Below are 57671 nucleotides of genomic sequence, written 5' to 3'. Positions count from 1 at the left end.
CACCTCAGGCTCCACCGGCACCCCCAAGGGCGTCGTCGTCACCCACGCCAACATCCTGGAACTGGCCGCCGACCGCCGCTTCGCCGAGCACCGGCGGGTGCTGCTGCACAGCCCGCACACGTTCGACGCGGCCACGTACGAGCTGTGGGTCCCTCTGCTGAACGGCGGCACCGTCGTCATCGCGCCGCCCGGCCCGCTCCACCCCGGCACCCTCGAGAAGGGCCGCCTCAGCGCGGTGTGGCTGACGGCCGAGCTGTTCCGCACCCTGGCCGACCTCGCCCCCGGCGCGCTCGCCTCGGTGCGGGAGGTCTGGGCGGGCGGCGACGTCCTGCCGCCCGACGCGGTACGGCGCGCGTCCCGGCACGGCGCCCGGGTCGTCAACGGGTACGGCCCCACGGAGACGACCACGTTCGCCACCGGCCACCGTGTCGCCCCCGATCCTGGCACGGGCCCGGTCCCGATCGGCCGCCCGCTCGACAACACCCGCGTGTACGTCCTGGACGCCCGACTGCGCCCCGCGCCGGCGGGGACGACCGGGGAGCTGTACATCGCGGGGACCGGGGTCGCCCGCGGCTACCTCGGCCGGCCGGGGCTGACGGCGGAGCGCTTCGTGGCGGACCCGTTCGGGCCGCCGGGCGGGCGCATGTACCGCACCGGGGATCTGGCGCGGTGGACGTTCGAGGGGGAGCTGGAGTTCGCGGGCCGGGCGGACGGCCAGGTGAAGATCCGCGGCTACCGCATCGAGCCCGGCGAGGTGGAGGCGGTGCTGGAAAGCTGCCAGGACGTCCACCGCGCCGTGGTCACCGCCGTCACCACACCGGCGAACGGCACCCCGCCGGCCACACCGGCCACACCGGCCACACCAGCGACTTCAACCGCTTCAACCGCTTCAGCCACGCCAGCGGCGCAAGCCGCGTCCGCCGGTGGTGGTGAGCCGTTCGCCCGGCGGCTCGTCGCCCATGTCGTGCTGGCCGGCGGCGGCGCGATCGAGCGGGTGCGGGAGCACGCCGCCACCCATCTGCCCGAGCACCTGCGCCCCGCGCAGTACGTCCCGCTCGACCACCTCCCCCTCACCCCGCACGGCAAGGTGGACCGCGCGGCGCTCCCCGCCCCCGGGCTCCCCTCCCGGGCCGCCGCGCCGCCGCGGACCCAGCGCGAGAAGGCGCTGTGCGACCTGTTCACCCAGGTCCTGGGCGGCGAGGCGGGCGCGGACACCGACTTCTTCGAGGCCGGCGGTGACTCGCTGCTCGCCATGCGCCTCACGGCCGCCGTCGAGGCCACGATCGGCGTCCGCACCACCATCGCCGCCCTGTTCGAGGCCCCCACCCCCGCCCGGCTCGCCGTCCGCCTCGACCGGGCGGCCCTCGAACTGGACCTGTCCCCGCTGCTGACGCTCCGCGCGGAGGGCGACCGGCCGCCGCTGTTCTGCGTGCACCCCGGCCGGGGCATCGGCTGGTCGTACACCGCCCTGCTCCCCCACCTCGCCCCCGGCCGCCCGGTCCACGCCCTGCAGTCGCCGGTGCTCCAGGACGGCGGCCACCGGCTGCCGGGCGGCATGCGGGAGCTGGCCGAGGACTATCTGGCGCGGGTGCGGGCCGTCCGCCCGGAGGGGCCGTACCTGCTGCTCGGGCACTCGTTCGGCGGGCTGCTCGCGTACGAGATGGCGGCCCTGCTGCGTGCGGAGGGGCAGGAGGTGGGGCTGGTGGCCTCGCTGGACGCGGTGCCGTGGCCGCCGGGGACGGATCCCGATCCGGCGGCCGTGGAGCAGGAGGCGCTGACGATCCTGCTGCGCACCCGCACCCTGCACCCGTACGCGCAGCCGGGGCCGCTGGAGCGGGCGCGGGTGTTCGCGGCGGTGCGCGGCAGCGAGGGGCCGCTGGCGGGGCTGGACGACGCCCACCTGTCCGCCGTGGCCGACACGGTGGCCGGGCATCTTCGGCTGGCCGTGACGTACCGGCCCTCCCCGTACGACGGGACGGTACTGCTCTTCTCGGCCACCGCGCAGCCCGGCGGCCTGCCCTCGGCGGTCAAGGCCGGGCGGTGGGCCCCGGCCCGCGTACGCGTCCACGACCTCGGCTGCGGCCACAGCGACCTGCTCAGGCCGGGACCCGCCGCCGAGATCGCCCGAGTTCTCGAACCGATCCTCCGGGAGTGGTGATGGTGCCGGTTGAGTACGAGTTCCCCGTGTCGCCCGCACAGGCCAGGCTGCTGGTGCTGGACCAGCTCAACCCCGGGACCGCCCAGTACAACGTGCCCGTGGCCTACGCCGTGCGCGGCCGTTTCGACGCCGGGGCGTTCGAGGCGAGCCTGGCGGCCGCGATCGCCCGGCACGAGTCGCTGCGGACGGTCTTCCGCCCGCATGACGGCCAGTACCTGCAGGTCGTGGCGGAGGAGGCGAAGCCGGCGCTGCGGATCGAGCGGGACGTCCCGGCCGGGGAGGTGTGGGCGGCGCTGAGGGCGGAGGCGGCCCGGCCGTTCGAGGTCGAGGCGGGGCCGCTGCTGCGCTGCGTCGTGTACGCCCTGGACGACGGCACCCACCGCGTCCTGCTGACCGCCCACCACCTGGTGTGCGACGGCTGGTCCCTGCGCCTCCTCCTCCAGGAGATCGCCGACGCCTACCGCGCCCTCACCACCAGCGCCCTCACCACCGGCGGGCCCCCTTCGGAGGACGGGCCCGACCCCCTTCAGCCCCGGCGGCCCCCGGAAGCCGGGCCGGAGCCTCTTCAGTACCCCGACTATGCCGCCTGGCAGCGCGAGCGCCTCGCCTCGCACGCCCTCGACGAGGCCGTCGCCTTCTGGGCCGGCACGCTCAAGGGCGCCCCCACGACCCTCGCCCTCCCCACCGACCACCCCCGCCCGGCCGTGCAGTCCACCGCCGGCGGCGTGGTGCGGCTGGAGTTGCCCGGCGACCTGCGCGACCGCCTGGCCGAGGTCGCCGCCCGGCGGGACGCGACGCCGTTCACGGCGCTGTTCGCCGCGTTCGCGGCCTTCCTGGCCCGGATCACCGGCCGGCGGGACCTGATCGTGGCCGTCCCGGTCTCGGGCCGCGACCACCCCGACGTGCAGGGTCTGGTCGGCCTGCTGGCCAACACCCTCGCCCTGCGCGCCGACGTGTCGGGCGAGCCGTCCTTCCTCGACCTGATCGCCCGGGTCCGCGACCATCTCCGCGCGGCGCACCCGTACCAGGAGGCTCCGTTCGAGGCGGTCGTCGAGGCGGTCGTGCCGGGCCGGGAGCTCAGCCACGACCCCCTCGTCCAGGTCATGCTCGCCTACGACGACGACACCCGGCTCGACCTCGACCTGCCCGGCGCGCGGACCGAACGCCTGGAGCTGCTCCTGGACGACGCCAAGTTCGACCTGCTCCTGAGCGTCCAGCGTGACGGGGACGGCCTGGCCGCCCACTTCGTCCACCGCGCGGACCTGTTCGAGCCCGCCACGGTCCGCCACTGGGCCCGCGCCTTCGAGACGCTGCTCGACGGCCTGCTGACCCGTCCCGGCCTGCCGGTGTCCGCCGTCGACCTCCTCCCGGCCCGGGACCGTCGGCTGATCCTCCGCGACTGGAACCGCACCGCCGTCCCCACCCCGGCGGCCCTGGTCCCGGACCTGGTGGCCGAGCGGGCCCGGGCGCGGCCGGACGCCACGGCGCTGGTGCACGGCACGACCAGGCTCACCTACGGCGAACTGCTGGACAGGGCCGACCGGCTGGCCGACCGGCTGCGCGCCGCCGGCGTCGGGCCCGAGGTCCCCGTGGGGCTCTGCCTGCCCAGGGGCGCGGACATGGTGGTGGCCGCGCTCGCCGTGCTGCGCGCGGGCGGCGCGTACGTGCCACTCGACCCCGCCCACCCGGAGGCCCGCCTCCGGTTCATGATCGCCGACGCCGGCGTACGCCTCCTGCTCACCGCCGAACCCAGGGACCTGGGCGTGCCGGCGACCACCCTCCAGGACCGGCCGATCCCGCGCCTGGGGCCGCCGGGCACCGCGCCGCCCACCCCCGCCGGCCTGGCCTACATCCTCTACACCTCCGGCTCCACCGGCACCCCCAAGGGTGTGGCCGTCGAGCACCGCGCCCTGCTGAACCTGGCCACCGCCGTCCGCGCCGCCTTCCCCGTGACGGCCGGCGACCGGGTGCTGCAGTACGTGTCGTTCGGCTTCGACGTGGCCGTCTCCGACCTGTTCTTCACCCTCACCGCCGGGGCGGAGCTGCACGTGGCGGCCGAGTGCGAGCGGCTCGGCGACGACCTGTACGCCCGCCTGCGCGACTCCCGCGTCACCTACGCCTTCCTGCCCCCGTCGGCCGCCATGTCGCTGCCGTGCCCGCCGGACGCCCTCCCCGACCTGCGCACGCTGGCCATCGGCGGCGAACCGTGCCCGCCCGAGCTGGTGGCGCGCTGGGCCACGCCGTCGCGGCGGGTGCTGGACGCGTACGGGCCGAGCGAGACCACGGTGTACGCCACCACCGCCGCCCTCCTGCCGGGCGAGCCCGTGGTGATCGGCCGGCCGGTGCCGAACTCCCGCGCGTACGTGCTGGACGACCGGCTGCGTCCCGTGCCCGTGGGCGTGACCGGGGAGATCTACGTGGCGGGGTCGGGCGTGGGGCGCGGGTACGCCAACCGGCCGGGGCTGACGGCGGAACGCTTCGTGGCCGACCCGTTCGGCGCTCCGGGCGAGCGCATGTACCGGACCGGCGACCTCGGCCGCTACGGCGCCGACGGCGCCATCTCCTACCTGGGCCGGGTGGACACGCAGGTCAAGCTGCGCGGCTTCCGGGTCGAGCTGGGCGAGATCGAGACCGTGCTGGCCGCGCACCCGGGCGTCTCCGTGGCGGCGGCGGCCGTGCGCGGCGACCGGCTGGCGGTGTACGCGGTCGCGGCCGGCGCCGAGCCCCCCGCCACGGAGGTACGCGCGTGGCTGGCCACGCGGCTGCCCGGCTACATGGTCCCCGACACGGTCGTCTTCCTCAACAGGCTGCCCCTCGGCACGTCCGGCAAGATCGACAGATCCCGGCTGCCCGAACCACCGCTCACCCGCCCCGACCTGGGCCGCCCGTACGTCGCCCCGTCCACCGCGACCGAGCGGCGCCTGGCCGCGATCTGGACGCAGGCCCTGGGCCTGCCGGAGGTCGGCCGGCACGACAACTTCTTCGACCTGGGCGGCAACTCGATCCGGCTGCTCGCCGTCCTGGCGGCCCTGCGCGAACACGGCCAGGACGGCGGCGTCGGCCTCGTGGACCTGTTCCGGCACCCCACGGTCGCCGCGCTGGCCGCCCACCTGGACACCCTCTCGGACAGCGCCGCCCCCGACCAGCTCGACCAGCTCGACCAGTCCCGGCGGCGGGGGCAGGACAGACGCGAACGACTGGCCGCCCGCAGGAACGCACAGAAAGGCAGCAGCCAATGACCGACGCACCGGCGGTGGCCATCGTGGGCATGAGCGGCCGTTTCCCCGGCGCCCGCGACCTGGGCGAGTTCTGGCGGAACCTGCGCGAGGGCGTCTGCTCGATCACCGACTTCACCGACGAGGAACTGCTCGCCGACGGCGTGGACGCCGACGAGCTGCGCGGCCCCGGATACGTGGCGGCCAAGGGGTTCCTGGCGGAGGCGGACCGGTTCGAGCACGAGCTGTTCGGCTTCAACGCCACGGAGGCCGGGGCGCTGGACCCGCAGCACCGGCTGCTGCTGGAAACGGCCTGGTCGGCGCTGGAGGACGCCGGGTACGACCCACTCCGGGCGCCCGCCAGGACCGGCGTCTACGTGGGCGGCGGGCCGAGCGAGCACGCCGTCGCGGCGCAGGTGGATCGGGGGCTGCGGTCCCGGCTCGGGCCCATGCACGTGCGGGTGTTCACCGACCGGGAGTTCCTGGCGGGCTGGCTGTCGTACCGGCTGGGCCTGACCGGGCCGAGCCTGACCGTGCAGACGGGCTGCTCGACGTCGCTGGCCACGGTGCACGTGGCCGTGCAGGCGCTGCTGACCGGCGAGTGCGACCTGGCGCTGGCGGGCGGCGTGTCCATCGATTCGCCGTACAGGCGCGGCTACGTGTACGAGCCCGGCGGCATCTCCTCCCCCGACGGCCGCTGCCGCCCCTTCGACGAGAAGGCGGCCGGGACGGTCGGAGGCGACGGAGTGGGACTGGTGCTGCTCCGGCGGCTGGAGGAGGCCGTGTCCGACGGAGACCCGATCCACGCGGTCATCCGGGGCACGGCGGTCACGAACGACGGCACGGCCAGGGTGGGGTTCACCGCGCCGGGGGTGGACGGCCAGACGGCGGCGATCGTGGAGGCGTGGGCGGCGGCGGGCCTGGACCCGGCCGCGGCCCAGTACCTCGAGGCGCACGGCACGGGCACGGACCTCGGCGACCGCATCGAGGTGGCCGCCGCCGCGGCGGCCTTCACCCGCGAGGAGACCGGGCGTTGCGGGATCGGATCGGTCAAGTCGAACGTCGGCCACCTGAACGCGGCGGCGGGCGTGGCCGGGCTCATCAAGGTCGCGCTGATGCTACGCCACCGCACGACGGTCCCCACGGTGAACGTCACCCGCCCCCACCCCGACCTGGCCCTGGACACCACTCCGTTCCGCCTGCTCACGGCCACGGCCCGCTGGCCCCGCCCGGCCTCCGGCCCGCGCCTGGCCGGGGTGTCCTCACTGGGCATCGGCGGCACGAACGTCCATGTCGTCCTGGAAGAACCCCCGCAGCCGCCACCGGCGAACCCCCACCCGGAGCTCCCCTTGGTGCTGCCGCTGTCGGCCCGCACCCAGGCACAGCTCGCCACCGCCGCCCGGCGGCTGGCCGCCGCGCTGCGGTCCCCGGACGCGCCGCCCCTGACCGACGTCGCCCACACCCTCGCCCACGGCCGCGCCGCCCTGAACGTCCGCGCCTACGTCGTCGCCACGACCCACGAGCAGGCCGCCACCGCCCTGGACGCCCACACCACCCCGGACGCCCTGGACGCCCACGCCGCCCCGGACACCCACACCGCCTCGGACACCCACACCGGCCTGGAGACGCACGCCGCCCTGGGGAGCCGCACCGCGCAGGCGTCTTCGCTGGGTGAGGCGTGGCTGGCGGGCCAGGACGTCGAGTGGCCCGACGACGGCGGACGCCGGGTGCGCCTGCCCGGCCACCCGTTCGCGGGCCCGAGCCACGGCGCCCTCACCCTGAACGCCCCGCCGGCCCCGGAGCCCGCCCGGCAGGACGACGACGACGACGTGACGACCGCCGTGACCGAGCTGTTCATGACCACCCTGGCCCTCCAGGGCCCCGACGACCTCGCCAAGACGTACTTCGCCGTCGGCGGCGACTCCCTGACCGCCGTCTTCCTCGTCAGCGAACTCCGCGACCGCTTCGGCAGGGACCTCCCGATCGAGCTGTTCCTCGGCGCGCTCACCATCGAGGAGCTCATCGCCCGCGCCACCGGCGGCGAGGACGACGACCTGCTCGGCGACCTCCTGGACGAGCTCGAACGATGAGACCCCAGCCGGACCCCGCCGCGATCGACGAGCTGGACCTCCTCGACCCCCGCCTCCACGCCACCCACGACCTGACCCCGGTCTGGCGCCGGCTGCGCGCCCACGACCCGGTACGCAGGCACGACCGCTTCTGGAGCGTCACCCGCCACGCCGACGTCCTGCGCGTCGTACGCGACCCCGGCACCTACACCTCGCTCCAGGGCAACATGCTGCGCACCCTCCTGCGCGGCCACGACCCCGGCGCGGGCCGGATGATCGTCGTCACCGACGGCCGCAAGCACGCCGACCTGCGCCGCCTGCTCACCCCCGGTTTCGGCCCCCGCACGCTCGGCCCCGTCACCCGCTCGATCGCCGAGGCCACCCGCGACCGGCTCGGGTCCCTGGTCGAGCGCGGCGGTGGTGACTTCGTGGCGGAGGTGGCCGCCCAGGTGCCCCTGCGCGCGATCTGCGAGCTGCTCGGCGTCCCCGTACGGGACCGGCGGCGGGTGCTGGAACTGACCGGCGAGGCCATGCTGGGCGAGGCCGCCCCCACCTCGACGACCGCCAGGATCGCGCAGAGCGAGATCCTGCTCTACTACACCCGCCTGGCCGCCGAACGCCGCGCGGCCCCGGGCGACGACGTCATCAGCCTGCTCGTCTCCGCCGGCCTCACCGAGGAGGAGGTGCTGCTCAACTGCTACAACCTCATCATCGGCGGCGACGAGACGGCCCGGCTGGCGATGGCCGGCGGCGTGCTGGCGCTGGCCACCCATGAGGAGCAGTGGGCCCGCCTGCGCGCCGACCCCGCCCTGGTCCCCGCCGCCGCCGAGGAGATCCTGCGCTGGACCACCCCGGCCGCCCACGTGGGCCGGACCGCCACCCGCGACACCGAGCTGTCGGGCCGGCGCATCGCGGCCGGTGACGTGGTGGCGCTGTGGACCGTCTCGGCCAACCGCGACGAGTCCGTCTTCGCCGAGCCGGACCGGTTCGACGTGGCCAGGACGCCGAACCGGCACCTGACGTTCGGCTACGGCCCCCACTTCTGCCTGGGCGCCCAGCTCGCCCGCGCCGAGCTCCAGGCCCTGCTGGCCGAGCTGCGGACGACGGTGTCGGAGATCGAGGTGGCCGGCCCGGTGACCTGGCTGCCGTCGAACTTCGTCAACGGCATCGCGGCGCTCCCCGTCAGGCTGGCATAGCCTGCGGGTATGCCCGTTCATCTGAACCACACGATCGTGGCCGCCAGGGACAGAGACGCCACCGCCGAGTTCCTCGTCGACCTCCTCGGGCTGGAGCCGGCGCCGGTCTTCGGGCCGTTCCGGGTCGTCCAGCTCGGCAACAACGTCTCGCTCGACGTCGTGCAGGCGGGGGCGGAGGTGCCGCCCCAGCACTACGCGTTCCTGGTGAGCGAGACGGAGTTCGACCAGATCTGGGGCCGGATCAAGGAGCGCGGCCTGCCCTTCTGGGCCGACCCGTTCCACCGGGAGGAGGGCCGGATCAACACCAACGACGGCGGCCGGGGCCTCTACTGGGACGACCCCAACGGCCACAACCTGGAGATCATCACGGTGCCGTACGGCGGCGGCTAGGGGCCAGCGCTTCGAGGGCCTCCTCCGCCCGGCGCATCGCCTCCTTGGCGTCGCCCGTGCTGATCTCGTGGTCGAAGTTCAGGTCGTGGAAGACGTCCGTCACGCCCTGGGCGGCGAGCGCGGCCACGTCGTCCCTGATCTTGGCGTAGGTGCCCGTCAGGGGCCGGTCCTCGTCGGCCGGGCGAACCTGGGTGACGCCGCGGCACACGTACCGGAACGCGGACCCGTCGCGGCCCGACTCCGCCAGCGTCTCCTTGATCAGGGCGATCCGGCCGCCGATCGCGGACAGGTCTTCCCTGCTGGAGCTGACCCAGCCGTCGGCCAGCCGCCCCGCGCGGCGCAGGGCGACCTCCGCGGTGCCGCCGAGCAGGATCGGCGGCGGGCCGGGCGCGGGCTTGGGGTCGAGATGCGACGGCGGCACCGCGTAGAAGTCGCCCCGGTGCTCCACCACGTCGTCGGCCCACGCCTTGCGCAGCACCTCGACGAACTCCTCGCCCCGGCGCCCGCGCCGCGCCATGTCCACGCCGGCCGCCTCGAACTCCTCCGGCAGCCAGCCCAGGCCGAGCCCCACGACGAGCCGGCCGCCCGAGACGGTCTGCAGCGTGGCGAGCTGCTTGGCCAGCGGCACCGGCTGCACGTACGCGTTGATCACCGCCACGCCCAGCTCGACCCGGCTGGTCACGGCCGACAGGTGGGCCAGCGTGATCAGCGGGTCGTGCACGCTGCGGTAGGTCGGCCCCATCGGATGCCCGACGGGATAGAGCACCCGCTGGAACGTCCAGAGCCCGGCGTAGCCGAGCTCTTCCGCGCGGGTGGCGATGCGGCGCATGTTCGCGGGTGTGGCCCAGGGCCCTGACACCGGTACGGCGAAACCGACTCTCATGCCCCCTAGTCTGTACGAGTGGGCCTGGAGGAGGAGCTGGCGGGTATCGCCGCGGCGTACGGGGGAACGGGCACGCCCGTGTTACATCCGACGCGGACGGACGTCGTGGTGTTACGCAGGGGCGAGGTCGTCGTCAAGGCCCACTCGGCCCGCGACGAGGCCGAGTCGCTGCGGCCGAGGCTGCGGGCCGCCGCGTCGGCCGCGGTCAGCGGCGTGATGCTGGCCCCGCTGGAGCCCGAGGTGCTGGAGGCGGCCGGGCGCGCGGTCACGGTGTGGCCGGCGGGGCGTCCCGTCTCGCAGGACCATCCGGACGCCGCCCCCTGGGAGGAGGGGGCCAGGCTGCTGGCCAGGCTGCACGCCATCCCCCTCACGCTGCTGCCGGAGCTGCCGCCCGCCGGAGGGCCCGCCAGGGCCGCCCGCGCGGTGGCGCGCATGCCGGGCGACGGGCCTGTCGAGCAGCTCGTCAGGCGGGCGTTCAAGGAGCTGCCGGAGCTGCCGTCCTCCTCGTTGCCGGCGTTGTTCACGCACGGCGACTGGCATCTGGGCCAGCTCGTGCACCGCGACCGCTGGCTGCTCATCGACGTGGACGATCTCGGCGTCGGCGACCCGGCCTGGGACCTGGCCCGGCCGGCCGCCTGGTACGCCGCGGGCCTGCTCGACCCGGCGGTGTGGGAGCGGTTCCTGGGGGCGTACCTCGCCTCGGGCGGGCCCGCGCTCGGCCAGGGCGACGATCCCTGGCGGCGGCTCGACCTGCCCGCCCGGGCGCTGACGGTCCAGCTCGCCGCCGTGGCCGTGCTCAACGCCGAGCGCGAGGGCCGGGAACTGGATGAGGTCGAACATTCGTTGGTCGAATCGTGCAACAGAATCGTCCGAGCGTGACGGGGTTGCGCGCGGTAGGTTTCACCCTGAAACCTCGAAGCCAAGGAGAGCGACTTAGATGCAGTGCCCTAAGTGCCGCGGGAACATGCGGACCTATGAGCGCAACGGCGTCCACATCGAGCAGTGTGACAACTGTCGCGGAATCTTCCTCGACTACGGCGAGCTCGAGACGCTGACCCGAATGGAGACGCAGTACCACGCGGCTCCCCCGCCCCCCGCCCCCGGCCCCGGCCCCGCCTGGGGCGCCCCCCACCACGGCGGCGGCCACTACGGAGGTCACCACCGCGGGCAGCGTAGCTGGGTGGGCATGCTGTTCTCGACCTGATCGACGAAGGCCGCGCACCAAGGGGGTGCGCGGCCTTGCCTGTCGTTCACCGAAGAGGTCACCCGAGAAGGTCACCCAGGGAAGTCGTCCGGGTCCACGGGTGAGGTGCGGGCGTTGCCGCCGGTGATGGCGTGCAGCGTGATCCGCCAGTCGTGCCAGAGGATCTGCGTGGCGGTGAACGTCGTCTTGAACTTCACCGTCTTCTGGAACCGCTCGAAGCTGCAGTCCCGGGTGAACGCCTTGCCCTTGCCGTCCCAGTCCGCGCCGTGCGTGAAGTAGACCTTGTAGCTGCCGTCGCGCACGCCCCGGACCTTGAACTTCGCCTTCTTGCGCACATAGACGCTGAACACCTTGCTGCCGCCCCTGACGACCGTGACCACGGCGTCGCGGCTGCCGCCGTTGTCGATCTCCAGCGAGCTGCGGCCGTTGAGCGTGCCCTTGCGGATGAACGAGCCGTTGCGCAGCCGCCTGGACTGCCGGTCGGCGGCCTTCACGTCCACGACGTCGGCCGGGTAGTCGCCGGCGCTCTGCAGGTCCTCGCCCGCCTTGTCGAGCGCGGCCAGCTTGTCGCCGAGGTCGGTGAGCACGGCCGAGGAGGTGCACAGGTCCCTGGCGCCGACCTTGCCCGACGTGGCGCCGAGCGCGGTGGCGACCTCGCGCAGGCTGGTGACGTACGTGTCGTGCTGGGCGCGTACGGCGTCGGGCGGGGCGAGGGCGGACAGCGCCTCGGCGGCGCCGCTCAGGGTCTCCTCGGCCCGGCCGACCCGCTGGTCCAGGGCCTTGAGACCGCGCCCGCCCGCCAGCGCGCCGATCGCGTCGGACATCGCCTTGTGCCGGCTGTCGAGCTCGCCCTTGTACGCCTCCGGCGTCAGCGCCGACGCGCTGGGACTGCCGTTGCCCGTGCCGCCTCCGGTGGCGGGGGCGGCGCCCTTGCCACCGGCGACGCCTGAGACGGTCGCCTCGCCACCGGTCGGCGAGGCGGCACCCGAGGTGCACGCGCCGAGCGTGAGCGTCGCCAGGGCGAGAACGCAGGAGATCAACCGGGGTGAAGCCACCTGTCACACTATCGTCCGGTTGATCCCCCACCGTCAATTACGATTCGGCCAGTCCGTCCTCCCGGTCCTGCCGCAGCCAGCGGGTGATCCCCAGCGTCTCCAGGAACGGCAGGTCGTGGCTGGCCACGATGAGCGCCCCCCGGTACGCGGACAGCGCCTGCGCGAGCTGGCGGACGCTGGCCATGTCCAGGTTGTTGGTCGGCTCGTCGAGCAGGAGGAGCTGCGGCGGCGGGTCGGCGGACAGCAGCGCGGCCAGCGTCGCGCGGAAGCGTTCGCCGCCCGACAGCGTGCCGACGGCCTGGTTGACCCGATCGCCCCGGAACAGGAAGCGCGCCAGGCGGGCGCGTACCTCGTTGACGGAGGCGGAGGGGGCCACGGCCCGCACGTTGTCGACCACGCTCAGCGCGTCGTCCAGCAGGTCGAGCCGCTGCGGCAGGTAGCGGACGGGCACGTTGGCGCCGTGCCCGACGATGCGCTTGAGCAGCGTGGTCTTGCCCGAGCCGTTGGGCCCGAGCAGCGCGATCCGCTCGGGACCGCGCACGACCAGCGCCTCCAGCACCGCCACCTTGCCCGCAGCCTCACCCTCCGGCTCGCCCGCGGCTTTGCCCGCGCCCTCATCCTCCGGCTCGCCCGCGGCGGTCCGCGGTTCCAGGGGCAGGGTGAGGACCGTGCGGCCGGCGGGCACCTCGGTGCCCGGCAGCTCGATGCGGATCTCGGCGTCGTCGCGCACGGCCTGCTCGGCCTCGGTGAGCCGGTCGCGGGCCTCCTCCAGTTTCTCCAGATGGAGGGTGCGCTGCTTGCCGGCGGACACCTGGGCCTTGCGCTTGAGCCCGTTCGCGACGATCTTCGGCACCTTCTTGTTCTCGAAGGCCTTCCTGCCGTTGCGCAGGTTCCGGTCGATCCTGGTCCTGGCCTCGACGAGCTCGCGCTGCTGCCGCCGCACGTCGCCCTCGGCGGTGCGGACGATGCGTTCGGCGGCCTCCTGCTCGGTCGCGACCTGTTCCTCGTAGTCGCCGAGGTTGCCGCCGTACATGCGGACGCTCCCGTCGCGCAGCTCGGCGATCTGGTCGGCCAGCTCCAGCAGCGCCCGGTCGTGGCTGACCACCACCAGCACCCCCTGCCAGGCGGCGACCGCGGCGTAGAGCCGCCGCCGCGCGCCGAGGTCGAGGTTGTTGGTGGGCTCGTCGAGCAGCAGCACCTCCGGGCGTTTGAGCAGTTGCGCGGCCAGCGCGACCATGATGGTCTCGCCGCCGGACAGCGTGCCGACCGTACGGTCCAGCCCGACGTGGTCGAGGCCGAGCCGGTCGAGCTCCGCGCGTGCCCGCTCCTCCACGTCCCAGTCGTCGCCGACCGCGGCGAAGTGCTCCTCGGCCACGTCACCGCCCTCGATGGCGTGCAGCGCCGCCCGCGTCGCGCTGATCTCCAGCAGGTCCGACACGGTACGGCTCGCGCCCAGCGGCACGTTCTGCGGCAGGTACCCGACCTCGCCGGAGACCGACACGGACCCGGCCCGGGGGGCCAGCTCGCTGGCGATGATCTTCAGCAGGGTCGACTTGCCCGACCCGTTGACCCCGATGAGCCCCGTACGTCCCGCGGGGAACGCGGCGTCGAGCCCGTCGAGCACGGTGGTGCCGTCCGGCCAGGCGAAGGACACGTGATCTACCACAATGGAAAAAGACATAAGGCGGCTCCCATCACAAAAATCGAAATTTCGTGACTTGGCGGGAATCACCGCATACGCACGCGACACATGGGAAAAGGAACCGAGTCCACGGCAGGGACGAGGATGCCCTCAGAGGTCCAGGTGTGCGCGCGTGCCCACGAAGGGGCGGCCCATGACAGGGCGGACGGCGCGGTGCCCGCGACCTCAGATCCTCACGTCAACTGCCTCCACGGCTCGGCGATAAGACAGTGAAATGTTAGGCGATGCCCGAATCAGCTGGCAAGTTTCCTGGCCCGGTGCGCCGCCACGTTGACCCGGTTCGCGCAGGCGGGCGAGCAGAACCGGCGCCGCCCGTTGCGCGAGGTGTCCACGTAGACGATCTCGCACCCGTCCCTGCCACACCTCCCGAGCCGATCGCCGCCGGCGAAGGACATGGCCATCGCCAGGCCGCCCGCCGTGGTGTCCCTCGCCCTGGACACGACGTCGGCGTCGATGGAGAAGAAGTGCAGGTGGGGCTCGCGGCCGTCGTGGGCGCTGACGTAGGGCTTGGACGAGGACACGTCGAGCAGTTCGTTGACCAGCTTGATCTGCAGGCCCTGGTCGCTCTCCCCGAACACCGGGGCGAGCCGGCCCGCCCACTCCCGCAGCAGCCCGGCCTCCTCCTCGGTGACGACGGTGCGCAGCAGCCGGTGCTCGGTCAGCATCGCCTCGACGGCCGGCGGACTGAAGTCGGTCGCGTTGACGAGCGCCGCCGCCAGCGCCGCCCCGTTGCCACCGTAAGTGTTGAAATGCATAAGGCCATTACATCAGGTTGGAATCATGCATCTCAGAGATCTGCACGATCCCCTCGCCATGACCGTGGTCTCCTCGCACCGCACGTCGGAGGGACTGGTCTGCTATCTGCGATGCGCCTGTGGCGCCTGGGAGGTGCGCACCGCGCGGATGGTGGCCACCGCCACGCCGCGATCGGCCCAGCGCATCGACTGAGACGGTCCCGACACCCTAGAGTCGGGGCGAAGCACCCCCCAGGAGGTCAGGCATGTCCAGCATTCCCTCCCTGCTGCGCGACCGGATCGCGGAGACCCCCGACGCCGAGGCGTACCGAGTGCCCTCGGACGGCGGATGGACCTCGTTGTCATGGCAGGAGGTGGGCGAACGCGTGCGCGGGCTGGCCCTCGGCCTGTCCAGGCTCGGCTCGGCCCCCGGCACCCGCGTGTCGATCCTGTGCTCGACGCGGCTCGAGTGGATTCTGACGGACCTCGCGGTGCTGGCCACGGGGGCGGCCACGACGACGATCTACCCGTCCAACACGGCCGCCGAGTCCGCCTTCGTCATCACCGACTCGGGCAGCACGATCGTCATCGCCGAGAACGACGACCAGGTCGCCAAGCTCAGGTCCGTGCAGAAGGAGCTGCCCGACGTCACCTGCGTGGTGGTCATCGACGGCTCGGCCGGCGACGACGGCTGGGTGGTCACACTCGACTCGGTGAGCCGTCCCGGTGAGAGCGGCGAGGACACGGCCGAGGCCGACTACGACGCGATGGTGGACGCCATCGCCCAGGACGACCTGGCCACCCTCATCTACACCTCGGGCACGACCGGCCGGCCCAAGGGCGTGGAGCTGACCCACGACAACTGGATCTACGCCGCCGGCGCGGTCCGCGAGCTCGGCCTGCTCTCCGGTGACGACCTGCACTTCCTGTGGCTGCCGCTGTCGCACTCGTTCGGCAAGCTGCTCGAGGTCGTGATGATCCACATCGGCGTGCCGACCGCGATCGACGGCCGCCTCGACAAGATCGCCGAAAACCTCGGTGCGGTGAAGCCGACGATCATGGCCGCAGCGCCGCGCATCTTCGAGAAGATCCACAACACGGTGGTGGCGACCCAGCAGCGCGAGGGCGGCGCCAAGCTGCGCATCTTCACCTGGGCGCGCAAGACCGGCCTCAGGGTCGCCAAGGCCCGCCAGCGCGGCGCGGAGATCCCGCTCAGCACGCGGCTCGAATACGCCGTCGCCGACCGTCTCGTCTTCAGCAAGCTGCGCGACCGGTTCGGCGGCCGGGTCCGCTTCTTCATCTCCGGCGCCGCCCCGCTGTCGCAGGACATCGCCGAGTTCTTCGACGCGGCGGGCCTGACGATCCTCGAGGGTTACGGCCTGACCGAGTCGTCGGCGGGCAGCTTCCTCAACCGGCCCGACTCGGTGAAGTTCGGCACGGTCGGGCCGCCGTTCCCCGGCACCTCGGTGCGCATCGCCGAGGACGGCGAGATCCTCATCGGCGGGCGCGGCATCATGCGCGGCTACCACGGGCTGCCGGCGGAGACCGCCGAGGCGCTCGAGGACGGCTGGCTGCGCACGGGCGACATCGGCGAGCTGGACGACGCCGGGCGGCTGCGCATCACCGACCGCAAGAAGGAGCTCATCAAGACCTCGGGCGGCAAGTACGTGGCGCCGACCTACCTGGAGGGCCGGATCAAGGCCGCCTGCCCGTACGTGTCGCACGTGTTCGTCCATGGCGACCGGCGCAACTACGTCACGGCGCTGGTCACGCTCGACATGGACGTGGTCAGGCCGTGGGCGGAGGCCGAGTCGCTGCCCTCCGACCCCGAGGAGTTGCGCGAGCACCCGCGCATGCGCGGCGAGGTCGAGAAGGCGATCAACCAGGTCAACGCCGATGAGGCCAGCTACGCGACGGTCAAGAAGTTCGCGATCCTGGCCGAGGACTTCACGGTGGAGACCGGCGAGCTGACGCCCAGCCTGAAGATCAAGCGCAGGGCCGTCGAGGAGCGCCACGGCCCGACCCTCGACTCCTTCTACGCCTGAGCCGCCACACCTGAGCGGCCACATCTGAGCGGCTACGCCTGTCCGGTGTAGGCGGTCACCCGGACGGTGTGGCCGCCCGACTGGAGGGTCACGCTGGTCGGCCCGGTCGTGAGCACCGCGCCGACCCGCACGGCCGAGTGGCCGGCGCAGCCGGTGAACCGGTAGGACGCCGAGCCGTCGGCCAGCGAGTAGGCGTTGTCGGCGCGGTAGCGCGACCGGTCGAACAGCAGCGCCGTGCCCGGCGTCCTGGTGGCCAGGGTGACGTCGGCGCCGGGCTCGAGACGTACGGTGAGCTTGAAGGTACGGGCCCGCGCGCCGGCGGGCGGCCGGGCGAGGCGGGAGGCGACCAGCCTGGTCTGCCCGGCGGTGACGACGCGGGAGTCCAGGCCGTCGTCGAAGTCGCGCTGGTCGGCGCTGCCGCAGCGCCGCTGTCCCGGCGGGTCGTCGGCGCGCGCCACGGGGGTGGGGGCGGTGGCACAGGCGGCGAGCAGGGTGGCGAGCAGGGTCGCGAGCAGGGTCGCGAGCAGGGTGGCGCCGGCTGTGAGAAGTCTCATGCCCCCGATACACCGGCCGCGAGCGTAGGGTTCCTGGCGTGATCTCCCATCTCCCCGTGCGCCCCCGGCACTGCGACGCGCAGGCCATGATGCACGCGGCCCGTTACTACGAGTACTTCGAGGACGCCTTCCTCGACTGGCTCGGCGCCAGGGGCGGCTACGACCGGCTCCGGCGGGAGGGCGCCGACCTGGTGGTCAAGGTCAGCGGCTGCGAGCACCACGCGCCCGCCCGGCTCGGTGACGTGCTGACCGTGGAGAGCGCCCCGGCCAGGGTCGGCACCACGTCGATCACGATGACGTTCACCGTGCGCCGCCGCGCGGACGAGCTGGTCGCGGTCGGCACGGTCACGTACGTGTGCGTGCGCGACGGCCGGGCGGCCCCGCTGCCCGCGATGCTCACAGCACCCGCTTAGCCCCCGGCAGCGAGCGCACCAGATAGGCGATCCACCAGCACAGCGGCAGCGCCACGGCCAGCATGACCGCGAACTTGACGACCGCGATCGCCTCCAGCCACCGCAGTGCCCAGCCGAGGCCGACCAGTACGAGCGGATGGATGATGTAGACGGTGAAGGCGTGGTCGGACAGGAACCGCCCGCGCGGCCCCTGCGTGCCGAACCGCTCCCTGAACAGCACGGTCAGCCCGATGATCATGCCGACCGCGAACGAGCACTCCCACAGGGCCGACAGCGCCGACGACAGATGCCCGCCGGTCAGGAACGACAGCGGCAGCAGCACCGCGCTCGACACGCCGGCCGCGACGAGCCCGAGCCGCCCCGCCCGCGCGGGCAGCGTCTCGAACCAGCCGCGCCTGAAGGCCAGGCAGCCGAGCGCGAACATGCTCGCGTACTGCGGCAGGAACTGCGGCGACGGCAGCCCGAGCACCGGCACGTAGGTGCCGGTCGGCACCGGGATCCGCCACAGGAACGTGACGGCCGCCAGCCCCAGCACGTACAGCACGACCCACTTCAGCCGGAGCGGCTCGACGCGCCGTTCGAGCGGCTCGCGCCGGCTCCGCCACAGCGCGTAGACGAGCGCGAAGACGATCAGCACCTCGGCGAACCACATGGGCCCCGGGTCCCAGGAGCCGAGGTAGTACTGCCAGTACGGCATGCCCTCCCGGCCGGCGAGCCCGCCGAAGTTGACCATCGGCCGTAGCAGCAGGAGGAAGACCACCAGCGGCACGCCCAGCCGGATCAGCCGGTCGCGCACGAACGGGCGCCCGCCCTTGCGGTCGTAGGAGCCCGGGGTGAAGAAGCCGGAGATGAGGAAGAAGAACCCCATGAAGAACGCCTGGTTGAACATGGCCAGGACGTCGAGCAGCACACCCGAGCCGTCCTTGGCGGGCTCGGTGTAGAACCACAGCGGGATGTTGCCGTACGTGATCGCCACGTGGTGGGCGACGACCAGCGCGGTCAGCACGATCCGCAGGTTGTCGATCGCGTGGAGCCTGGTCCGGGTCACCGGCTGGACCGTCATTTCCTGCATGCCCTTTCGAAGAGGTCGGCGAGCTCTGCGGCGTGCGCGTCGAGGTCGTGGCCGGGGGTGGCCACCCAGTACGCGAACATGTTGTCGATGGCCGAGGAGTGGGCGATCGCCATGACACGGGTGTCGAAGTCCCTGAACTCCCCGCTTTCCTGGCCGAAGCGGTAGATCCGCTCCAGCGCGAGGTAGATCTCCTCGTTGGCCTTGATCCCGTAGCGGGGCTGCCCGTCGGCGGTGCGGAGGTTGTAGAAGATCTCCCCCAGCGCCGCGATCTGGGTGCGGTGGCCGCGCATGTGGTCGGCGACGGCCAGGATGTGCGTCCTGAGCAGCTCGGTGGCCGTGGCCGCGCCCGCCATCCTGGCCGCCACGTGCTCGGCGATCGTGCCGTAGGTGCGCTCGACGACCTCCACCATCAACTCGTCCTTGCCGGCGAAGTGGTAGGAGATGACGCCCTTGCTGATGCCCGCGTGTTTGGCGATGCGCGCCAGCGACGCCTGGGCGAAGCCGGCCTCGGCGATGACCTCCACGGCTGAGGACACGATCTGGGCACGCCTGGCCTCCTCGATGAACGACCGCGACTTCTGGCCGCTCGGCTCGTTTTCTGACCGCATGGCCAAAATTTAGCACAAGCGGTTTGAAAGTGAGCGGCGCGGGGGGTCAGAAGGGCAGCCAGCCCCTGCGGCCGTACCAGGTGCCGCCGGCGGTGAGGTGGTCGGCGATGGCGCGTTCGAGCCGGGTGCGGCGGGGCAGCGCGGCCGGGTCGGCGGTGGCGTCCCCGCCGAACACGAACGAGAGCACGTCGCCGTCGTCGAAGCGGTGCAGCGGGTGGAAGCGGCGCTGGAAGGCGAGGATGTTGGAGTCGGCGGGCAGGTAGCGGGCGAGCTGCTCGTCGAGCAGCCACGAACCGCACGTCATGACCCGGCGGTCCGAGCCGGGGAAGTGCCCGGGGAAGTGACGGGGGAAGAACCGCCGGGCGCGTTCGAACGAGGCGTCGCACGCCTCGGGCGTCAGCGGGCCGTGGAAGCCGGGCACGTGCACCGCGAGCGACGGCGACCCGGGCCCCAGCGGCAGGCCGGCGGCGCGGAGGGTCTCGCCGGTGGTCCGGCCCAGCGTGGCGAGGTTGAACTGGAGCCTGCCCAGCTCGTAGAGGATGCCCCTGGCGTGCAGCATGAACCAGTAGGGCACGTGCAGGCCGGCGGTGCCGAACCGCTTGCGGTGCACGGCCATGTTGCGCCCCAGGTCGGTGAACGTCGCCCAGGACACCTCCTCCGGGATGCCCAGGCTCCGGTGGTGGGCGCGGGTGTGCGGAAGCGCGGCCAGGAAGACGTAGACGTAGAAGTAGGGGCCCAGCTCGGGCAGCGGCTGGAACGGCGGCGGGTCCTCCATCGCGCCCATGGTGGACACGAGCGAGTGCGCGCACCGCTCGGTCAGCCACCATTGAGGGGTGCCCGGCTCGGGCCGGGCCGCGAGGATCGCGTTGACGTCCTCGTGCGGCACCGTCAGCCGCAGCAGCTCGTCGGCCAGGCCGCCGCCGGGCAGGACGACCTCGAAGCCGCCGACGGACTCGAGGTGGTCGAGCCAGGCGGGGTGGGCGCTGAGCAAGGCCTTGACGTCCATCGGACTCAGCCTAGCCGCCCCCGGTAGATCGTTCTGGCCTGCTGCAGCAGGGACATGTGGTCGCCGAACTGGTAGGGCCCGGCGAGCCTGCCGTGCTGCCTGATGAGCTGCTCGAGCAGGTCCAGCCACTCCAGGCACCACCGCACGTCGTCCTGCCGGGCGACCGGCCTGCCGTTCACGTCCACGTACACGGGGCTGGTCAGGGCGTAGCCGGTGGCGGTCAGCGTGCGCGCATGGGGGTCGCACAGGACCTCGGCCACCACGTACGTGGGCGCGTCCACCCGGAACTCGGCCGTCACCGTCAGCAGGTCCTCGCCGCGCCGCCCGTAGTCGGCCGACAGGCGCTCGGCCCCCGCCCGCACGCCCTCGGCGGTGCGGATGCGCACCGCGGCCACCTCGGGGCCGATGGCCGTGGCCGTAACGCTGACGCGGTCGCCCCGGCGGGCCTGGAGCACGTGGCCGGGGCCGTGGCCGTCCACCGACAGCTCCAGCCAGGGTCCGGTGGTGGCGAACGTCCGGCCCGCGCGTACGGCGGCCGCGTACGACCTGGCGGTCAGCTCACCCTCGACCTGGGCGTAGACGCGGGCCCAGCCGGGCGGGTTCGACTGGTTGTCCGAACGGGTGAACGAGATCATCGCGTCCGTGCCCGCGGTCACCGCCAGCCGGTTGCCCGCGCCGATCAGCCGCCGGTACACCGCCGCCGTGGACGGGATCGAGGCGTGGGTGAGCACGTCGAGGCTGTCCACGAGCCCGAGGGCGGCGTCGGCCACGAGTTCGCGGGCGGCGCAGTTGCGCGGCACGGGCGAGACCACGCCCTTGGGCGGGTCGCCGTCGCCGATCGGGGTGCGGAAGGGGTGGCTGTAGCCGACGAGCGCCCCGAGCCCGCGCAGCTCGCGCAGGCCGTCGGCGTTGGGCGGCCAGTCGGCGTCGCCGTCGAACCCGGTGTGGTAGCGGCCGGGGGCCGAGCGCGGCGCGAAGGCGTAGATGTGGCCGAGCAGGTCGTTGCGGTATTCGACGCCCATCCTGGCCAGGTGCGTGGCGTCCGACCAGGGCAGGTCCTGGCCGGTCCAGTGCTCCAGCGCCTCGCGGTCGTAGACGCGCCGGCCCGAGACGTTGCCGGCCAGCAGGTTGAGCACGTGCAGGTCCTCGCCGTGCTGGGCGGCGGCGGCGTCCGCGGGCACCCCGACCAGGTCGCCGGCCCAGTTGAGGTGGACGTGCATGTCGGCGCCATACCAGCCGCGGGCGGCGGCGTCGTAGAGGCGTTCGGGGGTCAGCTCGACCAGGTGCTCGCCGCCCGGGTCGGGGGTGAGCTGCAGCCGGGCCTCGTCGTACTCCATGCCGCGGGCGGCCGTGATCGTCAGCGGGGTGGAGGGGACCTCCAGGACGAGGCCGTCGCCGTGGAAGTACGGGCGGCCGTGGTAGTCGTACCGGTTGGGGGTGTCGGGCGGGAACCAGCCGCTGCCGTCGGCGGCCACGACGCTCCACCGGCAGGGCATCCCGGCCACCAGCCGCAGGCGGGAGGCGTGGATGGGGCGCAGGAGCGTGTCGAGGCGGACGCGGGTGCCGTCCACGACGACCGTGCTGTCCTGGTCCACCTCGACGAGCCAGGCGCCGCGCGCGGGCAGCCGCCGCTGGGCGTCGTCCACGGAGACCAGGCAGGGCTCGTCCCGCCTGGAGTCGATGAGCAGCGAGATCCGCTCCTCGCCGCGGCCCGGCAGCGGGACGGCGGTGCCGGGGTCCGGCCCGGCGGGCGGGGAGGCGGGGCGCCCGCCGCCGGGCAGCACCACGAACGGCACCTCCCCCGCCCATCGGGCCGCCCTGCCGCGCCGGCCGCCCTCGCCCTCGCCCTGGCCCTGGATGGGGCGCAGCGGGTTCGACGGGAGCAGCACCGTCTTGGGCGCTCCTTCGAGCGCGACCGCGTCGGGCTCGATCCGGACGGCGACGAGGTGTCCCGGCAGCTCGCCGTCGAGGGTGTCGCGCAGGACGCGGTCGTAGTCGGGCTCGTCGAGCCGGGCGGCGAGCTGGTCGAGGGGGTGGCCGGGATGCTGCTCGGCGACCGCCTTGAGCACGAGCTCCCAGAACCGGTCGAACAGCTCGGGCGGCAGCACCCTGCGCCGGGCGAAGAACTTCACATAGTGGATCTCCGGCTCACCCCAGGTGATCCCGTGCCGCCCCAGGAGGCGCCCATACTCCTCCAGCGCGCCCGCCACCGGTTCCGGCAGCATCGACTCCGCACACATTCGCGCCTCTCCCCACGTCGGTTGCGCGACATCGTGACATGGATCACGCAGGCCGTCCGACCGGCCCCGGCGCGGGGGTTGGGGTTATTCCACCCCCGGGAGAGGTATCTTCACCCGCGGGTTTCCGATGCTGCTCCCGGCGGTGGCGATCCGGCCGGAACACGGCCGCGTCGCAGCCGGATCACGGCCGTTTGAAGGCCGACAGGAGGCGGTCGGCGGCGAGCGCGGGGGTGAGCCCGCCCGCCAGCACCTCCCGCTCCACCTCTTCGGTGAGCGCCGCCACGGCGGGGTCGTTGCGCAGCTCCGACAGCAGCCGGTCGTGCACGAGCGTCCAGGTCCACCGCACCTGCTGCCTGCGGCGCTTGGCGGCCAGGTCGAGGGCGTCCTGGTGGGCCAGCACCTGCCGCCAGAGCTCGCCGAGCCCGTCGCCGGTCAGCCCGCTGCAGGTGAGCACGGGCGGCGGTACGGCGTCGGAGCGGAGCATGCGCAGGGCGCCGGCCAGTTCGCGGGCCGCCTTCCTGGCGGCCAGCTCGTGCTCGCCGTCGGCCTTGTTGACCGCGATGACGTCGGCCAGCTCCAGCACGCCCTTCTTGATGCCCTGGAGCTGGTCGCCGGTGCGGGCCAGGGTGAGCAGCAGGAACGTGTCGACCATGTCGGCCACCGAGGTCTCCGACTGTCCCACGCCGACGGTCTCGACCAGGACGGTGTCGAACCCGCCCGCCTCCACCACGACCATGGCCTCCCTGGTCGCCTTGGTGACGCCGCCGAGGGTGCCGGAGGTGGGCGAGGGGCGGATGAAGGCCGCGGGGTCGGCCGACAGACGGGCCATGCGGGTCTTGTCGCCGAGGATGCTGCCGCCCGTCCGGCTGGAGGAGGGGTCGACGGCCAGCACGGCCACCTTGTGGCCGTCGCCGGTCAGGCGCGTGCCGAGCGCGTCGATGAACGTGGACTTGCCCGCCCCCGGCACGCCCGACACGCCGACCCGGCGCGCGTGACCGGAAAAGGGGGTCAGCTCGACGAGCAGCCGCTGTGCGAGGGCGATGTGGTCGGGTCTCGTCGACTCCACAAGCGTGATGGCGCGGGCGATCCACGTACGGGAACCGGCCCGTACGCCCTGCGCGTAGTCCTCCAGCGAATGCACCCGGCGTGCCCCTTTCTTCCCAGTTGATGAGCCTAACGTCTGACAAGTTTTGACTTTTGCCAGTAGGGTGCTGGAGTTCTAACCTCAGCCGTCACAGGAGTCACTCCCCTCATGCCCAACGTCGAACCCCTCCGCGGCGGCGACCCGGCGGCGGTGGGCCCATACCGGCTGGTCGGGCGGCTCGGCGCGGGCGGCCACGGTGTCGTCTATCTCGGCCAGGCGCGCAACGGGACCCCGGTCGCCATCAAGGTGCTGCGCGAGGGGCTCGCCGTGGACGACCGCCTGGCCAGGGCCATCTCCGCCGCGCGCAAGGTCGAGCCGTTCTGCCTCGCGCAGGTGCTCGACGCGTCGACCAGCGGACGGCCGTACATCGTGTCCGAGTACGTGGACGGCCCCTCCCTGCAGCAGGCGGGCCGGCGCGGCGGGGCGGAGCTGCAGCGGCTCGCCGTGACGACCGCGACCGCGCTGGACGCGATCCACCAGGCCGGCGTCGTCCACGGGGACTTCACGCCGTCGAACGTCCTGCTCGGGCCCGACGGCGCCCGGGTGGTGGACTTCGGGGTGGCCGGGGCGCTGGGGTCGGGCATGAAGGCGACCAGCAACATCGTGGGCACGCCCGCGTACATGGCGCCCGAGCAGCTCGCCGGCAAGCCCGTGGGGGCGGCGGCGGACGTGTTCTCCTGGGCCTCGGTCCTCGTGTACGCCGCCACGGGGGTGCCGCCCTTCGGGGACGACTCGCTGCCCGCCGTGATCAACCGCATCCTGCGCGAGGAGCCGCACATCGGCGAGCTGCCGGGCCCGTTGCGCGAGGTCGTGACGGCCTGCCTGGTCAAGGATCCGGGGGCCAGGCCCGCGATGCGCGACGTCCTGCTGCGCCTGGCCGCCCCCTCCCGCCATCCCGCGACGCCGCCGCCGGCCTCCGACCCGGGCTGGGAGCACACCCCTGACCGCTCCTGGGAGGCCAGGGAACAGTCCGCCGACTCCCTGTGGGAGCCGGCGGCCGACCGCCCGCGCAAGCGCGCCTCCGAGCGTCCCTGGGAGCAGCCGGCCGGCCACCCCCAGGCGGGGCCGTCCCGCAAGGGCCGCGCGCCGCAGGGTGCCGGTCAGAGGGCCTCCGCGCGGCAGCCGGACGCCGCGCACCAGGGGCCGACCCAGGACTTCCCCGCGCACGCGACCCCGGAGCCGCCCCAGGACCCGTCGTGGGAGGCCGGACAGCACCAGACCCCCGGACAGAACCACCAGGCCGCGCAGCACCAGCACCCGGCCGCCCGCCCCGACGCGCATCCTTCCGCCCAGCACGGCTTCGGCCAGGCGCCCGACGCGCACCCGGGCGCCCAGCACGGTCATCCGCACGCGGCCGAGGCGCAGCGCGGCGGTGGGCACGCGGCCGACCCGCAGGGCGGCGCGTACCAGGGCTCGGGGCCCGTCTCCGATCCGCACGAGGGCCCGGGACCGGCCACCTCGCCGCTCCAGGCGCTGTTCGACCTGTCCTCCCCCATCGAGCAGCCCTCCGCCGCCCACCCTCCGGCGCCGCTCGGCGCGCCGGTGGCACCCGACCTGACGGCCCCGCTCGGCGCGCCAGTTCCGCCCATGCCGCCCGTGCCGCCCGGGGGCGCCCCCGTGGCCGGCGGGCCGATGGGGGCGTACGGCGCTCCTCCCGCGGGGGACGAGGGCGGGACGGGCGGTCAGAACCCGGCGCCGGCCCCGCGCTCCCGTGGCCGGCGGGTGAAGACCGCGATGATCGCGGGCGTCTCCGGCGTCTGCGTGCTCGCCCTGGCCGGCGCCATCATCTGGCTCACCCCCACCACTCCCACCCCGAAGACCACGAACATCGCCGGCATCACCGACGCCCCGACCACGGAGCCGGCCGCCACGCCGCGCCCCACGCGCACCCGTGGCACGACCAGGCCGACGCCCCAGACGGACGGCACGCCCAGCACCGTCCCGACCGGCGACCCGACCGGCACCGGCTCCCCGTCCGCCGGGGCGAACCGGCTCAGGGTCGTCTACGTCCGCCCGGCCGGCACCAGGAACGGCACCTGCTGGGCCGGGGGCGAGGTGGCGCTCCAGGCCCTGGTACGGCGTACGGGCGACCCCGTGACCATCACCTACTCCTGGATCGTCGACGGCGTGCAGACCAGCCGCGCGTCGGCGGTCGTCTCCGGGAACGGGCAGCGCTATCTCGCCGCGTCCCGCCCGCTCAGGAGCACGGGCGGGACCCACAGCGTCACCCTGCGGATCACCTCGCCGGTGGCCGCCCAGCGGACGGTCTCGGTCACGATGTGCGATGACGGCACCACCCAGTGACGACGGCTCCTGCACCTGTGACGGCGGCCCCCCGGCCGCCTAGTGACGGTTCCTGAGCTGCTCCAGCAGGTCGAGGGCGGCGTCGGCGATCACGGTCCCCGGGGGGAAGATCGCGGCGGCGCCCGCGGCCCGCAGCTCGTCGTGGTCGCCCGGCGGGATGACGCCGCCCACGACGATCATGATCTCGGGGGCGTCGAGGTCGGCCAGCGCCGCGCGCAGCGCGGGCACCAGCGTGAGGTGCCCGGCGGCCAGCGAGGACACGCCCACGACGTGCACGTCGGCCTCGACCGCCTGCCTGGCGACCTCCTCCGGCGTCTGGAACAGCGGGCCGACGTCGACGTCGAAGCCCAGGTCGGCGAAGGCGGTGGCGATCACCTTCTGGCCGCGGTCGTGGCCGTCCTGGCCCATCTTGGCCACCAGGATGCGCGGGCGGCGGCCCTCGGCCCGCTCGAAGCCGACGCAGGCCCGGCGGACGTGTTCGATGTTGCCGGCCGTGCCTGACTCGTCGCGGTACACACCGGTGATCGTACGCACCTGCTCGGCGTGCCGGCCGAACACCTGCTCGAGCGCGTCGGAGATCTCGCCCACCGTGGCCTTGGCGCGGGCGGCGTCGACGGCCAGCTTGAGCAGGTTGTGCTCGAGGCCGGGGGCGGGGTGGCCGGCGGCCTTGGTGAGCGCGTCGAGCGCGTGCCGCACGGTCTCGTCGTCGCGTTCGGCCCTGAGGCGGGCGAGCTTGTCGAGCTGCTGGGCGCGTACGGCGCTGTTGTCGACCTTGAGCACCTCGATGGCCTCGTCAGCGGTCGCCCGGTACTTGTTCACGCCGATCACCGGCTGGCGGCCGGAGTCGATGCGGGCCTGGGTGCGCGCGGCGGCCTCCTCGATGCGCAGCTTGGGCAGGCCGGCCTCGATGGCCTTGGCCATGCCGCCGGCCGACTCGACCTCCTGGATGTGGGCCCAGGCGCGTTCGGCGAGGTCGTGGGTGAGGCGCTCGACGTAGTAGGAGCCGCCCCACGGGTCGATCACCTGGGTGGTGCCCGATTCCTGCTGGAGAAGGAGCTGGGTGTTGCGGGCGATGCGGGCGGAGAAGTCGGTGGGCAGCGCCAGGGCCTCGTCGAGCGCGTTGGTGTGCAGCGACTGGGTGTGACCCTGGGTGGCGGCCATGGCCTCGACGCAGGTGCGGGCGACGTTGTTGAACACGTCCTGCGCGGTGAGCGACCAGCCGGAGGTCTGGCTGTGCGTACGCAGGCTCAGCGACTTCGGGTTCGTCGCGTCGAACCCGGCGACGAGTTTCGCCCACAGCAGCCGCGCGGCGCGCAGTTTGGCGACCTCCATGAAGAAGTTCATGCCGATGCACCAGAAGAACGACAGGCGCGGCGCGAACCGGTCGATGTCCATGCCCGCGGCGACCCCGGCCCGCAGATATTCGACCCCGTCGGCGAGCGTGTAGGCCAGCTCCAGGTCGCAGGTGGCCCCGGCCTCCTGGATGTGGTAGCCGGAGATGCTGATGGAGTTGAATTTCGGCATCTTCTCGCTCGAGTACGCGAAGATGTCCGAGATGATCCGCATCGAGGGCGCCGGCGGGTAGATGTAGGTGTTGCGGACCATGAACTCTTTGAGGATGTCGTTCTGGATGGTCCCCGCGAGCTGTTCCGGTGCGACGCCCTGCTCCTCGGCCGCCACGATGTACAGCGCCAGGACGGGCAGCACGGCGCCGTTCATGGTCATGGACACCGACATGCGGTCGAGCGGGATGCCGTCGAACAGTTGCCGCATGTCGTAGATGGAGTCGATCGCCACCCCGGCCATGCCCACGTCGCCGGCCACGCGCGGGTGGTCGGAGTCGTAGCCGCGGTGCGTGGCCAGGTCGAAGGCCACCGACAGGCCCTTCTGCCCGGCGGCCAGATTGCGCCGGTAGAAGGCGTTGGAGTCCTCGGCCGTGGAGAAGCCCGCGTACTGGCGGATGGTCCAGGGCTGGTTGACGTACATGGTGGGGTACGGGCCGCGCAGGTAGGGGGCCGCGCCGGGGTAGGTGCGCAGAAAGTCGAGGCCCTCGAGGTCGTGGGCGGTGTAGAGCGGCTTGACCCCGATGCCCTCAGGTGTCTCCCACACCTCGCCCGCCTGCTCGGGGGCGCCGGTCTCCCGCTTGGGCAGGCCGTTGAGCGGGATGTCGGAGAAGTCCGGGATCATCGGGTCACCCCCAGGTCGTCGAAGGTCGCGCGGAGGACGGCCAGCGCGTCGCAGCCGGCGTACAGGGTGTCGTCCACGCCCTCATATCGTCCCCTACCCGCCAGCCACACCTTCTTCGCCCCGGCCTCGCGCAGGGCGGCGGCCACGGCGGTGGCGTGCTGGTCGTAGAGCTTGTCGCTGGAGCACAGGCAGGCGACGGCGGCGCCGCTGGCGGCGAAGGCGGTGGCGATCCGCTCGGGGTCGGCGCCCGGCCCGGCCGTCTCGGTGGCCAGGCCGCCCGCCTGGAACAGGTTGGCGGCGAACGCGGCGCGGGCGGTGTGGGCGGTCTGGGGGCCGATGGTGGCGAGGAACACCTTGGGGCGCTCGGGCTGGCCGTCGGCGAGGTCTCGCAGCCGCTCGAACGGCTCGGCGTAGCGCACCTCCGGCAGCCCCTCACCGGCCGGCGGGCGGGCGGCCCCGGGCGGCGCGGGGGCGCGGCGAAGGGGCTTCTCGGCGAGGTCGGGGAACTCGCTCACGCCCGTGATGGGGAGGCGGCGGTGGGCGATGTCGTCGGCGCGGCGGGCGCGGGTGGCGGCGATGCGCGCGGAGACGAGCGGGGCGGCCTCGCCGATGCCGCCGGCCGCCTCGATCTCCTGGAACCAGGCCCAGGCGGCCTCGGCCAGGTCGGCGGTGCGGCGTTCGACGTACCAGGAGCCTCCGGCCGGGTCGATCACGCGGCCGAGCCCCGACTCCTCCAGCAGCAGCGACTGCGTGTTGCGGGCGATGCGGCGCGAGAAGGCGTCCGGCAGGCCCAGGCACGCGTCGAACGGCTGCACGGTGACCGCCTCGGCCCCGCCCACCCCGGCGGCGAAGCAGGCCAGCGTGGTGCGCAGCATGTTCACCCACGGGTCGCGGGCGGTCATCATGGCCGCGCTGGTCACCGCGTGCTGCCGCTGCCCGCCGGCCTCGGGCGCGCCGCACACCTCGGCGACCCTGGCCCACAGGCGGCGGGCGGCCCGGAGCTTGGCGATGGTGGCGAACTGGTCGGCGGTGGCGGCGTACCGGAAGTCGATCTGCCCGAGCGCCCGCTCGACCGGGAGGCCGCCGCCGGTGAGTGCCCGCAGCTCGGCCACGCCGCGCGCGATCGAGCAGCCGAGCTCCTCGGCGTCGCTCCCGCCCGCGTCGTGGTACGGCGTCGCGTCCACGGTCACGGCCCGCAGCCCGGGGAACGCGGCGGCGCAGCGCAGCGCCAGCTCCACCCCGGCGGACCCGGACGCCCCGAGGTTGCCGCTCAGCGTCGTGCCCCGGGCCTCGGCCAGGCCGAACAGCGCCTCGGCCGCCTCCCGCGCCCGCGTCCCGGCCTCCAGCACGACCGGCGCGAGGTCGAGGTAGACGTCCTTGAGGACCGTGCCGAGCGAGCCCACCGGGATCGCGTCGTCGCCGACGACCAGCCACAGCGACGTGACACCGTTCTCCAGGTCGGCCAGCACGGCCTCGGGGTCGGCCACGGCGTGCCGCTGCCGCACGTCCCACCCGGCGACGGCCCGGGCCCCGCGCACGTACGGCGCGGCCCCCGGCGGCCCGGGATCGCCCGGCAGGTCATCCAGGTCGTAGAGCGGCGCGACCGTCACCCCGTCGTAGGTCGTCCTGGACAGCGCCTCCTCCGGCGACGCCGCCTCGGCCCCGGATCTTCGCAGGACCTCCAGCGCCAGCGCTCGCCAGTCGTCTCGAGAGGTGGGCGCGAACCCGGCAGCCAGTTCCATGTTTCGGATAGTAGGCCGAGCGCCCCGGGACCAGATACCCCGGGGCGGCCCCTAACCGGCCCCTTATGCCAGGGGCGCCTCCCACGCCAGCCGCCACGTGATGGGCCCCACCACGCCGTCGTCGCCGACGCCCTGCTGACGCTGGAAGCGGCGGCACACATCGCGTGACTCGCTCCCGTACGCGCCGTCCACGGCCAGCTCCCACCCGCGCCGCGCCATCTGCGCCTGCCAGGTGCGCACGTCCGTGCCGCGCATCACCGGCGGGTACTTCAGCAACCGCCCGGGGAACGGCGGAACCGTGGGCTCGCCGCCGCCGTTCGGCCGGGGCGCGCCCCGGCGTACCCAGGTGTAGAGGGGATCGCCGGGGCAGTCGGTGGCGTAGCCGTCGCGGTGCCCCTTGATCTCCTTGCCGGCGTGGCCGCGGTCGCGTACGTGCTGGACGGCGTCGAGGATCGCGTGCAGCAACCCGTCGGGCGGCTGCACGAGCCCCGCGTTGCCCACGAGCCCGAGCACGGCGTAGTGGCCGGCGTTGAGCCCGGGGCCGTTCGCGGCGGGCAGGCGGTGCAGCCCACGGCCCTCGAAGACCCGCTGGTGCGGGCACGCGACGAACGAGTAGCCGATGTCGATCCAGCCGTTGCCGTCCATGTGGTGCGCCTGGATGGACCGTACGAGGGTTGCGCAGCCGCCGTGGTCGGAGACGATGCCCGGGTCGACCCTGCCGCCCGTGTAGTGGACTTTGACTCCCTTGGTGGAGTCGAGCTGTGTGTAGTCGCCGCGCGGGGCACGGGCGTTCCAGTCACGCCGTAACACCAGGTCGATGGCCACGGTGATCTCCGAGGGTCGCTGTGTTGACGACTGAGCGTAACGCGGGCGACGCGGACCGGTCATGGAGATCGGGGATTTGGCCTATGGTCTGATCACCCGCTTGTCCGTCACGATCGCGCTGATGAGGTCGTGCGGGGTCACGTCGAACGCCGGGTTGAGGGCCCGGGTGCCTTCGGGCGCCGTGCGTACGCCCCGGATCGACACGACCTCGTCCGCGCCCCGGTCCTCGATGTCGATCTGGTCGCCGGACGGGGTGCCGAGGTCGATGGTGGACTCGGGGGCGACCACCACGAACGGCACGCCGGCCCGCTCCGCGCCGAGCGCGAGGGCGTACGAGCCGATCTTGTTGGCGGTGTCGCCGTTGGCGGCGATGCGGTCGGCGCCGATGAGCACCGCGTCCACTCCCCCCTTGGCCAGCAGGTAGGGCCCCGCCGAGTCGGCGATGAGGCGGTGCGGCGCGCCCATCCTGGCCAGCTCCCACGTGGTGAGGCGGGCGCCCTGCAGCAGGGGGCGGGTCTCCAGCGCGAGCACCTCGGCCAGCCGCCCGCGCTCGTGCAGCGTCTGCACCACGCCGAGCGCGGTGCCGCGTTCGACGGCGGCGAGCCCGCCGGTGTTGCACACGGTCATGATCCGCAGCCGGTCGCCCTCGAGCAGGTCGGCCCCGCGCTCGCCCATCGCCCGGCAGGCGGCGATGTCGTCGTCGCGCACGCGCAGCGCCGCCGCCAGCACCGCCTCCGGCCCTCTGGGCAGGTGGGCGGCGGCCTGGTCGACGCCCCACGCGAGGTTGACGGCGGTGGGCCTGGCGGCGCGCAGCTCCGCGATCCGGACGGGGTCGCCGTCGGCCAGCGCCACGCCGAGCGCCCCAGCCACGCCGAGCGCGGGCGCCCCGCGCACGGCCAGCCGCCGGATGGCGTCCACGAGCTCGCCGACGGTGCTGATGCGGAGCATCACGCACTTGTCGGGGAGCAGTGTCTGGTCGACGAGCTCGATGGCGCCGTCGACCCAGTCGATGGTCCTCACGGGGCAAACGCTAGCTCACCGGCGGTCGGGATCACCGTTCGGCGAGAACGATGACCGAGTCCTTCTCCCCTAGCACGATGCTCTCCGACTTGTCCGGGTTCAGGACGATGCCGTAGTGCGGCGGGGCGTTGCGCGCCGTGGCGTCGCGATAGCCGATGGCGGTCTCTCCCCTGCGCCGGGCCGCCTCCACGACCGTGGTGAAGGTGACCTTCTGGCCCGGCTTGACGTACGAGGCGGCGGGGCGGGGGTAGATCTCCGAGCCGCGCGAGTCGAAGAGGTAGCCGAACACGTCCGCCAGGTGCCGGTTCTCGGCGAGCTGGGCGAGGAGCAGGCCGATGACGGTGTCGCTGATGACGATGTCGTCGGCCTCGGTGACCTCGGCCAGGGAGCGGTTGTTCTCGTCGTGCATCTCGCTGACGATCGAGTAGTGCTCGCTGAGCGTGCTCTGCATGTCGCGCAGTTGCAGCAGGGTCATGAGCGTGCGCGTGTCGGCGTGGTGCGGGTCGAAGCGGTCGTCGGACAGGACGATGACGTGCTGGAAGAGGCCGACGCCGAGCGACTCCAGCGCGAACCTGTCGGTGGTGTCGCAGTCCTTGACGTTGACGGTGAGGTTGCGCAGGCCGGCGAGGCTCGTACCGGCCTTGGGGTGGTCGGCGGCGACCTCCAGGACCGAGCCGGCGGCCACGTAGCCGTCGAGATAGCGGACGATCTGCTCGGCCCTGCCGTTCCAGTTGAGCAGGAGCGTGCGCTCTGGCTCGGTCGGCGCCGCGGCCTCCACGACGATGGCGCTCTCGTCCACGGACGGCTTGCCCGCGGCCAGGCGGACGTGGGAGTCGTCGTGCGCGATGACGATGACCTCGTCGTCGGCCTTGATGACGGTGTCCATGGGCGGGTTCAGCACGACGCCGGACGGCCTGCGCAGCCCGATCACGGACGCGGTCTGGTAGGCGTGCAGCGCCTCCCCGTACGTCAGCCCGACGGTCTTCTTGGGGGTGCGCAGGTAGATCTCGCCGCCGTCGAAGTTCAGCAGGTCCATGCAGACCACGGACATGCCGGACTGGCGCGACGACTGCACGATGAGCCTGGAGGCGGTGTCGTCGGAGTCGACGAGGTGCACGTCCTGGCCGCCGGCCAGGCGGGCGGCGGCGATGTTGCGGCTGGAGGCCAGGCCCGCGACCACCGGCGGGTGGATGCCGTCACGTTTGGCCAGCGCGAGCAGGATCTTGATGACGTGCGCGTCGGGGTCCTCGCCCTCGGGCGAGAGCACGACGACGGAGCGGGCCGCGGCCAGGTTCATCAGCGCGAGGTCGCGCGGCTCCGTGGGCCGTCCCGTCCGGCAGACCACGCGGGTCCTGCCGACGTCGCCGACGTGCTCGCGGATCTGCTCCTCCATCTCCAGCTTGTCGCGGTCCGCCAGTACGGCGATCGCCGAGCTCTTCTGGCTGGCGTGCGCCTTGACCAGCTCGGCCACGATCGTGAACACCTGATCCGACCAGCCGAGCACCACCGTGTGGCCGGACTCGACGATCCGCGAGCGGCCCCTGCGCAGGCGGTCCACCCTTTCCTTGAGCCCGTTCGACAGCAGGCCGACGAGCATGCTGACGATGAACAGCCCGCCGAGCGACCCGGCGAACATCACGGCCATGTACGCGATCGAGCCCTTGTCGCTGGCGACCTTGCTCGGGGTCAGCGCGTGCATGAGCGTGATCCAGAGCACCTCGCCCGCGTGCCCCACCCCGGCGGGCTCACCGGGCGCGAGCCACAGCGTGAGCGCGGCGACCACGAAGATCAGCGTGAGCGACACCACGGCCAGCCAGCCGATCAGCGACGCGGTGCCCTTGGACATGGTGTTGTCGAACCAGTACCGCGCCCGTTCGCGGAACGTGATTTTCGACACTTCCCCGATACCTCCGTGTAAGGAGTGATTTGACCCGACGTCACAAGGTACCGGTGGATCTTGGCTTCCGCATGGCGACCGGTAACCTAGCGGCCATGGCGCAGCCCCTCAGACCGGACGATCCGGCATCGCTGGGCGGTTACCGCCTGGCCGGGCGACTCGGCGAAGGCGGGCAGGGCGTGGTCTACCTCGCCCACGCCGCCGACGGCGAACCGGTCGCGATCAAGCTCCTGAGCACGGGCGACCAGCAGACGCGGGCCCGGCTGGCGCGTGAGCTCGACGCGCTGGAGAGCGTCGCCTCCTTCTGCACGGCCCGCGTGATCGACGTCTCGACCGACGGCCCGCGGCCTTTCGTGGTGAGCGAATACGTGCACGGCCCCTCGCTGGCCGACCGCGTACGCGAGCGCGGCCCCCTGCGCGGCGGCGACCTCGAACGCCTCCTCGTCGGCACGGCCACCGCGCTGGCGGCCATCCACGCGGCCGGGATCGTGCACCGCGACTTCAAGCCGGCCAACGTGCTGCTCGGGCCCGACGGGCCGCGCGTGGTGGACTTCGGCATCGCCAGGGCCGAGGGGCCGGCGACCATGACCTCCGGGCTGATCGGCACGCCGGCCTATCTGGCGCCGGAGCAGATCAACGGCTCGCCGGCGGCGCCTGCCTCCGACGTGTTCGCGTGGGCGGCGTCGATGGTGTACGCGGCGACGGGGACGAGCCCGTTCGGGGCGGACACCGTCCCGGCGGTGCTGCACCGGGTCCTGCACGCCGAGCCGGACCTGTCGCCGCTGCCGCCCCGGCTGCGCGAGGTGCTCGCCTCCTGCCTCGTCAAGGACCCGGCCCGGCGGCCGACGGCGCAGCACCTGATGCTGTCCCTGGTAGGCCCCAAGACATCACCCGGCACGGCGGCTCCGGCCCCTGGCACCCCATCCCCGGCCGGCCCTTTCCCGCAGGGGTCCGGCGCGGGCTCGGGCGCGCACGGGCGGCCTGGCGCGGCGCCGTTCCCGCAGGGGCCGTGGTCGCGGGACGGCGGGCCCACCGGACCGCAGGTCCCGGCGGAGACCACGTCCGGGACGGCGGGGGCGGGCCGCCGCCGGGGCGCGCTCATCGGCGCGGTGGTGGCCGTGGTGGTCGCGCTGGGCGCGGCCGGCGGCACGGCCCTGGTGCTGGCGAACCGCCCCGCCACGGACGTCGAGCGCTCACCGTCCGCCACGGGGACACCGGACACGACCCAGGCGCCCGACACCACCCAGGGAACGCCCCCGGCGTCGGAGACCCCCACCGCGCCGGAGAGCGACGACGAGGAGACATCCGGCGAGCAGACGCCCACCGACGACGCGGACCCCGGCCTGAAGATCCCGGCGACCTTCGAGGGAGACTGGTCTGGACACACCACCAGTAACAACCCTCTCGACCCCGACGGAGCGGAGAACGAGGTGAAGCTCAAAACGGGCGAGTCCACCGCGCTATGGTCGGAGAAGGACCAGGACGACGACTGCAAGGGGACCATCGCCCTGACCAAGGTGGAGGACACCCGGCTCACCTTCTCCCTCGGCGCGAACGAGGGCGGCTGCATCGCCGGCACGATCACGCTGAAGCTCGAGGGCGACGACCTCACGTATACCTGGCAGGACGTACCGGGGCCCGGTCTCGTCACACAGACCGGCGTCCTCAACAAGAATTAACTGGAATTCCCGTCAAAACCCTTCGACATCCGGTGATGAGATGGAGATCATGGAGGATATGTCTGTGATCAGGGAGGTGCCGTTCCCGAGCCAGGGCTCCTCCGCCGAGCTGCCGATGAACATCTGGATCGACGACGCCGATTCCGCCATCGATGTCATCGACGCGCTGGCGCTGTCGCCGTTCGCGACGGGTGCGCAGCCGTGGTCCCGCCTGGCCAACCTGGAGCGCGTACGCCCTGACGCCACGCTCACCCCCGCCGGGGGTCGCGTGCTGCGTACGGCGCGGGTCGAGGACGGCTCGGAGTCCCGGCTCATCAGCGGCGACGGCTGGACCCTGCGCGTCATCCGCCACCGCAACCGCACGGCGACGGTCAGCGTGACGGCGGTGAACGAAGACCTGGCCAAGACCGTGCTCGCGGAGAGCATCGACGGCGCCGAGGAGCCGGTGCCGGACGTCGACCACGTCGAGATGGGCTTCTGGTGGCGCGGCATGCACGGCGGCACCCGCTCGGAGAAGCCGATCACCGCCCAGCCGTGGGACGAGATCAGCCCCAACTACTCGGCCAAGGTCCGCCCGGCCCTCGAGCGGCTGATGTCGGTCACGCCGGCCGACGTCAACGGCCGCCTCATCCTCCTGCACGGCCAGCCCGGCACCGGCAAGACGACGCTGCTGCGCACGCTGGCCAAGCAGTGGAAGGACTGGTGCCAGGTCGACTGCGTCCTCGACCCGGAGCGGCTGTTCAACGAGCCCGGCTACCTGATGGAGGTGGCCGTCGGCTACGACACCGACGAGGACACGCAGCGCTGGCGGCTGCTGGTGCTGGAAGACTGCGACGAGTTGATCAGCGCGGGCGCCAAGGCGCAGGCGGGGCAGGGGCTGTCACGCCTGCTCAACCTGACCGACGGCCTGCTCGGCCAGGGCCGGGACGTCCTGGTGGCGATCACCACGAACGAGGACCTGACCCGTCTCCACCCGGCCGTCGTCCGCCCGGGCCGCTGCCTGGCCCAGGTGGAGGTGGGGCCGCTGACCAAGGACGAGGCGGTGTCGTGGCTCGGCTCGTCCCAGGGTGTCGGGCCGTCGGGGGCGACGCTGGCGCAGCTCTACGCACTGCGCGCCGGCCGCGACATCACCCCGACGCCGGACGACGACTCGACGGGCCTCTACCTCTGACCGGCGCCCGCCGGCCGCTCCCCCGGCGACACGAGGCCGGGACGAGCGGCGGCGGCGTTGAACGGGTTCACGTCAGGTAGGTGTGGAGGCGGCGGGCCTCGCGGACGTAGTTGTTCGACGCCCTCCGCTTCGCCACCTCCGCCACGCACGGCACCGGCCCCCGGGCCCCGGCCCACCGGGCGGCACGCAACGCGAAGGCGAGCCCCTGGGTGTGCCGGGTGTGCGGCCGTTCCCCGGGCCCCGGCAGATACGCCTCCAGGAACCCCGTCATGATCCGCCACACCTCCCGATGGGCGCCCAGCGCGGCGGCGCTCTCCAGGGTCTCGAAGACCGGCCCCGGCTTGAGCGCCGTCCTGCGTACGAGCGACGCCAGTTGCCGTCCCACCTCGGCGGCGTCGAGATCACCCCGTGCGGCCATGTCCACCACCGGTCCCGCCCGCTCCTCCGGCCGCCGCGACCAGCCCCGGTCGGCCACGAAGTAGGCCACCAGGAGGGCCACCCCCTCACCCGCCGGTCCGCCCGCCAGCGCCAGCGCGTACGCCTGCGAGGGTTCGACCTGCGGGCGGCGCCACCGGGCGAGCAACTGCGGCACGAGGTGAATGGCCACGGCCTCCCGGTGGGACGGCATCACGTACGGCCACCACGCCATGCAGGCGTCGTGCTCCTCCAGCCGGTGCGGTACGGGGCCGGAGAACAGCTCATCGACCAACGCCAGCCCAGTCGCCGCGACCCCCATCACGGGCACCAGGTCATAAACCCCCACACCGGACATCTCCCGTCCAGGCACGTACGCACGGACCGCCTCACCATCAGACACCTCAGCACCGGACATCTCACGATCGCGCACTTCCACGCGGGAAGGCTCACGGTCCGACAGCTCCGCACCGGACGACGCACGACCGCGCACGTCCGCACGAGACGACGCACGATCGGCCGCCCCCGCACCGGACGACGCGCGGTCGGACGCGCGTGTGCCGGACGGCCTACGGTCGCCGGGATGTTTCCGCTCCGGGCCGGGAGCGGGTGTGCCGGGTTGCGGAAGGATCGCCCATCCGATCTCCGTGCCCGGCTCGGGCCGCCCGCCGTCCATCCACCGTGCCGCCGCCCTGCCCGCCTCGGAAGTGAGCCGCCGCGCCCGGACCACCACCTCGGGCGCGACGTCCCGGGGCAGCCGCAGCAACGCCTGCTGCAGGTCGACCGGCATGGCCTGACGCCCCGAGCGCTCGTACCCGGCCAGCCGCTCCACCAGTTCCCCCGCGTCCACATGCCCGGTCCCCTCGGTGGGCTCGGCCAGCAGGTACGGCGGAAGCGTCTCCGCCTCGATCGCGTCATACACCTCGGCCCACCGCCGCAACAGGAACAAATAGGGCACCGGCACCTCACCCGCCAAAGGCAGCCACGGCACCCCTCTCCCCCGCCGCCTCCCCACCCCAAGCACCCCGACCCCCCACGGCCGCCTCCCGACCGCGCCCCTTGCGCCCCCGTCCCGACCGGCCCTATCTTCCCCATCCCCATCCTTGGCGCCCCCGCCCCGGCCGGCCCCATCCTTCACGGCCCCACCCCTGCCAGCCCCATGCTCCACGGCGCCACCCGTGCCGGCCCCATCCTTCACCGCGCCATCCTTCACCGCGCCATCCTTCACGGCCCCGACCCTTGCGGCCCCCTCCGCTCCGGCCACCCCAAGGGTGCGCGTCACGATGAGGCGGGCGATCTCACGAGCCCACTGCCCGAGATGCGACCACGACCGCCCGGGCCGCTCCCCGGACGGCCCTTCCTCGGCCAGCCTGCCGGCGAGCCCCTCCCGGTCGCTCCCGTACAGCCGTACGACCCCGGCCAGCCACAGCTCAGCCGCCTCCCACCCTGCTCCGTCACCCGGCACCCCCGCCAGATCCCGGACGGCGAGCACCGGCCCGGGGAACGGCCGGGGCAGCCGGGGCGCGGGCAGAGGCACAGGTACGAACCCGTCCGCGTCCCGTTCCCCCTCCCCGCCGAACACCGCCACCAGCGTCTCCCCGAGCTCCTGAGGCAGAACCCCCGCTGCGTCCCTGAGGACCCGTGCCCCGTCGGCGGTGAAGCGTTTGGCATGTTTGACCGCTATCCGCACCGCCCGCCCCTGCACGTCGGCCGACTCGCAGGCGAACGCGTGCCCCAGCCCGGAGGCCACGGCGTCCAGGTCGACGGCGGGGTCGCGGGCGACCTCGTCGAGCCACGTGAGCCCCGCCGTCACCAGCTTGCGCTCTTTGCGGAACAGCAGCGCCCCCAGGGCCCGCGTCACCTCGTCGGGTTCGAGCTCCGCGAGCCGGCGCACGTGCCGCAGCGCCGGCTCCGCCACGGCCGCGGGCGCGGCGGGCAGCAGCCGCAGGTAGTCGTGGTGCCGCTTGCCGACCTCGTCGTAGGCCGGTTCGAGCAGCTCGTGCAGGCGGACGAAGAAGCGCAGGTCGGCGGCGGGGCCGCCGCGCAGGAAGCGGCGCAGGCAGCCGTCGAGCAGCAGGTCGCGGCCGATCCGGCCGGTGCTCTGGAGCTCCTTGAGCGCGCCCGGCCAGACGGCGGGTACGGCGGCGCGCTCGTCCCGCAGCGCGGCCCCCACGCCCTCCGCCTCGAACAGGCGCGGCAGGAGGTGGTCGAGCAGCGGGTCCTCGGCGCTGGGCGGCGTGCTCACCCAGGCCACCACGAGCGGGTCGTGCGCGGGCGGCACGGCGCCGCTGCGGCGCAGCATGGCCAGGACGAGCGCGGCCATCCCGTCGGAGCCCCTGCGCCTGCGCGGCGCGGGTACAAGTTCGAGCGCGGCGCGGGTGGCGAAGGCGGCCTGCCAGGTGGGCGGGCGGTCCGACAGGACGCGTTCCAGGGCGGCGGTGGCCACGTCGGGCTCGGTCGCCGTGTCGCGCAGGTGGCCGAGCCAGGCGACGACCTCCGCGGGGCCGTCGATGGTGCCGGCGCCCGCGACCCGCATCGGGTCGATCCAATTCTCCTCGGGTGAGGGCCGCGAGGGTGGGTTCCAGGGGGCGTCCCAGCGCCACCGCTCGTGGTCGTAGACGGTACGGCCGTCGCGGGCGGACCTGCGTACGTACTCCTGCCAGGCCGCCTCGGAGGCCCGTTCGCGCCTGGTCACCCGCTCCTGCCGCCGGACCGTGGCCCGCCGCTCCGCGACCGCCAGGTGGCCGGACAGCGCATGGGCCACCTGGCGGCGTTCCTCGTCGCTGAGGGCGAGCACGCGGTCGGCCACCAGCTCGGCATCCCCGGTGTCGATGGCCGCCGCCACCACCTCCCACCCCGCCGCCATCGCCCCCGGCACATTCACGGCGCCGCCCCCACTACCCCACCCGCCGCCACCACTCCGAACCCACCCACCCCAACTGTCGCCACCGCCACCGCTGCCGGAGACAAGGCTGGGGCCGGGGACACGACCGAAACGGGGGCCGGAGGCGAAGCCACTTCCAGGGCTGAGAGAAGCGCTGGGGCCGGGGACACGACCGAAACCGGGGCCAGGGCCGAGACCAAGGCCGAGGCTGGAACCAGCGGTGGGGCCACGACTGAAGCCGGAGCCGGGACCGGGACCGAAGCCACGGCCAGGGCCGGGGTCGGAGCCGAAGCCACGGCCGAAGCCGGGGCCGGCGCGACCGGAGTCGGGGATGGAGGGTGGGTTGGGGTGGGTGGGTTGGGGGTGGTGGGGGTCACTGGGTGGCCTCCGTGGCCGCCGTCGCCTTGATCGTGTCGTTCAGCGGCCCGTCCATCGCGACCCGCGCGGCGATCCTGGCCGCCAGTACGTGCTTGCAGGGCCCGCGCGACCCCCGGTGGTCGAACCACCACGGGCACGTGCACTCGCCCGCCGCCATCCGCACCCGCCGCACCCCGCCGTCCGTGGTCACCTCGGCCAAGTCACCAGAGTCGCCGGGCAGCAGGCGGACGGCGCCGGAGTCGACCAGTCTCCTGGCGGAGGTGAGGCGCGGGTTGAGCTCGGCCACCTGCTCCTTGTCGTAGGGCAGCTCACGATGGAAGTGGGCCGCCTCGTGCAGGTCGTAGCCGACCCGGCCGGCCGTGCCGAGCTGGGTGAGCGCCGCGCGTACGCGGTCGAGGGGCAGGCCGGAGCGGTCGGCGAGGAGCCCCAGCTCCACGGTGGGCTCGAAGTTGAGCAGCATGCCCACCAGGTCGGCGTCGCCCGCGGCCTCGTCGGTGGACAGGTCGTCGAGGACCGCGCCCTCGCCGGAGAAGCCGCGCCACGGCTCGGGCGAGACGGCCAGGGTGTAGCGCATGCCGGGCAGCTCCAGTTCCCACGCGCTCGCGGTGGAGGAGCCGTCGGCGGGGCCGTAGACGCGCAGGGCCTTGGCGAACCTGAGCAGCGGCATGAGCGTGGCCACCCGCCCGGTGCCCGCCAGGCAGACGCCGCCCCGGCCGGGGCCGGCGGACAGGCGCAGGTCGCGGCCGGCGGGGACGGCCCAGACGGTGGAGCGGGCGCCACGGGGCAGCGAGCGCAGGAACCGTACGGCGTGCGGCCCCGACAGCTCCGCCCGCAGATCCCATCCGGCGGCGATCACCTGCACCTCGGCGAACCCGCGCAGCCACCGCGACGGCAGCGGCACCTTCTTCTCCACCACCGCGCCGTCGAGCGTGGTGACGGTCAGCTCGTCGGGCCCGACACCGAGGTGGAGCGGGTCCTTGCCGCCCACCCGGGCCAGCGACTCGCGCAGCGGGCCGTTGACGTCGACGTTGGTGGTGCCCCGGTCGAGCACGTCGCCGTCGAGCTCGAGCACGTCGAGCCGGGCGTAGACGCCTCCGCACGCCGAGAACGACTCGAACCGGAGCCGCCCGCCGTCGCACGTCACCACCGGGTCGCGGGTCCAGCCGGGCCGGGGCTGGTGGTAGCGGGCGAGCGCCACGTCGGCCACGGCCAGCAGCCCGGCCGCGGCGGGGGCCGCCTGGGACAGCAAGCCGCTGAAGAACCTGGGGTGGCTCTGGGGACCGGATAACGCCGTACCACCGGAGGTCGAGAGACCGAGCCTGCCGTCGGCGAGCACGGAGGGCCCGGCGTAGGAGTATGCCTGTACCGCTTGAGTCATGCCCCGAACCATAGAGATGATCACCGACACAATCGGCTCGGTACGTAAACCATCCGATGTGCGACAGAGGGTACGAAACCACAATGTGGCTGGTGCTCACCGTCGATCTGGCCCGCGTCGCCTTCGCCCGCTTCGCCGTGCCCGAGCCCGAGCCTGAGCCTGAGCCTGAGCTTGAGCCCGAGCCTGAGCCTGAGCCCGAGCCCGGGTCAGAGCTTGAGCGCGGGCCCGGGCCCGCGCTTGTGCCCGCGCATGCCTCAGAGCATGTGTCCGAGCATGTGTCCGAGCAGGCCGGTCCGGGTGTGTGGACCGGTGAGGAGCGGCTGATCGGCTTCGCGGCCACGCAGATCGTGCCGTCGTGGACCGCGCGCACCCCGCCCGGCTCCTGGATCGAGATCGCGCTGCGGGCCAGGACCACCCAGGGCGACCTCACCAAGTGGTACGTCATGGGCCGCTGGTCCGAGCACGGCGACCCGCGTACCTCGGTGCCCGGCCAGGGTGACGAGGACGGGGACGTGGCGGTGGACACGTTCGTGGCCAGGCGGCCGGTGGTGGCGTACCAGGTGCGGGTGACCCGGTACGGCGAAGGCGCCCGCGTGACCGGGCTGGGCGTGATGGCCTCGGCGCTGCCGCGCACCCCCGTGGTGGCGAGCGCGGCCGTCACGGCGGAGCCGGTGGAGCTGGCGGTGCCCCGGCACTCGCAGCACGCGCACGCCGGGCACCATCCGCGCTACGACGGCGGGGGCGCCAACTGGTGCAGCCCCGCGTCGGTGGCGATGGTGCTCGGCTTCTGGGGGCGCGGCCCGGCCCCCGGCGAGCTCGGCTGGGTGGGCGACGGCGACCCGGCGCCGGGCGTGGATCACGCGGCGGCCGGCGCGTACGACGACAGCTACCAGGGCACCGGCAACTGGCCGTTCAACGTCGCCTACGCGGGGCGGTACGACCTGGCCGGATTCGTCACGCGGCTGCGGTCGGCGGCGGAGCTGGAGTCGTTCGTCCGGGCCGGGATCCCAGTGATCACGTCGCTGTCGTTCAAGGAGCGGGAGCTGCCCGGCTCCTGCTACACCACCAACGGCCACATCCTCGTCGTCATCGGTTTCACGGCCGGGGGCGACGTCGTGGTCAACGATCCCGCCGCCCCCTGCGACGCCGAGGTCCGCCGGGTCTACCCGCGGGCGGCGTTCGAGCACGTATGGCTCAGGAGCTCGGGCAGCGGCGGCATCGTGTACGTCCTCCACCCGCCCGAGATTCCTCTTCCTCCCTGTACCAACGGCAATTGGTGAATTGATGAGCATTCGACCGATCGACGTGGCCCGTACCGACGGCGGCCCCCAGTGGGTGGAGGCGGTGGACACGCCCGCCGGAGCCGAGGTCTGGTGGGACGAGCCGCGCCCGCACGAGGGCGGCAGACGCTGCGTGGTGCGCCGCCTGCCGGACGGCTCCCGCGTCGACGCCCTGCCCCCCGGCTGGAACGCGCGCAACCGGCTCGTCGAGTACGGCGGCCGTTCCTGGCGCCCGCTGCCGGGCGGCGGCCTGGTGTTCACGAACTGGGCCGACCAGCGCCTCTACCGCGTGGACGGCGGCGAGCCGGCGCCGCTCACCCCGGAGGGCCCCTCCCGGTACGGCGACCTCTACCTCCCGCCGGGCCGCGACGAGGTGTGGGCGGTCAGGGAGACCGGCGACGTACGGGACCTGGTGGCGGTGCCGCTGGACGGCCGCCCGCTCACCGTCATCGTCAAAGCCCAGCATTTCCTGATGAACCCCCGCATTTCACCCGACGGCCGCCATGTCGCCTGGATCGGCTGGGACCACCCCAACATGCCCTGGGACGGTACGGAGCTGTGCGTGGCCCCGCTGACCGGCGACGGCACGGCCGGAGAGCACCGCGTGGTCGCCGGCGGCCCGGAGGAGTCGGTGACGCAGGCCGAGTGGCGCGACGACGGGCACCTGTACGCGGTGACCGACCCCACCGGCTGGTGGAACGTGCACCTCGTCCCCCTGGACGGCTCCCCCGGCCGCAACCTCACCCCGATGGAGCTGGAGTTCGGCGCCGCCGCCTGGAAGCCGGGCCAGACCTGCTTCGCGATCGCCGCGGACGGCCGCCTGGCCGTCGTCTACGGCACCGCCGACCACCGCCGCCTGGGCGTGCTCGACCCGGAGACGGGCGAGCTGCGGGAGCTCGGCGGCACGGCCACCCATTGGTCCTCCACCGTGTCGGTGGCGGGCGGCAAGGTGGTGGCGGTGGGGGCGACGCCGTACACGCCGCTGGAGGTGACGCTCGTGGACCTCGGCGACGGCGCGCACGAGGTGGTGTCGCCGCGCAAGCCGCTACCCGGCCGCGACCTGCTGCCCACGCCGGAGGCGGTGACGGTCGAGGGCGTGCACGCGCACCTGTACCCGCCGGCCGGCGCGCAGGGGCCGAGCCCGTACGTGATCTTCGTGCACGGCGGCCCCACCGGGAACCTCCCGATCATGCTCGACCTGGAGATCGCCTACTTCACCAGCAGGGGCATCGGCGTGGCCGTGGTGAACTACGGCGGGTCGACCGGCTACGGCCGCGCCTACCGCGAGCGGCTGCGCCACCAGTGGGGCGTGGTGGACGTGCACGACTGCGCCAAGGTGGCCCGCGGCCTGGTGGAGCTGGGCCGGGCCGACGCCGCCAAGCTCGCCATCCGCGGCGGCAGCGCGGGCGGCTGGACGACGGTGGCGGCGCTCGTGCACAGCGACGTGTTCGCCGGCGGGGTCGCGCACTACGCGATCACCGACCCGGAGAGCTGGGCGGCCGAGACGCACGACCTGGAGTCCCGCTACCTGGACGGCCTGGTGGGCCCGCTGCCCGAGACCCGGCAGCGCTACACCGAGCGCTCCCCGCTGCTGAACGCCGCCCGCGCGTCGGGCCCGTGCCTCATGCTGCACGGCCTGGAGGACGCGATCGTGGACGTGGGGCAGGCCGAGCGCTTCACCGCCGAACTGGACAAACACGGTAAAGAGTGGGCCCTGATCACCTTCCCCGGTGAGCAGCACGGCTGGCGCAGGGAGGAGACTATCGTCGCGGTGCTGGAGGCCGAGCTGGCCTTCTATGGGCTGATCTTCGGGATGGAGACCCCGGAGGTGCCCCCGCTGACACTGAAGGGAAGAGCGTGAAGAGCGTTGCCGAGATCTGCTCGGATCTGATCAGGTTCGACACCACCAACCCGGGTTCCGGAGAGCGGCCGGCCGCCGAATACGTGGCCACGCTGCTGTCCGACGCCGGGCTGGAGCCGGTGGTGTTCGAGTCGGCGCCGAGGCGGACCACGGTCGTGGCGAGGATCGAGGGCGACTCCCCCGACGCGCTGCTGGTGCACGGCCACCTCGACGTGGTGCCCGCAGACCCGTCCGAGTGGCGGCTGCACCCCTTCTCCGGGGAGATCGTGGACGACTGCGTGTACGGCCGGGGCGCGGTCGACATGAAGGGCTCGTGCGCGATGACGCTCGCGACCGTGCTCGGCCTGGCCGCCCGGGGCGTACGCCCGAAGCGTGACCTGGTGCTGGCGTTCCTGGCGGACGAGGAGGCGACGGGCGACTACGGCTCCCGGCACGCGGTGACCGAGCACCGGGAGCTGTTCGACGGCGTGACCGAGGCCATCAGCGAGTCTGGCGGCTTCAGCGTGGCCTCCGGCGGGCACCGGGTGTACCCGATCGCGGTGGGCGAGCGGGGCACGGCGTGGATGAGGCTGACCGCCCAGGGCGTGGCGGGGCACGGCTCGCGGCCGGCCGTGGACAACCCGGTCGCGACGCTGGTGCACGCGTTGTCGCGGGTGGCCTCGTACGAGTGGCCGGTACGGCTGACGCCCTCGGTCGCCGCGCTCGTCCAGAGCCTGTCGGAGATCACCGGGCAGCCCGTCGACCTGGACCGCCTCGACGCGGAGGCGGCCCGGCTCGGCCCGCTGGGCAGCCTGTTCAAGGGGCAGATCCGCAACTCGGCGAACCCGACGATGCTGGCGGCCGGCTACAAGGTGAACGTGGTGCCCTCGACGGCCGAGGCGCACGTGGACGGACGCTACCTGCCGGGGCTGCGGGAGGAGTTCCTGGAGACGATCGACGAGCTGCTCGGGCCGAAAGTCACCCGGGAGTTCGTGAACCTGGAGGACGCGCCCGACGCGCCGTACCCGTCGGCGTTCTTCGACGAGCTGGCGGCCTCGCTGGTGGCGGAGGACCCCATGGCCAGGCCGGTGCCGTACGTGATGGCGGGTGGCACCGACGCCAAGTCCTTCGCCAGGATCGGCATCAAGGGGTACGGCTTCGCGCCCCTCATGCTCCGGCCCGATCTCGACTACTTCGGGATGTTCCACGGCAAGGACGAGCGGGTCCCGGTGGAGGGCCTGGAGTTCGGCACCCGCGTCCTGACCCGCCTGCTCACCTGACCTGGGGCGGCCCGAACCAGGCGGCGAGCGCTGGACGCGGTGAACGGGCTGGTGTTCGGGTCGCTGCTGATGTCCGCGGGCGGGTTCGCGGGCGACTCCGAGGAGCACGCGGGGGCGCGGAACGTGGGGGCGTACATCCGCCAGATGGATCCCGTGGCGCTGCCGCACTTCAGCCGGCTGCTGCGCGGGACCCGCCAGGGCGTGGACCAGGAGGCCGACTTCACCTACGCTCTCGATCTACTGCTGCGCGGGCTGACGGCGGCGAGACCGGCGGGGTGACGGCGCGAACTGGCCACCGAAACTAGTGGAACAAACTATTCCGTTCTGATAGAGTGGAGGTACCGACAACGAAGGGGGCTCACCATGAGCAACAGCACCAACATCAGCGGCTGGGACGTTCTCGACGCCTCGCACGCGGCGCTGCGCGAGGCCGTGGCGGGCATCCCCGCGGACGGCTGGGAGCGGCCGACGCCGTGCGAGGGCTGGAGCGTCGCCCAGGTCTTCCAGCACGCCGTGGGCGACCAGATCGGCTTCGCCGCCGCGCTGACCGGTGAGCCCGGGCCGTCGTTCAACCCGTTCGACCCTTCGGGCACGCTGGACGGCGACCCGGCGGCGATGCTCGAGGACGCGCTGAGCCGCTCGGCCAAGGCGTGGGCCGGGGTGGACCGGGCGGCGGCGGAGGTGCCGACGCCGGTGCCGCCGCACAAGATGTCGCCGTGGTCCGGCTCGGCGGCGTGCGCGCTCGACGCGGCCGTGCACGCCTGGGACATCGCGATGGCGGCCGGCCGGCCCTCCCCGCTCACGCCCGAGCTGGCCCGGCCCCTGCTGAAGGTGGCCAAGGAGATCGTCGAGCCGCTGCGCGCCTGGGGCGCGTACGCCGCGGAGCTCGACGCGCAGCCCGGCGACGACGACGTGGCGGCCCTCCTGCGCTACCTCGGCCGCGACCCCCGCTGGACCGCCTGACCGGCACCGGACCCGCGACCTCCATCGGACCAGCCGCACGGGACCGCCCGCGCCGGTCGGCCCGGCGCGATCCGGACCGCTCGCCCCCGACGGGGTCTCCCAGCCCGGGAGGCCCCGTTTCCGTCAGCCCGCCCGGCGGAGGGTGCGGCGCACGGCCAGGGCGCCGAAGGCCGCCGACGCGAGCACCAGGATCCCCGCCTCCGTCCACTGGAAACGCCAGAACCGGGACGGCGGGTGGTAGTAGATCGCGTACCGATACCCCTTGCCGAACAGGCACTCCTGCCACGCCTCGGCGTTCCTGGAGCTGCGCCCGGCGTCCACCCGGCGTGGGCAGCCGGTCCCGGCCGGCTCGGCGACCTCCCGGCCTGAGGGCTCCACCCAGGCCGCGCCCACCAGCCGGACGTCGGCGTTCTCCAGCACCACACTGCCGGACAGCTCGGCACGCGCCGGGGCCGCGTAGTGGTCGCTCACCGAGAACAGCACCACCATGGTCGCCACCACCCCGGCCACGACCAGCGCCATCGCGGGCAGCGTCCGCCGGAAGACGGTTCCGGCCAGGGTGCCGAGCGCGAACGCGTACAGCCACCACGCCGCCGGCGCGACGCCGACCATGTTGAACACGCCGATGTTGCCAAAGGAGGAGTCGATCCCGGCCCGGAACACCGGCCGCCACAGGCTCACCATCAGCGACAGCAGCAGCCCGCCCGCCACCACCGCCCCGCCCAGCAGCGCGAGCTTGACCGCCAGCCACCGCCGCACGGGCACGGACTGGGTCCAGGCCAGGCGATGGGTGCCGCGCTCGTACTCGCGGCCGAGCAGCGGCGCGCCCCAGAACGCCCCGACCAGCGCGGGCAGCACGAGCGGCATCCACCCGAACACCGAGTAGACCGCCTGGTAGCGCTGCCCCAGCGCCACCTCCAGGTCGCCGCACGCCACGGCGGGCCCCGGGCAGCCGGGCGGGGCGTGGCCGGCCACGAACAGCCTGGCCTCCACCGCCGAGCCGAGCAGCAGGATCCCCAGCAGCGCCAGGAAGCCGGCCGTGACGAGGAGCTGCGCCCGATGCTGGCGCCAGGTCAGCCAGATCACGCGCCCACCTCCGCGAGCCCGGGCAGCGCCGCCGACTCGGGGCTGCGCAGATAGCCCATGACCAGCTCCTCGAGTCCGGCGCGGCGCACCTGCCAGCGCGGATCGAGCGCGGGCGCGCCCCTGACGAGCAGGCTGATCTGCCTCCCGCTACGGGTGGCGTCCACGACCGGCGCCCTGGCCGCCGTCGCCTCCGCCAGCTCCACGGGTCCCGTCAGCACGAGGTGACCGGCCAGCAGGTCCTCGATGTCCCCGCTGACCTGCAGCCGGCCGCCGTTCAGCACGATGAGCCAGTCGCAGGTCTCCTCGAGGTCGGAGACGACGTGCGAGGACAGCAGCACGGTCAGCTCCCGCTCGGCCACCTCCGCCATGATCGTGCGCATCACGTCGTGCCGGGCGAGGGGGTCGAGGTTGGCCAGCGGCTCGTCCAGCACGAGCAGGTCGGGCCGCCTGGCCAGCGCCAGTGTGATCGCCACCTGGGCCCGCTGCCCGCCCGACAGTCCGCCCACCTTCCGGCCGAGCGGGACGCCCAGGCGGCCGAGCCGGTCGGTGGCGGCGTGGCCGTCCCACTGGGCGTTCATGCGGCGGCCGAAGGTGAGCATCTCGGCGACGGTGAAGCCCTCGTACAGCGGCTTGTCCTGCGCCACGAACGCCACCTGGCCGGGCACCCGCACCTCGCCCCGAGCCGGCCGCAGCAGGCCGACGGCGGCGTGCATGAGCGTGGTCTTGCCCGCGCCGTTCGGCCCGACGAGCGCGGCCACGCGCCCGGCCGGGACGGACAGCGAGCACTCGCGCAGCGCCCAGGCGCGGCGATAGCGAACACCCAGCCCGGTCGCCTCCAGCGCCGCGCTCACGCCACCCCCTCCCGCGCGGAACCGGCGGTCACCACGGCGAACAGCGCGCGCAGGTCCTCCTCGTCGAGCCCGGCCGCCCGGGCCTCGCGCACCCACGCCTCCAGCCCGCGCCGCAGCCGCGTGTGGTCGGCGAGCGTCGGGCCCGCGACGCCCTCCCGCACGAACGTCCCCATCCCGGGCCGCCCCTCGACCAGCCCCTCGCGCTCCAGCTCCCGGTACGCCTTCAGCACGGTGTTGGGGTTGATGGCCAGGCTCTCGACCACCTCGCGGGCGGTGGGCAACTGGTCCCCCGGCCGCAGCGTGCCGAGCCTGAGGGCCTGCTTGACCTGGTGGACGAGCTGCAGGTACGTCGATACGCCCGAGCCGCGGTCAAGGCGAAAGTCGATCACCAAAACACCCATTCACTATTCGAATAGTGAAAGGGTGTTGTAAGACCTCGCCTGTTGTCAAACGGTCAGGCGAACTTGCTCTTCGGCCGCTCCTGGAGCTCGCCGTCCAGGTAGATGTCGAGCTTCTCGTTGTAGAACGCGACCAGCCCCGCCACCTTCTCGCTCTCCGGCAGCGGCGTCCGGTAGGACCACGCCAGGTCCTTCTCGCCGTTGACCGTCCAGTATTCGGCGGTCCCCTTGTACGGGCAGTGCGTGGCGGTGTCGGTGTGCTCGAGCAGGTCGAGCCGTACGTCCGTCTTCGGCAGGTAGTAGCGCGCGGGCAGCCCCGTCTCGAAGAGGACGCGCGGGCTGCGCGAGTCGGCCACGGTGACCCCGCCGACCTCGACCCGCACATGACGCGAGCTGTGCAGGATGTCGATCCTGGTGTACGGGTCGCGCGGGTGGAAGAAGACCTCCTCGTCCTCCTCGAACCAGGCGTCCATGGCGTCCCAGTCGAAGCGGACGTGGCCGCGGATCTGCTCCAGCGGCGAGTCGGGATAGCCCAGTGCCGCGTCGGCCGCCTCGACGGTGCCCGAGGTGACCGTGTAGACGACGGCGTCGCCCCTGCTCGGGGAGTGCTTGGTGGCGCCGGTGGCCTTCAGCGCCGACTCGTCCACGTCGTCCAGCGGGAAGTAGTAGGTGGGGTAGTAGGGCACTTCCCACACCAGAAGGGCGGAGGTGGTGTCGGCCACCACCCGGCCGCCGAGGTAGGTCCTCACACGCTTGGCCGTGCGCTCGACGCGTACGCGGCCGCGGTTCGTGGCATCCATGTTCGCGGCAACCCCGGGGGCTCTCCCGCTATTCCACGCCCCGCACGACCTCGAACAGCCCTTCGACAGGCCCCTGATCCCCGCTCAGCCGACGCCGAAGGCGCTCAGGGTGGCCCACGTCGTCAGGGTGCCGGCCACGGCTCCCGCGACGACCTGCGCCACGGTGTGGTGCGCGAGACGCACCCGGGCCCAGCACACCAGCGCCACCACCGCCGCTCCGGCGATCGCGGCCGGCCACGCGGGCAGGACGTGCGTGAACACCACGACCGTGCCCGCGGAGACGGCGGCGTGGAAGGAGATCTTCCAGCGCAGGGTGATCGGCACGGTCACGGCCAGCGCGACCAGCATCGCGGTCACGGTGGCGACGAGCAGCGTCGGCGCGCCCATCACGACCAGCAGCGCCAGCGCCACCAGCACGGCCGCCACCGCCGCGAGCAGCGGCCCCGTGCGGCGGGCGCGGTCCACGATGTGATGCGAGTCCAGCCGTCCGGAGCGCACCCCCACCGCGATCACGGCCGCCGGCACCCCGCCGCAGAACGCCGAGGCCACCAGCCCCCACGCGGCCCCGCTCCACCCTTGCGCGAGCAGGCCGACGACGGGCGGCATGACGATCACCAGCACCTGCGGTGCCAGCAGATTCGTCACCCGTTTCGCCACCGCGTCGGCCGTCATGTCAGGAAAGATTACGCGATCATGAGCCGTCCGCCGTCCAAGGGGTCGCTCCGGCGCCCCCGCCGGGGGACGGGGTTCCACGCGTCGAGGCGCCGTCAGCGGCGGGAACCGGCCGTTCCGCCGGACGGCGGGGTGGGCCGGGCGCCCTCGGGCGTGTCGGCCGCTCCTCCGGCGGAGGAGGTCAGCCCTTGCCGGCCGCGTTCACGATGCGGGTCGTGGAGCGGTCGGGGATGGCGTCCAGCTCCCAGCAGTCCGCGCCCAGGATCGCCGCCGCCGCCGCGCGGGCCCCCGCGTGCGGGTCGCCGGCCGTGTGCGCCAGCGCCGCCGGCCGCATCGGCGCCAGCAGGTCGATGTAGTCCTCCGGCCCGTGCGCCTCGGGCGGCCCGGTCACGATGAACACGCCGCTCACGAAACGGAGCGCGGCCAGCACCTCGGCGCGCTCCGCCGACGGGTTGTACGGCCGGCTCGGCCCCTTCCAGGCGCGCACGCGCGGATCGTCCTCGACCCCGACGACCAGCGGCAGCCCGCGCGCGGCCACCGCGCCCAGGTAGCGCACGTGGCCCACGTGCAGGATGTCGAAGACGCCGGTCACGACCGCCGCCCCCGCCCGTTCGTACGGCTGCACCCAGACGGCCTCCAGGCTGCTCACACGTCCTCCTGCTCCCCCACGGGCCTAGACGACTCGTCGATCGCAGCGTACTCGGTCGGCGTCCGGAGTCGTGCAGGCGACCTTGAGAAAGGGCATTCCTACCTTTTCGCGATAATCTGCACCCCCCGCCTGGCGCGTCTCATAACGTCACCGGATTTGGGGGAGGTCGCCGTGGCACCGCCGGACACGCACCTTGCAGATGAGGACGATCAACCCGGCGACGGCGATCCCGCGGTCCGGTTAGCGGGGATCCCGTCGCAGGTGTCCAGGGCCAGGGGCCACGTGACGTCCGTGCTCGGGCGCGAGCACCCGCTCTACGACGACGTGGTGCTGCTCACCAGCGAGCTGGCCACGAACGCGATCCTGCACACCAGGTCCGGCGCGGGGGGCTCGTTCACGGTGACCGTGACGAGTTCGGAGTCGGCGGTGCGGGTGCTCGTGTCGGACGCGGGCTCGGAGGGGCCGCCGTGCGTGTGCCGTACGAGTGCGCAGTCGACGAGTGGCCGCGGCCTGCCGCTGATCGAGGCGCTCAGCCACCGCTGGGGCTTCACCCGGCAGGACGGCTCCACGACGGTCTGGTTCGAGCTGCTGCAGGAGCGCGTGCCCGCCGCCGCGGCGTCCTGACGGGACGCCCTTGATCTCCCGCCGTGCGCGCATGAGCATGGTCGTGGGGACCGAGGACGGGAGACGCGCCCGCGTGAACGAGCACGGCGGCGACGCCCGCAAGATCAACCGCCAGAGCGGTCAGGGCGACGCCCAGGCGCGCCGATCCGCCCCGGCCGCCCCATCGACGGCGGCACGGGCACCGCCGCGCTGTCCTTCGGCGACGGCCCGCACCGGTGCCCCGGGTCGGGGGTGGCCATCCTCGAGACCGACGTCTTCCTCAGCCGCCTGTTCGCCGTCGAGGGCGTCCGGATGACGGCGCCGCCCCGGGTGAGCTTCAACAACGACATCGGCGGCTACGAGCTCCGCGGGCTCGTCGTCAGCGTGGGCGGCCCCCTGGGGTCATCCGCCTGACGGCCGTACGCGGGTCATCGGTCGCGTCCCTCGTCTTCGCACTCCCGCAGCCTGCGCAGCAGGTGCGCCCGCTCGGGCTCGGTGCCGGCCGAGCCGAGCGCCTCCCGGTAGGCCCGCGCCGCCTCGCGATGGCGGCCCAGACGCTGGAGCAGGTCGGCCCGCGCCGTCGCGTACGGGTGGTAGCCGCGCAGCCGATGCTCGCCGGCCAGCTCCTCCAGCAGCGCGAGCCCCGCCTCGGGACCGTCGCGCATGGCCACCGCCACCGCCCGGTTGAGCGCGACCACCGGGGAGGGCGCGAGCGTGAGCAGCACGTCGTACAGCGCCACGATCTGCGGCCAGTCGGTGGTCGCCACGTCGGCGGCCTCGTCGTGCAGCGCGGCGATGGCGGCCTGCACGCCGTAGAGGCCCGGCGGTCCGCCGGTGAGCGCCACGAGCACCAGGCTCTGACCCTCCTCGATCATCGCGCGGTCCCACCGTCCGCGGTCCTGGTCGTCGAGCAGCACCAGCTCGCCGTCCCCGCCGATCCTGGCCGCGTGGCGGGCGTGGACGAGCAGCGTCAGCGCGAGCAGCCCGGCCACCTCCCGCTCGCCGGGCAGCAGCCGGCGCAGGATCCGCGCCAGCCGGATGGCCTCCTCGGCCAGCGCCGGCCGCTGCAGGTCGGGGCCCGAGCTGGCCGCGTAGCCCTCGGTGAAGATCGAGTAGATCACCTGGAGCACACCAGGCAGCCGCTCGGGCAACTCGTCCGCGCCCGGCACGCGGAACGGAATGCGCGCCTCGCGGATCTTCTTCTTGGCCCGCACGATCCGCTTGGCCATGGTGGCCGGCGGGAGCAGGAAGGCCCGCGCCACCTCCGGCGTGGTCAGCCCGGCCAGGCAGCGCAGGGTCAGCGCCACCCGGTCCTCGGCGGGCAGGGCGGGGTGGGCGCAGGTGAAGAAGAGCTGCAGCCGCTCGTCGGGCAGCTCGCCGTCGGCGTCGGCCGCCGGCGCGGGGCCCGCGCGATCGGCCTCGACCTGGAGGACGGCCAGGCGCGCTGCGTAGGTCTTGTCGCGCCGCAGCCGGTCCACGGCGCGGCGCCGCGCGGTCGTCATCAGCCAGGCCCCCGGCTTCGGCGGCACGCCGTCGGCCGGCCAGCGGACCAGGGCCGCCTCGATCGCCTCCGAGGCGACCTCCTCGGCCAGGTCCAGGTCCCCGAAGCGGCGGACCAGCGCCGCGAGGAGCCTGCCCCGCTCCTCGCGGAAGATCGCCTCGATGGAGGGCCCCACCGGGTCGTGCCCGTCCGCCGCCATCACCGCTCCCTCGCCGAAACCGCCACCGGAACCGGAATCCGCTAGTCGAACTCGGCGATCGGCCGGACCACGACGGAGCCGCCGCCGCGCGCCCCCGGGCAGCGGGCCGCCCAGTCGAGCGCCACGTCGAGGTCGGGCACGTCGATGACGTAGTAGCCGCCGAGGATCTCCCGCGTCTCGGCGAACGGCCCGTCGGTGACCGTCCGCTCGCCCGACGGGCCCACGCGGACGGTGGTGGCGGTGGTCAGGTCGGCCAGCGAGTGGCCGGAGACGTGGACGCCCGACTCCCTGACGTCCTTGTCATAGGTCATCCACTCCTCGAACGACGCCCCGTCGGCGCTCTCGGTGTCACTCGCGGAGCTGTTGATGAGCAGCATGTACTTCATGGCCGGTCTCCCTGTGCCGTCACGCGGCGGCGGTCGCCGCGTCGCTATGTCTACGAACGGGACGGGCACGGAAGGACACGCCCCTCAGAACTTTTTATCGCGTGGGCGCCTTCGGCTCAGACGTCCAGCCGGCACAGCCCTTCGGCCAGGGCCTTGGTGGTCAGGCGGGTGCGGCTGTCGCAGCTCAGCTTGGCGAAGATGTGCTCCAGGTGGGTCGTCACCGTGCGGACGCTGAGCACGAGCGCGGCGGCGATCTGCGGGTTGGAGTCGCCGGCCGCCACCCGGGTCAGCACGTCCACCTCCCGCCCGGTGAGGTCGTAGGGGAGCGAGCACGGCCGCTCGGCCGCGATGGCGCCCTGGAGCGTCCCCTGGAAGCCGACGCCCGCCCGCAGCAGCCGCACCTCGTGCCAGCGGCCGTCGCGGTCGAGCCAGAGCCCGTGCCGGGTCAACTCCCTGGAGTCGATGAACGCCCGGGCGAACGCGGCCACCGCCGGCTCGAACAGCGCGGCCGACGTCTCACGCCCCGGCACCTCGCGGCGGACGCCCCGCCGGTCGAAGGCGATCACGCGGTAGTCGGACGGCAGCCCCACCGGGTCGATCACGCACCTGCTGAGGTCGGTGACGTGGGCCAGTATCGGGCTCGCCGCCGCCACCAGCGCCCCGGTGAGCCGGGGGAAGTCCTCCCGGGAGGCCAGGTGCAGCAGCCCGGTGTAGCGGCCCTCGCTCAGGAACAGCGGCGCGGTGAGCCCGGCCCGCCAGCCGTAGGGGGCCAGGTGGCGGCGGAAGTATCGCTCGGTCCCTGGCTCCTCCGGCATGCCCACCGGCGCGCGGGTGGCCATGGCCGTACGGTAGGCCTGCAGCCCCGCGTATTCCTCGGCCGCGTCACCGTCGATGCGCGCGTGCCCGTCGGACACGACGCTGTGGTGCCGCCCGGTGGCGGGGTCGTAGGCGACGAACTCGTAGGCGTCGAGCGCGACCACGCGCCGCAGCGCCGCCATCGCCCCATGAGCGCCCCCACCGCCCGCGACCTGGTAGCCGACCTCGGCGAACGCCTGGAGGCGGCAGACGTCCAGGGTGATCTCGGCCACCGCCTCTTTATATCATTGCCCGATTTTGCACGAACCTTGACCGAACCCTGCCCGAACGGACCGCGCCCCCTCACCGGAACGGCGAGGGGGCGCTGAGGCGACCACCACGCGGGAGGCGTCATTGTGCGGGAGGCGTCACTGTGCGGCCAGCCGGCCGGCCAGGTCGCGCAGGACGGGTTCGGGGTCGTTCTCGGCCGCCTGGCGGATCCGGGCGGTCATCTGCGCGGTGCCCAGCCCCGCCGCCGACGACAGGGCCACCTTGCGCACCCCCACGTCGTCGTCGGCGAGCAGCCGTCCGGCGACGTCGTCGGCGACCGACCCCGCGCCCTCCCCGAGGTTGCGCAGGCCGGACGCGGCCGCGACGCGGACGGGCGGCTGCGGGCTGCCGGCCGCGGCCGACACGATGGCGTCCGCCGCCTCCCCGCCGACGAGGCTGGCGAGGTAGACGGCCTTGCTGGCCAGCATGACGTCCGGCCCTTGAGCGAAGCGCTCCAGATGGGGCAGCGCGTCGCGCCCGAAGGCGGTGGCCGCCGCCACGTAGTCGACCTCGTCCGCGTCGAGGAAGCTCCGCACGTCCTCCATGGTGACTGGCATGACTCCTCCTCCTACTCGGCGTGGGTCAGGGTCTGGGCGCGCATCGCGATGACCTCGCCGGACGACAGGTCGGGCGGCGGGTTCGTGATGTTGCCGGTGCCGTTCCCCGTCATGAGCCGGTTGTTGTCGTTGACGTGCCGCAGGCTCAGCACGTGGCCGAGCTCGTGCGCCAGCGTCCACTGGGTGGCGCCCTGGGCCACCACGGCGCCCGGCCGGTCCGCCGGGTGGGCGGCGCAGCCGTTGAACGGCGGGACGGTGCTGCGGACGAAGTAGACGACCATGTCGCCGGGCGCCACGTTGTTCCGGTTGCCGAAGAGCTGGGTCTGCTCGGCGGTGACGACGCCCAGCGAGCACGTGCCGACGTCCACGTCGTTCAGCGCGGGCAGGTTGAGCGTCTCGGTGCTCGCGATCTGCACCCGGATGCCGACGGCCTCGTACACCTGGCGCATCGCCACGAGCATCTGGTCGATGGAGATCGTGGGGTTGGTGAGGATCTTGACGTGCACGCGGACCATCTCGGTCTCCATGCCGAAGTGGTTGTCGGCGGTGTTGAGCAGCCAGCCGCCGAACCGGGTGCCGTTCTGCGCCATCATCGGCACGGTCATCGTGCCGCCGGACAGCTTCAGCAGCCCGATCCCCCACGGGCTGGTGACGAGGATCTCCGCCCGCTTGTCGCCGTCGAAGTCGCCGATCACGTCGAAGCGGTTGTCGGCCGTGTTCAGCAGCCAGCCGCCGAAGCGCGTCCCGTTCGGCGCCATCATCGGCGCGGCCAGGGTGCTGCCCGACAACTCCAGCACGCCGATCCCCCACGGGCTGGAGACGAGCAGTTCGTCCCGGCCGTCGCCGTCGTAGTCGGAGGCGGGCCCGAACCGGTTGTCGAGCGTGTTGAGCAGCCAGCCGCCGAACCTGGTCCCGTTCGCGGCCATCATGAGCGGGTTGAACGTGGCGCCCACCAGTTTGAGGATCCCGAGCCCCCACGGGCTGGTGACCAGCACCTCCTTGCGCCCGTCGCCGTCGTAGTCGGCCACGTTACCGAAGTGGTTGTCGCCGGTGTTCAGCAGCCAGCCGCCGAACCGGGTGCCGTTGGGGACCATCATCTGCGGGACCAGCGTGCCGCCCGACAGCTCCATCACGCCGATGCCCCACGGGCTGGTGACGACGATCTCGGCGCGGCCGTCGCCGTCGAGGTCGCCGACCGGGCCGAAGCGGTTGTCGGCCGTGTTGAGCAGCCAGCCGCCGAACCGCGTGCCGTTCGGCGCCATCATCAGCACGCTGAAGGTGGTGCCGCTCAGCTTGAGTATCCCGATCCCCCACGGGCTGGTGACGAGGATCTCCTCCTTGCCGTCGCCGTCGTAGTCGGCGGCCGGCCCGAAGCGGTTGTCGGCCGTGTTGAGCAGCCAGCCGCCGAAGCGGGTGCCGTTCGGGGCCATGGCGAGCGCGCGGAACGTGCCGCCCTCCCGCTTGAGCACGCCCACCCCCCACGGGCTGGTGACGACGATCTCGGCCTTGCCGTCGCCGTCGAGGTCCGCCAGCAGGTCGAAGCGGTTGTCGGCGGTGTTCAGCAGCCAGCCGTCGAACCTCGTGCCGTTGGCGGCCATCACCGGAGCGGAGAGCGTGTTCCCGGCGAGATCGAGAACGCCCAGCCCCCACGGGCTGGTGACCGGTATCTCCGCCCTTCCGTTGCCGTCGAAGTCGCTGTTGCGTAGTGACATGGAACCCCCAGTCGGCTAGCTCGTGGCTCGACCGTAGGCAGCCGGTCCTGGGGGCCGCATCAGGGCGTCACCTAGGGGGTTCCCTAACCGTGGCGGCCGCATAAGCCCGTGGCGGCCGCATAAGCCCGTGGCGGCCGCATAAGCCCGTGGCGGCCGCATAAGCCCGTGGCGGCCGCATAAGCCCGTGGCGGCCGCATAAGCC

The 57671-nt window shown here is 73.4% G+C and carries 48 protein-coding genes (1 of these 48 only partly in view); 20 read left to right on the top strand and 28 right to left on the bottom strand.

The window, feature by feature from the left end; all coding sequences use genetic code 11:
* The 5 genes in view from AB0I15_RS28015 to AB0I15_RS27995 are tightly spaced (at most 9 nt apart) and all read left to right on the top strand, a layout consistent with a single transcriptional unit that may run on beyond the window.
* Positions 1-2158 carry the 3' portion of an amino acid adenylation domain-containing protein gene (locus AB0I15_RS28015; protein ID WP_358101635.1) on the top strand. 1616 nt of this gene lie to the left of the window's left edge, so the window shows 2158 of its 3774 coding nt (coding positions 1617-3774); its start codon lies off the left edge, out of view; its stop codon occupies positions 2156-2158.
* Positions 2158-5397 carry an amino acid adenylation domain-containing protein gene (locus AB0I15_RS28010; RefSeq protein ID WP_358101633.1) on the top strand — a complete coding sequence of 1080 codons (3240 nt, stop codon included), beginning with the start codon at positions 2158-2160 and terminating at the stop codon, positions 5395-5397. Before AB0I15_RS28015 ends, AB0I15_RS28010 begins: the two co-directional genes overlap by 1 nt.
* Positions 5394-7463, top strand: coding sequence for a beta-ketoacyl synthase N-terminal-like domain-containing protein (locus tag AB0I15_RS28005; protein ID WP_358101631.1), 2070 nt, complete (start codon positions 5394-5396; stop codon positions 7461-7463). The genes AB0I15_RS28010 and AB0I15_RS28005 overlap by 4 nt, the downstream gene beginning before the upstream one ends.
* Positions 7460-8638 (top strand): cytochrome P450, encoded by a 1179-nt coding sequence (locus AB0I15_RS28000; protein ID WP_358101629.1) that lies wholly within the window; start codon positions 7460-7462, stop codon positions 8636-8638. Before AB0I15_RS28005 ends, AB0I15_RS28000 begins: the two co-directional genes overlap by 4 nt.
* Before the next feature lie 9 nt (positions 8639-8647).
* Positions 8648-9028 (top strand): VOC family protein, encoded by a 381-nt coding sequence (locus AB0I15_RS27995; RefSeq protein WP_358101627.1) that lies wholly within the window; start codon positions 8648-8650, stop codon positions 9026-9028.
* Here AB0I15_RS27995 and AB0I15_RS27990 read toward each other — a convergent pair.
* The gene (locus tag AB0I15_RS27990) at positions 9003-9911 is read right to left on the bottom strand and encodes a TIGR03619 family F420-dependent LLM class oxidoreductase (RefSeq protein ID WP_358101625.1); all 909 of its coding nucleotides are present in this window, start codon (positions 9909-9911) and stop codon (positions 9003-9005) included. The genes AB0I15_RS27995 and AB0I15_RS27990 overlap by 26 nt on opposite strands.
* A gap of 18 nt (positions 9912-9929) precedes the next feature.
* Between AB0I15_RS27990 and AB0I15_RS27985 the strand changes: the two genes are divergently transcribed.
* Positions 9930-10790: a phosphotransferase gene (locus tag AB0I15_RS27985; protein WP_358101623.1), complete on the top strand. Its 861-nt coding sequence runs from the start codon at positions 9930-9932 to the stop codon at positions 10788-10790.
* 58 nt (positions 10791-10848) lie between these two features.
* On the top strand, positions 10849-11115 hold the full coding sequence (locus AB0I15_RS27980; RefSeq protein WP_358101621.1) for a zf-TFIIB domain-containing protein: 267 nt from the start codon (positions 10849-10851) through the stop codon (positions 11113-11115).
* Between the two features lie 71 nt (positions 11116-11186).
* Here AB0I15_RS27980 and AB0I15_RS27975 read toward each other — a convergent pair whose 3' ends face one another.
* The 3 genes from AB0I15_RS27975 to AB0I15_RS27965 all read right to left on the bottom strand — a co-directional run bounded on the left by AB0I15_RS27975 (position 11187) and on the right by AB0I15_RS27965 (position 14627).
* A complete protein-coding gene (locus tag AB0I15_RS27975) occupies positions 11187-12170 on the bottom strand; it encodes a hypothetical protein (protein WP_358101619.1) in 984 nt (327 codons plus the stop codon).
* A gap of 37 nt (positions 12171-12207) precedes the next feature.
* Positions 12208-13851 (bottom strand): ABC-F family ATP-binding cassette domain-containing protein, encoded by a 1644-nt coding sequence (locus AB0I15_RS27970; RefSeq protein ID WP_358101617.1) that lies wholly within the window; start codon positions 13849-13851, stop codon positions 12208-12210.
* Between the two features lie 254 nt (positions 13852-14105).
* The gene (locus AB0I15_RS27965; RefSeq protein ID WP_358101614.1) at positions 14106-14627 is read right to left on the bottom strand and encodes a CGNR zinc finger domain-containing protein; all 522 of its coding nucleotides are present in this window, start codon (positions 14625-14627) and stop codon (positions 14106-14108) included.
* 25 nt (positions 14628-14652) lie between these two features.
* Between AB0I15_RS27965 and AB0I15_RS27960 the strand changes: the two genes are divergently transcribed.
* Positions 14653-14820, top strand: coding sequence for a hypothetical protein (locus AB0I15_RS27960; protein WP_358101611.1), 168 nt, complete (start codon positions 14653-14655; stop codon positions 14818-14820).
* Between the two features lie 52 nt (positions 14821-14872).
* On the top strand, positions 14873-16651 hold the full coding sequence (locus tag AB0I15_RS27955) for a long-chain fatty acid--CoA ligase (RefSeq protein WP_358101608.1): 1779 nt from the start codon (positions 14873-14875) through the stop codon (positions 16649-16651).
* 32 nt (positions 16652-16683) lie between these two features.
* Here the strand turns inward: AB0I15_RS27955 and AB0I15_RS27950 are convergent, their stop codons facing one another.
* Positions 16684-17205, bottom strand: coding sequence for a hypothetical protein (locus AB0I15_RS27950; RefSeq protein WP_358101605.1), 522 nt, complete (start codon positions 17203-17205; stop codon positions 16684-16686).
* A 38-nt stretch (positions 17206-17243) separates the two neighbouring features.
* Here AB0I15_RS27950 and AB0I15_RS27945 point away from each other — a divergent pair, with 38 nt between their 5' ends.
* Positions 17244-17618, top strand: a complete 375-nt coding sequence (locus AB0I15_RS27945; protein WP_358101602.1) for a thioesterase family protein — start codon at positions 17244-17246, stop codon at positions 17616-17618.
* Here the strand turns inward: AB0I15_RS27945 and AB0I15_RS27940 are convergent.
* From AB0I15_RS27940 to meaB, 5 genes are all read right to left on the bottom strand, one after another.
* A complete protein-coding gene (locus tag AB0I15_RS27940; RefSeq protein ID WP_358101599.1) occupies positions 17602-18666 on the bottom strand; it encodes an acyltransferase family protein in 1065 nt (354 codons plus the stop codon). The genes AB0I15_RS27945 and AB0I15_RS27940 overlap by 17 nt on opposite strands.
* Positions 18667-18677: 11 nt before the next feature.
* Positions 18678-19298, bottom strand: a complete 621-nt coding sequence (locus AB0I15_RS27935) for a TetR/AcrR family transcriptional regulator (RefSeq protein WP_358101596.1) — start codon at positions 19296-19298, stop codon at positions 18678-18680.
* Positions 19299-19344: 46 nt separating this feature from the next.
* Positions 19345-20304: an acyltransferase domain-containing protein gene (locus AB0I15_RS27930; protein WP_358101593.1), complete on the bottom strand. Its 960-nt coding sequence runs from the start codon at positions 20302-20304 to the stop codon at positions 19345-19347.
* Between the two features lie 5 nt (positions 20305-20309).
* Positions 20310-22529, bottom strand: coding sequence for a CehA/McbA family metallohydrolase (locus tag AB0I15_RS27925; protein WP_358101591.1), 2220 nt, complete (start codon positions 22527-22529; stop codon positions 20310-20312).
* Between the two features lie 196 nt (positions 22530-22725).
* Positions 22726-23685, bottom strand: a complete 960-nt coding sequence (meaB, locus tag AB0I15_RS27920) for a methylmalonyl Co-A mutase-associated GTPase MeaB (protein WP_358101588.1) — start codon at positions 23683-23685, stop codon at positions 22726-22728.
* Between the two features lie 111 nt (positions 23686-23796).
* Between meaB and AB0I15_RS27915 the strand changes: the two genes are divergently transcribed.
* Positions 23797-25992 carry a protein kinase gene (locus tag AB0I15_RS27915; RefSeq protein WP_358101585.1) on the top strand — a complete coding sequence of 732 codons (2196 nt, stop codon included), beginning with the start codon at positions 23797-23799 and terminating at the stop codon, positions 25990-25992.
* A gap of 39 nt (positions 25993-26031) precedes the next feature.
* On the opposite strand, the gene scpA is transcribed toward AB0I15_RS27915, so the two are convergent.
* The 5 genes from scpA to AB0I15_RS27890 all read right to left on the bottom strand — a co-directional run bounded on the left by scpA (position 26032) and on the right by AB0I15_RS27890 (position 33663).
* Positions 26032-28179, bottom strand: a complete 2148-nt coding sequence (scpA, locus tag AB0I15_RS27910; RefSeq protein ID WP_358101582.1) for a methylmalonyl-CoA mutase — start codon at positions 28177-28179, stop codon at positions 26032-26034.
* Positions 28176-29921, bottom strand: a complete 1746-nt coding sequence (locus AB0I15_RS27905; protein WP_358101579.1) for a methylmalonyl-CoA mutase subunit beta — start codon at positions 29919-29921, stop codon at positions 28176-28178. The genes scpA and AB0I15_RS27905 overlap by 4 nt, the downstream gene beginning before the upstream one ends.
* Positions 29922-29984: 63 nt before the next feature.
* Positions 29985-30746: an N-acetylmuramoyl-L-alanine amidase gene (locus AB0I15_RS27900; RefSeq protein WP_358101576.1), complete on the bottom strand. Its 762-nt coding sequence runs from the start codon at positions 30744-30746 to the stop codon at positions 29985-29987.
* 81 nt (positions 30747-30827) lie between these two features.
* Positions 30828-31766 (bottom strand): S-methyl-5-thioribose-1-phosphate isomerase, encoded by a 939-nt coding sequence (gene mtnA / locus AB0I15_RS27895; protein ID WP_358101574.1) that lies wholly within the window; start codon positions 31764-31766, stop codon positions 30828-30830.
* 31 nt (positions 31767-31797) lie between these two features.
* The gene (locus AB0I15_RS27890; protein WP_358101572.1) at positions 31798-33663 is read right to left on the bottom strand and encodes a potassium transporter TrkA; all 1866 of its coding nucleotides are present in this window, start codon (positions 33661-33663) and stop codon (positions 31798-31800) included.
* Positions 33664-33758: 95 nt separating this feature from the next.
* Here AB0I15_RS27890 and AB0I15_RS27885 point away from each other — a divergent pair, with 95 nt between their 5' ends.
* Entirely contained in the window at positions 33759-35342 is a 1584-nt protein-coding gene (locus tag AB0I15_RS27885; RefSeq protein WP_358101569.1) for a protein kinase, read from the top strand.
* 58 nt (positions 35343-35400) lie between these two features.
* On the top strand, positions 35401-36513 hold the full coding sequence (locus AB0I15_RS27880) for a DUF5925 domain-containing protein (RefSeq protein WP_358101567.1): 1113 nt from the start codon (positions 35401-35403) through the stop codon (positions 36511-36513).
* A gap of 67 nt (positions 36514-36580) precedes the next feature.
* Here AB0I15_RS27880 and AB0I15_RS27875 read toward each other — a convergent pair whose 3' ends face one another.
* On the bottom strand, positions 36581-39811 hold the full coding sequence (locus AB0I15_RS27875) for a DUF6493 family protein (protein WP_358101564.1): 3231 nt from the start codon (positions 39809-39811) through the stop codon (positions 36581-36583).
* Positions 39812-40184: 373 nt separating this feature from the next.
* Complete coding sequence (locus AB0I15_RS27870) at positions 40185-41567, bottom strand: SWIM zinc finger family protein (protein ID WP_358101561.1); 1383 nt, start codon at positions 41565-41567, stop codon at positions 40185-40187.
* 92 nt (positions 41568-41659) lie between these two features.
* Here AB0I15_RS27870 and AB0I15_RS27865 point away from each other — a divergent pair, with 92 nt between their 5' ends.
* The 5 genes from AB0I15_RS27865 (at position 41660) to AB0I15_RS27845 (ending at position 46930) form a co-directional block, all read left to right on the top strand.
* The gene (locus AB0I15_RS27865) at positions 41660-42847 is read left to right on the top strand and encodes a C39 family peptidase (RefSeq protein WP_358101558.1); all 1188 of its coding nucleotides are present in this window, start codon (positions 41660-41662) and stop codon (positions 42845-42847) included.
* A gap of 4 nt (positions 42848-42851) precedes the next feature.
* On the top strand, positions 42852-44708 hold the full coding sequence (locus AB0I15_RS27860; RefSeq protein ID WP_358101556.1) for a prolyl oligopeptidase family serine peptidase: 1857 nt from the start codon (positions 42852-42854) through the stop codon (positions 44706-44708).
* Entirely contained in the window at positions 44705-45967 is a 1263-nt protein-coding gene (locus tag AB0I15_RS27855; protein ID WP_358101553.1) for a M20/M25/M40 family metallo-hydrolase, read from the top strand. Before AB0I15_RS27860 ends, AB0I15_RS27855 begins: the two co-directional genes overlap by 4 nt.
* A gap of 39 nt (positions 45968-46006) precedes the next feature.
* Entirely contained in the window at positions 46007-46246 is a 240-nt protein-coding gene (locus tag AB0I15_RS27850) for a hypothetical protein (protein ID WP_358101550.1), read from the top strand.
* An 84-nt stretch (positions 46247-46330) separates the two neighbouring features.
* Complete coding sequence (locus tag AB0I15_RS27845; RefSeq protein ID WP_358101547.1) at positions 46331-46930, top strand: TIGR03086 family metal-binding protein; 600 nt, start codon at positions 46331-46333, stop codon at positions 46928-46930.
* A gap of 123 nt (positions 46931-47053) precedes the next feature.
* On the opposite strand, the gene AB0I15_RS27840 is transcribed toward AB0I15_RS27845, so the two are convergent.
* From AB0I15_RS27840 to AB0I15_RS27815, 6 genes are all read right to left on the bottom strand, one after another.
* Entirely contained in the window at positions 47054-48016 is a 963-nt protein-coding gene (locus tag AB0I15_RS27840) for a hypothetical protein (RefSeq protein WP_358101545.1), read from the bottom strand.
* Positions 48013-48867, bottom strand: coding sequence for an ABC transporter ATP-binding protein (locus tag AB0I15_RS27835; protein WP_358101542.1), 855 nt, complete (start codon positions 48865-48867; stop codon positions 48013-48015). Before AB0I15_RS27835 ends, AB0I15_RS27840 begins: the two co-directional genes overlap by 4 nt.
* Positions 48864-49256 (bottom strand): GntR family transcriptional regulator, encoded by a 393-nt coding sequence (locus AB0I15_RS27830; protein ID WP_358101539.1) that lies wholly within the window; start codon positions 49254-49256, stop codon positions 48864-48866. Before AB0I15_RS27830 ends, AB0I15_RS27835 begins: the two co-directional genes overlap by 4 nt.
* A 65-nt stretch (positions 49257-49321) precedes the next feature.
* A complete protein-coding gene (locus AB0I15_RS27825; protein ID WP_358101536.1) occupies positions 49322-50065 on the bottom strand; it encodes a DUF427 domain-containing protein in 744 nt (247 codons plus the stop codon).
* An 84-nt stretch (positions 50066-50149) separates the two neighbouring features.
* Entirely contained in the window at positions 50150-50737 is a 588-nt protein-coding gene (locus tag AB0I15_RS27820) for a hypothetical protein (protein ID WP_358101533.1), read from the bottom strand.
* 181 nt (positions 50738-50918) lie between these two features.
* A complete protein-coding gene (locus tag AB0I15_RS27815) occupies positions 50919-51386 on the bottom strand; it encodes an adenylyltransferase/cytidyltransferase family protein (protein WP_358101530.1) in 468 nt (155 codons plus the stop codon).
* 261 nt (positions 51387-51647) lie between these two features.
* Here AB0I15_RS27815 and AB0I15_RS27810 point away from each other — a divergent pair, with 261 nt between their 5' ends.
* On the top strand, positions 51648-52010 hold the full coding sequence (locus AB0I15_RS27810; protein WP_358101527.1) for an ATP-binding protein: 363 nt from the start codon (positions 51648-51650) through the stop codon (positions 52008-52010).
* A 231-nt stretch (positions 52011-52241) separates the two neighbouring features.
* The gene (locus AB0I15_RS27805; protein WP_358101524.1) at positions 52242-52403 is read left to right on the top strand and encodes a hypothetical protein; all 162 of its coding nucleotides are present in this window, start codon (positions 52242-52244) and stop codon (positions 52401-52403) included.
* A gap of 14 nt (positions 52404-52417) precedes the next feature.
* On the opposite strand, the gene AB0I15_RS27800 is transcribed toward AB0I15_RS27805, so the two are convergent.
* From AB0I15_RS27800 to AB0I15_RS27780, 5 genes are all read right to left on the bottom strand, one after another.
* Positions 52418-53689 carry a DUF6596 domain-containing protein gene (locus AB0I15_RS27800; RefSeq protein WP_358101521.1) on the bottom strand — a complete coding sequence of 424 codons (1272 nt, stop codon included), beginning with the start codon at positions 53687-53689 and terminating at the stop codon, positions 52418-52420.
* A 41-nt stretch (positions 53690-53730) separates the two neighbouring features.
* Positions 53731-54075 (bottom strand): YciI family protein, encoded by a 345-nt coding sequence (locus AB0I15_RS27795; RefSeq protein WP_358101518.1) that lies wholly within the window; start codon positions 54073-54075, stop codon positions 53731-53733.
* Positions 54076-54191: 116 nt separating this feature from the next.
* A complete protein-coding gene (locus AB0I15_RS27790; RefSeq protein ID WP_358101515.1) occupies positions 54192-55163 on the bottom strand; it encodes a LuxR C-terminal-related transcriptional regulator in 972 nt (323 codons plus the stop codon).
* 135 nt (positions 55164-55298) lie between these two features.
* Entirely contained in the window at positions 55299-55757 is a 459-nt protein-coding gene (locus AB0I15_RS27785) for a hypothetical protein (RefSeq protein WP_358101512.1), read from the bottom strand.
* An 11-nt stretch (positions 55758-55768) separates the two neighbouring features.
* Positions 55769-57469, bottom strand: coding sequence for an FG-GAP-like repeat-containing protein (locus tag AB0I15_RS27780; protein WP_358101509.1), 1701 nt, complete (start codon positions 57467-57469; stop codon positions 55769-55771).
* Positions 57470-57671 lie beyond the last annotated feature (202 nt).

This window comes from Nonomuraea sp. NPDC050643 (assembly GCF_040654715.1).
GTDB lineage: Bacteria > Actinomycetota > Actinomycetes > Streptosporangiales > Streptosporangiaceae > Nonomuraea.
The sequence above is the reverse complement of the archived record's forward strand: the minus strand, read 5'-3'. Positions and strand labels throughout refer to the sequence as shown.

Bases quoted from the DNA above. Each gene is read 5' to 3' on its own strand.
- AB0I15_RS28010 (WP_358101633.1), top strand. From the start codon at position 2,158: ATGGTGCCGGTTGAGTACGAGTTCCCCGTGTCGCCCGCACAGGCCAGG.
- AB0I15_RS27935 (WP_358101596.1), bottom strand. From the start codon at position 19,298: ATGCGGTCAGAAAACGAGCCGAGCGGCCAGAAGTCGCGGTCGTTCATC.
- AB0I15_RS27970 (WP_358101617.1), bottom strand. From the start codon at position 13,851: ATGTCTTTTTCCATTGTGGTAGATCACGTGTCCTTCGCCTGGCCGGAC.
- AB0I15_RS27880 (WP_358101567.1), top strand. From the start codon at position 35,401: ATGTCTGTGATCAGGGAGGTGCCGTTCCCGAGCCAGGGCTCCTCCGCC.
- AB0I15_RS27860 (WP_358101556.1), top strand. From the start codon at position 42,852: ATGAGCATTCGACCGATCGACGTGGCCCGTACCGACGGCGGCCCCCAG.
- AB0I15_RS27845 (WP_358101547.1), top strand. From the start codon at position 46,331: ATGAGCAACAGCACCAACATCAGCGGCTGGGACGTTCTCGACGCCTCG.
- scpA (WP_358101582.1), bottom strand. From the start codon at position 28,179: ATGATCCCGGACTTCTCCGACATCCCGCTCAACGGCCTGCCCAAGCGG.
- AB0I15_RS27955 (WP_358101608.1), top strand. From the start codon at position 14,873: ATGTCCAGCATTCCCTCCCTGCTGCGCGACCGGATCGCGGAGACCCCC.
- AB0I15_RS27885 (WP_358101569.1), top strand. From the start codon at position 33,759: ATGGCGCAGCCCCTCAGACCGGACGATCCGGCATCGCTGGGCGGTTAC.
- AB0I15_RS27780 (WP_358101509.1), bottom strand. From the start codon at position 57,469: ATGTCACTACGCAACAGCGACTTCGACGGCAACGGAAGGGCGGAGATA.
- AB0I15_RS27960 (WP_358101611.1), top strand. From the start codon at position 14,653: ATGCATCTCAGAGATCTGCACGATCCCCTCGCCATGACCGTGGTCTCC.
- AB0I15_RS28000 (WP_358101629.1), top strand. From the start codon at position 7,460: ATGAGACCCCAGCCGGACCCCGCCGCGATCGACGAGCTGGACCTCCTC.
- AB0I15_RS27870 (WP_358101561.1), bottom strand. From the start codon at position 41,567: ATGACTCAAGCGGTACAGGCATACTCCTACGCCGGGCCCTCCGTGCTC.
- AB0I15_RS28005 (WP_358101631.1), top strand. From the start codon at position 5,394: ATGACCGACGCACCGGCGGTGGCCATCGTGGGCATGAGCGGCCGTTTC.
- AB0I15_RS27905 (WP_358101579.1), bottom strand. From the start codon at position 29,921: ATGGAACTGGCTGCCGGGTTCGCGCCCACCTCTCGAGACGACTGGCGA.
- AB0I15_RS27990 (WP_358101625.1), bottom strand. From the start codon at position 9,911: ATGAGAGTCGGTTTCGCCGTACCGGTGTCAGGGCCCTGGGCCACACCC.
- AB0I15_RS27995 (WP_358101627.1), top strand. From the start codon at position 8,648: ATGCCCGTTCATCTGAACCACACGATCGTGGCCGCCAGGGACAGAGAC.
- AB0I15_RS27820 (WP_358101533.1), bottom strand. From the start codon at position 50,737: ATGACGGCCGACGCGGTGGCGAAACGGGTGACGAATCTGCTGGCACCG.
- AB0I15_RS27930 (WP_358101593.1), bottom strand. From the start codon at position 20,304: ATGGACGTCAAGGCCTTGCTCAGCGCCCACCCCGCCTGGCTCGACCAC.
- AB0I15_RS27965 (WP_358101614.1), bottom strand. From the start codon at position 14,627: ATGCATTTCAACACTTACGGTGGCAACGGGGCGGCGCTGGCGGCGGCG.
- AB0I15_RS27785 (WP_358101512.1), bottom strand. From the start codon at position 55,757: ATGCCAGTCACCATGGAGGACGTGCGGAGCTTCCTCGACGCGGACGAG.
- AB0I15_RS27950 (WP_358101605.1), bottom strand. From the start codon at position 17,205: ATGAGACTTCTCACAGCCGGCGCCACCCTGCTCGCGACCCTGCTCGCG.
- AB0I15_RS27800 (WP_358101521.1), bottom strand. From the start codon at position 53,689: ATGGCGGCGGACGGGCACGACCCGGTGGGGCCCTCCATCGAGGCGATC.
- AB0I15_RS27925 (WP_358101591.1), bottom strand. From the start codon at position 22,529: ATGCTGCCGGAACCGGTGGCGGGCGCGCTGGAGGAGTATGGGCGCCTC.
- AB0I15_RS27825 (WP_358101536.1), bottom strand. From the start codon at position 50,065: ATGGATGCCACGAACCGCGGCCGCGTACGCGTCGAGCGCACGGCCAAG.
- AB0I15_RS27795 (WP_358101518.1), bottom strand. From the start codon at position 54,075: ATGAAGTACATGCTGCTCATCAACAGCTCCGCGAGTGACACCGAGAGC.
- AB0I15_RS27915 (WP_358101585.1), top strand. From the start codon at position 23,797: ATGCCCAACGTCGAACCCCTCCGCGGCGGCGACCCGGCGGCGGTGGGC.
- AB0I15_RS27980 (WP_358101621.1), top strand. From the start codon at position 10,849: ATGCAGTGCCCTAAGTGCCGCGGGAACATGCGGACCTATGAGCGCAAC.